This is a genomic window from Nostoc sp., assembly GCF_036917155.1.
Lineage (GTDB): Bacteria > Cyanobacteriota > Cyanobacteriia > Cyanobacteriales > Nostocaceae > Nostoc.
The window spans coordinates 1-47,347 of the sequence record NZ_JBALDZ010000206.1; the positions used below are offsets into that span (position 1 = coordinate 1).

40 protein-coding genes are annotated in these 47,347 nt (G+C 42.8%); 20 read left to right on the plus strand and 20 right to left on the minus strand.

The window, feature by feature from the left end:
- Positions 1 to 1,314 (plus strand): glycosyl hydrolase 108 family protein (locus V7K67_RS26360; RefSeq protein WP_335169044.1); only part of this gene is annotated, 1,314 nt, incomplete at its 5' end.
- On the opposite strand, the gene V7K67_RS26365 is transcribed toward V7K67_RS26360, so the two are convergent.
- Positions 1,291 to 1,536, minus strand: coding sequence for a hypothetical protein (locus tag V7K67_RS26365; protein WP_335169046.1), 246 nt, complete (start codon positions 1,534 to 1,536; stop codon positions 1,291 to 1,293). The genes V7K67_RS26360 and V7K67_RS26365 overlap by 24 nt on opposite strands.
- A gap of 61 nt (positions 1,537 to 1,597) precedes the next feature.
- On the opposite strand from V7K67_RS26365, the gene V7K67_RS26370 reads away from it, so the two are divergent.
- Together V7K67_RS26370 and V7K67_RS26375 are read left to right on the plus strand one after the other, a co-directional pair.
- Complete coding sequence (locus V7K67_RS26370) at positions 1,598 to 2,332, plus strand: 15,16-dihydrobiliverdin:ferredoxin oxidoreductase (RefSeq protein WP_335169048.1); 735 nt, start codon at positions 1,598 to 1,600, stop codon at positions 2,330 to 2,332.
- A gap of 135 nt (positions 2,333 to 2,467) precedes the next feature.
- The gene (locus V7K67_RS26375; protein ID WP_334731174.1) at positions 2,468 to 3,229 is read left to right on the plus strand and encodes a phycoerythrobilin:ferredoxin oxidoreductase; all 762 of its coding nucleotides are present in this window, start codon (positions 2,468 to 2,470) and stop codon (positions 3,227 to 3,229) included.
- A gap of 136 nt (positions 3,230 to 3,365) precedes the next feature.
- Here V7K67_RS26375 and V7K67_RS26380 read toward each other — a convergent pair whose 3' ends face one another.
- From V7K67_RS26380 to V7K67_RS26390, 3 genes are all read right to left on the minus strand, one after another.
- Positions 3,366 to 4,133 carry a ChaB family protein gene (locus V7K67_RS26380; RefSeq protein ID WP_334709936.1) on the minus strand — a complete coding sequence of 256 codons (768 nt, stop codon included), beginning with the start codon at positions 4,131 to 4,133 and terminating at the stop codon, positions 3,366 to 3,368.
- 347 nt (positions 4,134 to 4,480) lie between these two features.
- Positions 4,481 to 5,020 (minus strand): Dps family protein, encoded by a 540-nt coding sequence (locus V7K67_RS26385; RefSeq protein WP_334709935.1) that lies wholly within the window; start codon positions 5,018 to 5,020, stop codon positions 4,481 to 4,483.
- 187 nt (positions 5,021 to 5,207) lie between these two features.
- Positions 5,208 to 5,987 carry a photosystem II S4 domain protein gene (locus V7K67_RS26390; RefSeq protein WP_335169050.1) on the minus strand — a complete coding sequence of 260 codons (780 nt, stop codon included), beginning with the start codon at positions 5,985 to 5,987 and terminating at the stop codon, positions 5,208 to 5,210.
- A 292-nt stretch (positions 5,988 to 6,279) separates the two neighbouring features.
- On the opposite strand from V7K67_RS26390, the gene V7K67_RS26395 reads away from it, so the two are divergent.
- Positions 6,280 to 6,432, plus strand: coding sequence for a hypothetical protein (locus tag V7K67_RS26395; protein WP_334731167.1), 153 nt, complete (start codon positions 6,280 to 6,282; stop codon positions 6,430 to 6,432).
- Positions 6,433 to 6,539: 107 nt separating this feature from the next.
- Here the strand turns inward: V7K67_RS26395 and V7K67_RS26400 are convergent, their stop codons facing one another.
- The 7 genes from V7K67_RS26400 to V7K67_RS26430 form a co-directional block, all read right to left on the minus strand.
- On the minus strand, positions 6,540 to 7,052 hold the full coding sequence (locus V7K67_RS26400) for a hypothetical protein (RefSeq protein WP_334709931.1): 513 nt from the start codon (positions 7,050 to 7,052) through the stop codon (positions 6,540 to 6,542).
- 283 nt (positions 7,053 to 7,335) lie between these two features.
- Positions 7,336 to 7,713, minus strand: a complete 378-nt coding sequence (locus tag V7K67_RS26405) for a hypothetical protein (RefSeq protein WP_334731166.1) — start codon at positions 7,711 to 7,713, stop codon at positions 7,336 to 7,338.
- A 509-nt stretch (positions 7,714 to 8,222) separates the two neighbouring features.
- Entirely contained in the window at positions 8,223 to 9,284 is a 1,062-nt protein-coding gene (locus V7K67_RS26410; protein WP_335169053.1) for a C1 family peptidase, read from the minus strand.
- A 298-nt stretch (positions 9,285 to 9,582) separates the two neighbouring features.
- Positions 9,583 to 11,766, minus strand: a complete 2,184-nt coding sequence (locus V7K67_RS26415; protein WP_334731164.1) for a TolC family protein — start codon at positions 11,764 to 11,766, stop codon at positions 9,583 to 9,585.
- Between the two features lie 105 nt (positions 11,767 to 11,871).
- Positions 11,872 to 13,434 carry a circadian clock protein KaiC gene (kaiC, locus tag V7K67_RS26420; protein WP_334731163.1) on the minus strand — a complete coding sequence of 521 codons (1,563 nt, stop codon included), beginning with the start codon at positions 13,432 to 13,434 and terminating at the stop codon, positions 11,872 to 11,874.
- Between the two features lie 77 nt (positions 13,435 to 13,511).
- A complete protein-coding gene (kaiB, locus tag V7K67_RS26425) occupies positions 13,512 to 13,826 on the minus strand; it encodes a circadian clock protein KaiB (RefSeq protein ID WP_179066879.1) in 315 nt (104 codons plus the stop codon).
- Between the two features lie 79 nt (positions 13,827 to 13,905).
- A complete protein-coding gene (locus V7K67_RS26430; protein ID WP_334706734.1) occupies positions 13,906 to 14,487 on the minus strand; it encodes a KaiA family protein in 582 nt (193 codons plus the stop codon).
- 1,246 nt (positions 14,488 to 15,733) lie between these two features.
- On the opposite strand from V7K67_RS26430, the gene V7K67_RS26435 reads away from it, so the two are divergent.
- The gene (locus tag V7K67_RS26435; protein WP_335169063.1) at positions 15,734 to 19,000 is read left to right on the plus strand and encodes an ATP-binding protein; all 3,267 of its coding nucleotides are present in this window, start codon (positions 15,734 to 15,736) and stop codon (positions 18,998 to 19,000) included.
- A gap of 283 nt (positions 19,001 to 19,283) precedes the next feature.
- Here the strand turns inward: V7K67_RS26435 and V7K67_RS26440 are convergent, their stop codons facing one another.
- The 3 genes from V7K67_RS26440 to V7K67_RS26450 all read right to left on the minus strand — a co-directional run bounded on the left by V7K67_RS26440 (position 19,284) and on the right by V7K67_RS26450 (position 22,304).
- On the minus strand, positions 19,284 to 21,311 hold the full coding sequence (locus tag V7K67_RS26440; protein ID WP_334731162.1) for an ArnT family glycosyltransferase: 2,028 nt from the start codon (positions 21,309 to 21,311) through the stop codon (positions 19,284 to 19,286).
- A 104-nt stretch (positions 21,312 to 21,415) separates the two neighbouring features.
- Positions 21,416 to 21,586: a hypothetical protein gene (locus tag V7K67_RS26445; RefSeq protein WP_334731161.1), complete on the minus strand. Its 171-nt coding sequence runs from the start codon at positions 21,584 to 21,586 to the stop codon at positions 21,416 to 21,418.
- Positions 21,587 to 21,677: 91 nt separating this feature from the next.
- Positions 21,678 to 22,304 carry a hypothetical protein gene (locus V7K67_RS26450; protein ID WP_334731160.1) on the minus strand — a complete coding sequence of 209 codons (627 nt, stop codon included), beginning with the start codon at positions 22,302 to 22,304 and terminating at the stop codon, positions 21,678 to 21,680.
- Between the two features lie 1,051 nt (positions 22,305 to 23,355).
- Here V7K67_RS26450 and V7K67_RS26455 point away from each other — a divergent pair.
- The 7 genes from V7K67_RS26455 to V7K67_RS26485 all read left to right on the plus strand — a co-directional run bounded on the left by V7K67_RS26455 (position 23,356) and on the right by V7K67_RS26485 (position 29,767).
- Positions 23,356 to 23,688, plus strand: coding sequence for a DUF565 domain-containing protein (locus V7K67_RS26455; RefSeq protein ID WP_334706730.1), 333 nt, complete (start codon positions 23,356 to 23,358; stop codon positions 23,686 to 23,688).
- A gap of 22 nt (positions 23,689 to 23,710) precedes the next feature.
- Positions 23,711 to 24,751, plus strand: coding sequence for a glycerate kinase (locus V7K67_RS26460; RefSeq protein ID WP_334731159.1), 1,041 nt, complete (start codon positions 23,711 to 23,713; stop codon positions 24,749 to 24,751).
- 517 nt (positions 24,752 to 25,268) lie between these two features.
- Entirely contained in the window at positions 25,269 to 25,769 is a 501-nt protein-coding gene (locus V7K67_RS26465) for a DUF2231 domain-containing protein (RefSeq protein WP_334706728.1), read from the plus strand.
- Positions 25,766 to 26,383: a DUF2231 domain-containing protein gene (locus tag V7K67_RS26470; RefSeq protein WP_334731158.1), complete on the plus strand. Its 618-nt coding sequence runs from the start codon at positions 25,766 to 25,768 to the stop codon at positions 26,381 to 26,383. The genes V7K67_RS26465 and V7K67_RS26470 overlap by 4 nt, the downstream gene beginning before the upstream one ends.
- A gap of 94 nt (positions 26,384 to 26,477) precedes the next feature.
- Positions 26,478 to 27,392 (plus strand): cytochrome c oxidase subunit II, encoded by a 915-nt coding sequence (locus V7K67_RS26475; RefSeq protein WP_334731157.1) that lies wholly within the window; start codon positions 26,478 to 26,480, stop codon positions 27,390 to 27,392.
- A 13-nt stretch (positions 27,393 to 27,405) separates the two neighbouring features.
- Positions 27,406 to 29,067, plus strand: a complete 1,662-nt coding sequence (gene ctaD, locus V7K67_RS26480; protein WP_334706726.1) for a cytochrome c oxidase subunit I — start codon at positions 27,406 to 27,408, stop codon at positions 29,065 to 29,067.
- A 97-nt stretch (positions 29,068 to 29,164) separates the two neighbouring features.
- Positions 29,165 to 29,767 (plus strand): cytochrome c oxidase subunit 3, encoded by a 603-nt coding sequence (locus V7K67_RS26485; RefSeq protein ID WP_334731156.1) that lies wholly within the window; start codon positions 29,165 to 29,167, stop codon positions 29,765 to 29,767.
- 969 nt (positions 29,768 to 30,736) lie between these two features.
- On the opposite strand, the gene V7K67_RS26490 is transcribed toward V7K67_RS26485, so the two are convergent.
- The 3 genes from V7K67_RS26490 to V7K67_RS26500 all read right to left on the minus strand — a co-directional run bounded on the left by V7K67_RS26490 (position 30,737) and on the right by V7K67_RS26500 (position 33,303).
- A complete protein-coding gene (locus V7K67_RS26490; protein WP_334706736.1) occupies positions 30,737 to 31,333 on the minus strand; it encodes a hypothetical protein in 597 nt (198 codons plus the stop codon).
- 202 nt (positions 31,334 to 31,535) lie between these two features.
- Entirely contained in the window at positions 31,536 to 32,888 is a 1,353-nt protein-coding gene (locus tag V7K67_RS26495) for a helix-hairpin-helix domain-containing protein (RefSeq protein ID WP_334731155.1), read from the minus strand.
- A gap of 259 nt (positions 32,889 to 33,147) precedes the next feature.
- Entirely contained in the window at positions 33,148 to 33,303 is a 156-nt protein-coding gene (locus V7K67_RS26500) for a hypothetical protein (protein WP_335169058.1), read from the minus strand.
- On the opposite strand from V7K67_RS26500, the gene gatA reads away from it, so the two are divergent.
- Positions 33,302 to 34,771: an Asp-tRNA(Asn)/Glu-tRNA(Gln) amidotransferase subunit GatA gene (gene gatA, locus V7K67_RS26505; RefSeq protein WP_334731153.1), complete on the plus strand. Its 1,470-nt coding sequence runs from the start codon at positions 33,302 to 33,304 to the stop codon at positions 34,769 to 34,771. The two genes, V7K67_RS26500 and gatA, sit on opposite strands and share 2 nt — an antisense overlap.
- Positions 34,772 to 34,808: 37 nt before the next feature.
- On the opposite strand, the gene V7K67_RS26510 is transcribed toward gatA, so the two are convergent.
- Entirely contained in the window at positions 34,809 to 35,273 is a 465-nt protein-coding gene (locus tag V7K67_RS26510) for a helix-turn-helix domain-containing protein (RefSeq protein WP_334731152.1), read from the minus strand.
- A 194-nt stretch (positions 35,274 to 35,467) separates the two neighbouring features.
- On the opposite strand from V7K67_RS26510, the gene V7K67_RS26515 reads away from it, so the two are divergent.
- The gene (locus V7K67_RS26515; protein WP_334731151.1) at positions 35,468 to 36,061 is read left to right on the plus strand and encodes an alpha/beta hydrolase; all 594 of its coding nucleotides are present in this window, start codon (positions 35,468 to 35,470) and stop codon (positions 36,059 to 36,061) included.
- A 155-nt stretch (positions 36,062 to 36,216) separates the two neighbouring features.
- Here V7K67_RS26515 and V7K67_RS26520 read toward each other — a convergent pair whose 3' ends face one another.
- Positions 36,217 to 37,479 carry a molybdopterin molybdotransferase MoeA gene (locus V7K67_RS26520; RefSeq protein ID WP_334731150.1) on the minus strand — a complete coding sequence of 421 codons (1,263 nt, stop codon included), beginning with the start codon at positions 37,477 to 37,479 and terminating at the stop codon, positions 36,217 to 36,219.
- A 271-nt stretch (positions 37,480 to 37,750) separates the two neighbouring features.
- On the minus strand, positions 37,751 to 38,425 hold the full coding sequence (locus V7K67_RS26525) for a PEP-CTERM sorting domain-containing protein (RefSeq protein ID WP_334731149.1): 675 nt from the start codon (positions 38,423 to 38,425) through the stop codon (positions 37,751 to 37,753).
- Positions 38,426 to 38,729: 304 nt separating this feature from the next.
- On the opposite strand from V7K67_RS26525, the gene V7K67_RS26530 reads away from it, so the two are divergent.
- From V7K67_RS26530 to gatB, 6 genes are all read left to right on the plus strand, one after another.
- Positions 38,730 to 39,287, plus strand: coding sequence for an RDD family protein (locus V7K67_RS26530; RefSeq protein WP_334731148.1), 558 nt, complete (start codon positions 38,730 to 38,732; stop codon positions 39,285 to 39,287).
- Positions 39,288 to 39,330: 43 nt separating this feature from the next.
- Positions 39,331 to 39,525 carry a 50S ribosomal protein L33 gene (gene rpmG, locus V7K67_RS26535; RefSeq protein WP_094333178.1) on the plus strand — a complete coding sequence of 65 codons (195 nt, stop codon included), beginning with the start codon at positions 39,331 to 39,333 and terminating at the stop codon, positions 39,523 to 39,525.
- A 2-nt stretch (positions 39,526 to 39,527) separates the two neighbouring features.
- Complete coding sequence (gene rpsR, locus V7K67_RS26540) at positions 39,528 to 39,743, plus strand: 30S ribosomal protein S18 (RefSeq protein ID WP_012411240.1); 216 nt, start codon at positions 39,528 to 39,530, stop codon at positions 39,741 to 39,743.
- A gap of 105 nt (positions 39,744 to 39,848) precedes the next feature.
- On the plus strand, positions 39,849 to 41,909 hold the full coding sequence (locus V7K67_RS26545; RefSeq protein WP_334731147.1) for a ribonuclease catalytic domain-containing protein: 2,061 nt from the start codon (positions 39,849 to 39,851) through the stop codon (positions 41,907 to 41,909).
- A 788-nt stretch (positions 41,910 to 42,697) separates the two neighbouring features.
- Positions 42,698 to 44,218, plus strand: a complete 1,521-nt coding sequence (gene purH / locus V7K67_RS26550; protein WP_335169061.1) for a bifunctional phosphoribosylaminoimidazolecarboxamide formyltransferase/IMP cyclohydrolase — start codon at positions 42,698 to 42,700, stop codon at positions 44,216 to 44,218.
- A gap of 767 nt (positions 44,219 to 44,985) precedes the next feature.
- The gene (gene gatB / locus V7K67_RS26555; RefSeq protein WP_334731145.1) at positions 44,986 to 46,461 is read left to right on the plus strand and encodes an Asp-tRNA(Asn)/Glu-tRNA(Gln) amidotransferase subunit GatB; all 1,476 of its coding nucleotides are present in this window, start codon (positions 44,986 to 44,988) and stop codon (positions 46,459 to 46,461) included.
- The last annotated feature ends 886 nt before the right edge of the window (positions 46,462 to 47,347 follow it).

Here is a 47,347-nt window from a genome sequence, read left to right on the forward strand (position 1 = left end):
AATAACTACACTTGGTGGCACAACATGGGCTTTGGTGCTCAGAATGTCCAGGCGACTGTTGGTGGCGATGGCAAGCTTCACGTTTTAGGTGTAGGGAAAGATGCTTCTACCTGGATGTGGAATGAGTCAGATAATAACTACACTTGGTGGCACAACATGGGCTTTGGTGCTCAGAATGTTCAAGCAACTGTTGGTGGTGATGGCAAGCTTCACGTTTTAGGTGTAGGGAAAGATGCTTCTACCTGGATGTGGAATGAGTCAGATAATAACTACACTTGGTGGCATAACATGGGCTTTGGTGCTAGGCAAACGACAGTTACAAACGATAGCGGACAAACTACCAGCTCCAAATTAGATGATTTCATAGCTAGATTCAATGGAGTAAAGGAGATCCAACGACTGGACATGACCGGACAATATACAGGAGAATGTGTTTCTCTAGTTGCTCGTTACCTGGAAGAGGAGTATGGAAAGACGGGATATCTAGCTCTTGGGAATGGAGGAAATGTCGCGGAGAATGTAGCGAGATTATTTGGAGACTACTTCAAGCCTGCTAATGATACAGATGATCCTGTGCGTGGCTCAATTATCTCCTTCCCTGGAATAGGTATAGCAAATGGGCAAGTCGTCGGGCATGTTGCCATTGTTACAGCCGTGCAAAAAACTAATGGACAATTACAAGTCAAGATCCTTGACTCCAATGGCCCAGATGGGCACATTGTGAAAGAGGAAAGTTACTGGATAACCATTACAAATGGCAATGGGACTGCTTCACGCTACGGCACAGGAATCTACTGGACTAACCCGAAGGACAGCTTATCGACCGTGCAACAAACAGTGCAAGGTTCATCTGCTGATTTCAGTAAAGCTCTCAGCTTTACTCTTAAATGGGAAGGAGGATATGCAAATAATCCTAGCGATCATGGTGGCCCGACCAACAAAGGTATTACACAGAATACCTACACCTCTTATCGGTCTAGTCAAGGGCTAGGATTTAAAGATGTAGTTTCTATCTCTGATGGAGAAGTATCTGAGATTTACCGTCAAAATTATTGGCTTGCAACAGGCTGTGACAAATTATCGGGAAAACTTGCAATGTGTCATTTTGATGCATCTGTAAATCATGGTGGTGGGACATCCCAAAACTTTTTGTCCATTGCACAACAGGGAGGAGGTAGCGATATTGATCAGGCAAGGCGTTACTGTAACGAAAGAGAAAAATACTACTACAAAATAGCAATAGGTGATCAGACCCAATTTCTTAACGGTTGGCTCAATCGGTTAAATAGCTTACGAAGTGATCTTGGTCTGTAAGCTTTTTTGATGGTTGCGATCGCCCTTTTCCCCCGAAGGCGCGATCGCTTTTTCGTAGAGCGATCGCTCCACAGTAAGCGCATCTAAATTTTGTGCCTGAAAGTACAGAATATTGTTAAGTAGCATCTGTGACAGATTGAAGTAATTGCAGTCAGAGACTTTGCCCCATGCCCCATGCCCAATGCCCAATGCCCCATTAAGGAATGTTGCTTTGTTTCTCATAAATGAGACGTGCATGATTGCCATAACTTATTTTCATGCAAGGGTTAACAAATCATGCTCTATGTATAAGCCTTTCCTAGAATTTTTAGAAAAAGAGTTATTTGAACGGTTTGATTTACAAAGTAGGGCTATTCCCCCTGGTTTGGAATTCAAGGTTAGCGATCGCGGCAGAAACCCAGCAACTATCCGCAGTTGGTGTTACCAATGTCAAGAATTGCGGAAAATTCGCTATACCTACATTGATGCCGGGGAAAGTGCCCAAATTTTTAACAGCGTAGTTTATCCCAGTTCTAACTACGATTTACCTCTATTAGGGATTGATTTTTTATCCTTTGGTAAAGTCAAAAACCTGATTGTGCTTGATTTTCAGCCTTTATTTCAGGACGAAAATTATCAAAATAAATATATCGTTCCGCTAAAATCTCTCCATGATAAATACCCGGATTTGGCGCAAAACTTAGAAATGAAGTTTTACGATGCCAACCAGTATTTTTCTAAGTACCTATTGTTTGCCAAAACCGATCCTGAAACAGTAGCAACGCGAGTCTTTGAAGCTTTTCAAGACTATTTAAATTTGTATTGGCAAATGCTAGCAGATGCCCAACCGCTTGAAGATCCAGAAGATATCCAGCGGATTGTTAAAGCCCAAAAAGACTATGACCAATATAGTGCAGACCGCGATCCTGCATCTGGTTTGTTTAGCAGCTACTTTGGCCATGAATGGGCAGAGCGCTTTCTCCATGAATTCTTATTTGAAGATGCTGTTCCTTTAGCAGTTAGTGGCAGCAAAAGATGACCATCGTTGGGCATTGGGCATTGGTTATTAATTCTTCTCCCTCATCTTCCTCATCTTCCCCTACTCCCTCATCTCCCCCATTCCCCACTCCCCTTTTCTAGCTAGAGTTGAATTTTGAATTGGAGCGAAGCAACCTTGACACTGTATCAACCGTTTCTCGATTATGCGATCGCCTACATGCGATCGCGCTTGGATTTACAACCCTATCCTATCCCGGCTGGGTTTGAATCCAAGAGTGCTATTGTGGGCAAGGGAAAGAACCAGGAAGAGGTTGTCACCACTAGTTATGCTTTTCAAACTACAAAATTACGGCAGATTCGTGCAGCTCATGTACAAGGTGGCAATTCGCTGCAAGTACTGAATTTTGTGATTTTCCCCCACCTTAACTACGATTTACCCTTTTTTGGGGCGGATCTGGTGACATTACCAGGCGGACATCTCATTGCTTTGGATATGCAGCCCTTATTTCGTGATGATTCAGCATATCAGGCAAAGTATACTGAACCGATTCTACCTGTTTTCCACGCTCATCAACAGCATCTATCTTGGGGAGGAGATTTTCCAGAAGAAGCACAGCCCTTCTTCTCTCCTGCTTTTTTATGGACTCGTCCTCAAGAAACAGCTGTAGTAGAAACCCAGGTATTTGCCGCTTTCAAAGACTATTTGAAAGCTTATCTAGATTTTGTGGAGCAGGCAAAAGCTGTAACAGATTCTCAAAATTTAGTAGCCATTGAGCAAGCCCAACTGCGATACCTGCGGTATAGGGCTGAAAAAGACCCAGCACGAGGGATGTTTAAACGCTTCTATGGTGCCGAATGGACTGAAGAATATATCCACGGCTTTTTATTTGACCTAGAGAGGAAATTAACAGCCAACAATTATTTAAATCTCGCATGACTCAAAGTCATAGAAGGCTTTCGGAAACGCAGATATAGCTGGATAGCTCATTAAGCCGCAATGGATACCGTAGAAGCGATCAGATAACTAATTACACTGTACCCGCAGGTTACAGTGTAGTATTTCTGGGAAATTCTTAAGCTTTAACCTTAGCTTTTGACCAAACGCCGTTTTCATCTTCATCATATTGCTGATGAACAGTCTCCCAAGCAGCTTGTTCGGCCGTAAACTCGTCACTTTTCTCATTGAGTACAGCATTGTAGCGCTCAATGAATGTACTTTGAGCTTCATCAGAAAGATGAGCGCGAACCTCAGGAGACAAGTCTTGTGGGCTATTGCACTGTCCAGAACAAGAACGAGCCAGAGTTTTCTCAATTGTGTGAATTTCTTCACCACCAGCACTTTCGAGCAGCAATTGAAATTCGCCAGAGCGATCGCTCGGAACTTCTGCCATCACGAAAAATTCGCCAGCTTGTAAGCGGGTTTGGTAAATAGCCGCTTTATCTTCTGGCATCCCCAAAGTAGTTAGAACCGATACTAGACCGGCACCTGCACTACCTGCGATCGCACCACTAGCAGCCCCCAACAGCACTGCACCAATAGGCCCTGCTGCCACAATTGGGCCGACAAAGGGAATAAACAATACGCCTACACCCGTAAGCAAGCTGAGAAAGGAACCAAACAAGGAACCAAAAACGGCTCCTGTTCTCAAACCTCCCAGAATCACATCTTTTTTACTAATAAAGCCAGCAATTCTCGTTTCCGACTGGAAATTTCTGCCCATCACCGAAATATGATCTCTAGGCACACCTCTGTCTAGTAAACGTCGAATAACATCATCAATTTGCTTCTGATCTTTGAATACAGCAGAAATAGTACGTTCTGCTTTATATACTTCTGGCATATAAATACTCCTTGTATTATGTTGTTTTTGCAATGAATTATATTGAATGGGCAGATTAATTTTTTTATCGAACAGAATTCAGGAGTCAGAAGTCAGAATGGGCTAAACGCCCCGCTATCCATGTACAGAATGAATTTTGACCGAAAAGGCGGATAGCGCAGCTAAGCCTTTGTCTTCTCCCTTGGCGTTAGCCTCTCCCAATGTGATTCGGGGAGACGCTAAGAGCGAACGAGCGTCAAGATTGCTGACTCCTGAATTCTGACTTCTTCTTCAAACTAGTTAAGGGAAAAATAAATCCTCCCTCAACTAATTTCCAAGTCAGCCATCCTCAACTCAAACGTTAAGAGCTATACACCTACAGGAGTCTTAGCCTTTGCTCCTGGCTTTTTACCATCTGGATCTAATGCTTCCCCCTCGATAAATGAACGCAGCATCCAAGCGATCTCCTCATGCTGTTCCAGCAGTCCAGTTAAAAAATCAGCAGTTCCTTGATCGTGAAACTTTTCACCGGACTGATCCACATGATCTCTCAAGTTACGAATAACCTGCTCATGATCATCCACTAGATTAGCTACCATCCCCGTTGCTGTGGGAACATTGCCAGCATGTTCCTTGAGAGTCGCAAGCTTAAGAAATCCCTCTAATGTGCCAATTGGATAACCGCCCAAAGCACGAACCCGCTCTGCCAGGGCATCAATATTTAGAGTCAGTTTTTGGTAGTGTTCTTCCCAAAGCTGGTGCAAAGAGCGGAACTGAGGGCCAACGACATCCCAGTGGTACTTTTTGGTTTTCACCAACAATAAATAGGCATCTGCCAAATCTTGATTTAACAGATTAATTACACCTTGACGCTGTTCTTCGGTCAAACCAATGTTTATCGCACGCATTATTTTCCATCCCTAAGCAAACTTATTTATTAACTTCCCAAATTTTCTATATAATCCACATCAACCAAAGGAAACATTATGAGTTGAAATTAATTATCACATTTCATAGTTGTACTATGCCTTAATAGGTAGTACTATTTAAATGCGCTAGTGTAGTATAAAACTCATAAAAACAACATTTCTGGTATTAGATATATCTTGTTAATTGAACTCGGTAACGATCTTTTTTTGTAACAGCGATCTCCCCAACTTCTAAACGCCCTTTAGAGCGAATGGCGATTAAGTCGCCTGATTTAACTTGAGAACTAGCTTGAGTAACTTCCTTCCAATTGACGCGGACATCACCAGCATCAATGAAATCAACCATTTTGCTGCGGGACATACCAAAACCAGCAGATGCGATCGCATCTAATCGCAAAGAAGCCTCCACAGTAGTTAATTCTTTTTTCTTGGGTTCCCGAACCCTTAATTCAGTGATCTCAATCCGCTGAGTTTTCACAGGAACCGATCGCACCTGTTTCAGACTCATTTCCAAAAATTCCACCAACTCTGGTGCAACAATCGCCTGGGCCCCTCGTTCTCCTAAAACAATCACATCTCCCGTCTTTTCACGAACAATTCCTGTCCCCAACATTGCGCCTAAAAAGTCGCGGTGAGAGGCGGTATCAAACAGGAAATTACCAGCAATTTCCACAGCCACAAGGCTGACTTGAGATTGATCTAAGGGAAGTTCCGAACGAGCGATCGCTATTCTTTGGCGTTCAGCTTGCGGATATCCACCCCACGCCACCAATTGTACTTCTGTTAATCGGTTAAACACCCGTTGAATTTCCACCAATTCTGGAGGAGATAGAAAATCTGTCAAAACCACTTCCCAAGTTTTGATTGCAAGTTCAGCTTGGTCGATTACACGAGCTACACTATCTCGATTTTCAACACCTTTTAAAAGTTCTTCTCGTGGCAACATTCTTAAAAATTATGAGTTATGAATTGAGAATTAATCTGCTATAACTATCTTGATTCTAACTTTCTCAAGCAATTATTGACGCGGCATTTTATCTAGTCTAAAAATCTCTCATGCTTTTCTGGAGATAGTTCCAGTACCCAGAGTTTTAATTCCTATTGACCATTGATGAATAATACGTACAATTATACGTAGGGACTAATAATTGTGTTAAATCGGCGTTGACTAAAAACGCATAATCTATGTCTATCGCTACCTTCGGTAATATCTACTCAGATGAGCATGGGAATATGAGGTGACAAAAGGGGACAGAGTGTTTTACGTTCCTGATGAAGAACAGTTAAAGAAGTCGGAAGTCGGAAGTAAAGTTTTGGAAGGGGGATTTGACCCCGACCCAAAACTTACTGGTTATAGAACCGGGGGACTTAAACCCACAGTACTCGGTTAAAAATTGTTGTCTACTACGCAGGAAAACACCCAAATTCTTCACCCACCCCGTAATTCGTGCTAATAAGGAAGAGTGGGCTACAAATAAATGTGTAAATTATGATTTGTTCAATACACAGTAGTATTTGTGTCAGCATAACCTTGGATATTTTCTGGATCAAACTGACGTAATATTCGCGTTGCTTGTCGAGTCAGAATTTCAGAACCTTGAACGGCAACTAAATATTTACCTGCATCTAAGCGGTTGCGATAAGGTAAAGCATCACCACCACCTACTAGTAAACCAACTCCACCACCGACAAACACACCACCCATAGCACCACTAGCAGCACCCAGCAGTCCGCCAACGATGTGATTGCCAACTTCACCCGCCCAGGCAAAAGTATTTAAACCAGTGATGAGGCTGAAGGTAAAACCTGCAAAAAAGCCAAATGGGATCAGCCAGGTTGCCATCAGTTTTGCTTGCTTTTTAGCTTGGTCTTTGGGGTCAATTAAGCCGAACTCATCAGCCGTTTTATACCCCCTCCCCAAAATAGTACTGTTTATGCCTTCTTTTTCTAAGGCTAAGTAGGCAGCTTCGGCTTGAATCCGGTCAGGTAATACGGCAACAAGGTAATTCATTGATTTTACAATTTGTCTAATAGAAGTTTTGCCTTAATTACAGCGTATCAGTCCTGGTCGAATCAATCTTGCATTGGGTAGGAGTTTAGAGTTAGGAGTTAGGAGTTTAGAGTTAGGAGTTAGGAGTTTAGAGTTAGGAGAGGCTTTTATTCATTACTCCCCTTCCCTGCAAGGGAAGGGGCTGGGGGTTAGGTCTGTATTGAACTCAACTGCAAACCGCGACGCCGAATAGCCCGCCGCAGGCATCGCACAAGTTAGCACAAGTTAAATATACATGGCCTGATCACTTGAGCAAATCTAGTGGTTCACAAAAATTGTTCACGCCTTGCTTGAGGACATATATTAAAACTGGTGCTGCCAAAATCTTCGGAAACGTCGGCGTTGTTTTTAAATGTTCCATCATCTTTTGAAGAGAAGTATTAACCAAATCTTCTCGATATTCTTGTTCGCAAATGACGACACGCCATTTTCTAGCTAAAGCATCTAACCACTCGGAATTTGCTCTTTCTGGTTGTTGTCCTGCGCGGATAGCTAGCGTCATCGCTGCATCTTCTAAATCTCCATCACAGTCTTCAATCAAATCCAGCGCTTCCATATCGCTGGGATCATCTGCCAATTGAGAGCGAAACTGTGCAATCTCTTGAGATGTTACTTTAGTCATGAGTCTTTGACAAGACGAGCGAACACTCAGTTATGTTAGTCCAATTTTGACCCAAAAACTAGACGCAGAAGCAATGGCTTTAGCCACCTTCAGTATTCTTTTCCTTTTTCTTCCTTAGACATAGGAGTGGAAATTAATTATGCATTACCCAAAATCCTTGTAGAGAGGTAGCACTACTACCTCTCTATATCTTTTCCACTGCTATACAAAACTTGACTTAACATATTTAAACTCCCGGTTCGCCCATTTTAAATTGAGTTAGAAAAAAGCTGAACGATTTAGTAGGGGTTCTAATATACAATACAAATGTACTATAATCCCAACTTTGCGCGTAGTTTACCGCCGTAGGCATCGCATAAAAATAGAGTTTTTAGAACAGGGTGGTAGTTCAAGGTAAATTTAGGGAAATGGCTAAAACCATTACTACACCTAGATTTTCTGTTTTTCGGCAATTTCTCGAACTCCAAAAAAAATGAGCGAACCGGGAGTCATACATCTAGTATTGCCTTTTATTCATCTTCATCGTCATCGTCGGATTCATCTTCATCGTCGTCCTCGGATTCATCTTCATCGTCATCGTCGGATTCATCTTCATCGTCATCCTCAGACTCATCGTCATCGTCGGATTCATCTTCATCATCATCCTCAGACTCATCTTCATCGTCGTCCTCGTCCTGTGCAAACCCTAGTTCACTAACAGCCAAAGAGAGAGCCATATCAAAGAAGGAGCCTTCATCGCACCAGACATCCTGACTTAAGTCAAGGTCGGTTACACTTTTAATAGTCCAACAATCACCGTTTAACTCAGAATTAATAATGTAATCGTAGGGAATGTAACAGTAGCCTTTGTCTCCCCAGTTTGACCCCCAAGAGTTACGAACCAAAAACATGCGGTCTTGATCAGAATATCCTACGCACAGCATTGCGTGTCCGCCACAAAGTTTCTCGGTGTTTAAATTTGGTATTGGTACTCTTCCAGTATCTTTAGCTTGCTCAAAGGAACTGAACAGTTGCAAACCAAAAGCAAAGGGATAACCTTCCGCTAAACAGTGGCGCATTGCGTACAAATCCAAGTCAATTCGTTCAGCGTCATCGATCAAGAAGCTTTCTGCTTCCTCATAAGCTTGTTTGTGGGGTTTTTCAAACACCCTATTTTGACTATAAGGCCAAGTTTTCTCCATACAAGCACCGTATTTTCGCAGTACCTTAATACAGGTGCGTAAATAAGTTCCTTCGTCCTGCTCAACGGTTCCATCAGACAGTCTGGCATTGTAATAAATAAACAAACGACTTACATACTCTGCCGAGCCAAATTGACGTATCGCCAGATACTCGTAAGCTCCCGCCATCGCGTTCGCTGTACAACTGTTCAATTCTCCTTGCTGTTCCACTTTTGTCATGTGAGGACGTAAATCGACCATTGGCGGTAACTGTTGTGCTTGATAACGTCCAACACCATATTTTTTATCTCTTGGATCAATAGGATCTGGTCGATAACCGCCGACTTTTAACTGTTTGCCTCTAGAATCATGGAAGAACGAGACTGTACGAAGCACATCGGAAATTGACATATAATAATCTCCCTTAGAACCACACAAGGTAGAAGCGCTGTGTTGACTCAGACACTTTCCGGGGGCGACACTTTACCTGAAGATAAGCTGCTTTTATACAACTAGCGCTAAAACCTGTTCCAATATAGCTTTTATTACCAAAGAAGCCTGATTGTTCAGTATTAACACTGAATAATCAGGCTTCTTGGAGCTTTTTATAAGAAATACTACTGGACTGTGTGATGCCCTGATATAAGGTGCAAATTGTATTAAAAAATACAACAGCAGTCAAAAGTATTGACGGTTGAGTTTCGGTTAACTAACGTAACGCTCTGAGGGTAACAGACCGTTGTAACTGAGCTAGAGCCTTATTGTAATTCAAAATTGCCGAGACTCGATTACCTTCAGCTGTTGTGAGGTCGTTTTCAGAGTTAATGACATCAGTTTGAGTGCCTACACCAGCTTGGAATCGCAAACGCGCTAAACGTAGAGCTTCTCTAGCCTCTTCTAAACCAGTATTAGAGGTTTGAACGTTGGTCAAACTAGATTGCAGGGTAGAATAGGCTTGTTCTACCTGAAAGCGAATTTGGTTGCGCTGTTCAGCAAATTGAGTTTCGGCGATCGCAATATTAGACCTTGCCTGAGCTGCCTTTGCTTTTGCGGCTCCCCCATCATACAAACTTAGGCTTGCCCTTACTCCTAGTGAATAGCCATCAGTCACGTTGATATTATCATTGAACTGATCTAGTAGGCTGTAGCTGGCTACCAAACTAATTTGAGGGCCTAGTGCTGAAAGTGCTTGCCGTCGCTGTTGTTCGCTAATGTTACGTTGCGCCAATTGCTGTTGCAGCTCCGAACGGTTTTGAAAAGCCAGCACAATAGTTTGCTCTAGCGACTGGTTCCAAAGACCAGCTAATTGTACAGGGTCAGCTGCGCTGATATTCACTGACTGCGACAAACTTATGCGAGTAGCTAGCTGACGACGGGCAATTTGCTGCTGGGAGATAGCATTAATCAGGTTTTGTTGGGAATTTGCTAAGTTTACCTGCGATCGCAACACATCAAAACGCGTACCAACCCCAGCCCGCTCTAAAGCTTGTGCATCACGCAAACTAGCTTCGGAGTTTAGCACAGCTGACTGGGAAATACGTACTTGTTCATCTGCTTGTTGCAGATTGTAGTAGTCAGTGGCGACATTTAAACGGATTGTCTCAAACTGAGTTTCTACAGCCAATTGATCGGAGCGCTCCTGTTCTTCAGCCTGTCTGATGGTAGCTTGCCGACTCCCAGAAGTATAAAGGTTATATGTCAGTTGTGCAGATCCGTTGAAAGCTGTCGCAGGTATGCCTGCGTTAGGAGAGAGTAAACCTTCTTGTTGGTATAATTCGTCCTCAAGCTGACCAGAAGCAGACTGACTGCGAGTGATATCACCACTAATACCTAGAGTGGGAAGCAAAGCAGCTTGTGCCTCCCGTACAGCAGCGCGACTGCGCTCTAGCTGTAATATCGATACCTGTAGATCGTGATTGTTACGCCGTGCTAGCTCTAGAGCCTGTGCCAAAGTAATTGCCTGATTTCCCTCAAGTTTCACTTCCTCTGACTTGGTGGGAAATTGCAGGGGATTGGCATTGGGACTGAGGTTCTCTGGAACTTGCACAGAACCTACCGGCGCAGGAGTTACATTTCCTGGGACAGTCTGAGGTTGCACTGAACCTGCCGACGCAGGAGTTACGTTTCCTGGTAAAATCTGAGGTTGAACCGAACCTGCTGGAGTCTGAGTATTACTCTGAGCTAAAAGTTCCCTAGCCGGATTTTGTTGTAAGCAAGTGCTTGAGACTAGTAGCAAAGAAGCCGAAGAATCACTTTTGTTTTTCCCCAACTCCTGTGGACACTTCTGCGCTGACAACAGTTTTGCTGTTCCTGCACCCGTAGCTGAAGCTTGTAAAAATGTTTGTAACTGAGTAACAGTACTTATCTTTTGAACCACTGACTGCTGTGCAGAAGACAGGGACAAAATTTCTTTTTGGACAGAAGGGGATTTTGAAGTGTAGTTAGGAACTACTATCTTCTTTAATTTCTGCCCATTCGGGTCTAAATTACTCTGCTTTTGGTCGCTTTGAGCAAACTGGCTGACATCTGGCTGTTGAGAAGGATTAGAGGTAGGTATCAAACTTAAAAACCTAGCTTCATCTTTCTTCATTGGCAAAACAGTATTGTCAGCCGTAAATACTGGAATACTGTTATTACTTAAAGGCTTCACACTAAGTTTTGTAAAACCAAAAGCAGGTACTAGGGTTGGATCACTAACATTTGCACTGTTAGGTAGTTGCGTATTCATGGTGTCTGCTATCAAGTCTTGACCATAAATAGAAGTCAAAACACTAGGAGAAGACGCTCTCTGTATCCCTGTTACTTTCACAGTACCAGCCCAAGCAGCCTGAGTTGTTAAGACTGCTGCTGTCACACCAGGTAAGAAGCTATAAAATAATTGCTGTCCTTTCACCGCATCCCCTCACACAAAAATCAATACTAGCGGCAGAAAACCTTTCTTCACCAGAGAATATAGCACGATACTAAACTTCAGAAAGAACATACTACGATACTAAATTTAGGGTTCGGAACTCTGTTTGTCTTCAAAACGTCTAACAATGCGAGAAAGTTCCGCCTTTTCATCGATACTAACGCGAGTAGGAGCACCGCTGATAATCCGTTCGTAGTTTCGGAAAGAATCTTTGATATCGGGCCCGTCAGCAGTAATATTATACTCACGAATTCCCTTATCGTGCCAAGAACCTCTCATTTTAAATACGTTAATTGCCCGCGACATTTCGCCGCGAATTTCTACGTACTGTAACATTATAATTGTATCGGTAATCGTGGAAATATGAGAGTCGGTAATGGAATGCGCTCCCAGAAATTGGTCGGTTGTGTTAGTAAAGAAACCAGTAATTTCTTCTTGTTTAGCATAACCCGTCACCCCAATTACAAACTGCCTAAATGCATTATTGCTCACTCCTCTAGCTAGTGCTGAAAGGGAATCGATAGCGATGCGAGCAGGTTTGAAGATCGCAATTTCTGATTTAATAATTTGTAAATGGTCTTCTAAACCAGTTGATTCGGGATAGGTACAGATGATTTTGAGTAAACCTTGATCTTCTAATTCTTCAAAATCAATTCCCCAAGAGGAAGCGTTACGAGATAGTTGGGCCCGTGATTCTTCATAAGCAAATAATATCGCCTGTTCTCCATTGAGGCAGCCATCTTGAATAAACTTACTGACTAACAAGGTTTTGCCCGTACCTGTGGCCCCTGTTGCCAAAATGATGGAATCTTTAAAGAAACCACCACCACACATTTCATCTAAGGTTTTGACACCAGAAGATACTCTGACATTAGAAGATCGTTGAGTTAAGCGCATTGCTCCCAGTGGGAAGATGTTAACTCCTTCATTAGTAATTGTGAAGGGATATTCGCCTTTCATGTGAGTTGTGCCGCGCAACTTGAGAATTTCAATTGTGCGACGGCGGCGTTCTCCTTCTAAAACGTTGCGAACAATTACTACATTATCAGAAACAAATTCTTCTACTCCGAAAGAGGCAACGGGGCCATATTCTTCACCACGTTCAGTAGTAATTACAGTGGTAACACTCAATAGCTTGAGACGGGCTACGAGGCGAAAAATCTCGCGTCGCACTACTCCCATTGCTTCATACTGCTGAAATACTGCTGTTATTGAGTCGATGGAAACTCGTTTAGCTTTGTATTTACGAATCGCATATTGCAAGCGCTCAATGAGTGCAGAAAGGTCAAAATTTCCCACTATATCTTGACCTTCTGGATCGGGAGAAGCATCAAGAATAAATAACTTGCCTTCTTCAATTAGGCGCGGCAAGTTCCAGCCAAAAATATTGGCATTTTTAATAATATCACTAGGCGATTCCTCAAAGGTAACAAATACTCCGGCTTCATCAAAGTAGGTGATACCGTTATAGAGAAACTGAAGAGAGAATAAAGTTTTGCCTGTGCCGGAAGTGCCGCTGATCAAGGTAGTTCTACCAGTTGGTAAACCACCATGACTAATATCGTCAAATCCTTCGATCATCGTCCGAATTTTTTCTAAACCCCCAATTTTCGGTGGTTGCTTTGGTTCTAATTGCTCGTTTTCACTCATTGCTTGATAATAAATTTGTATGAAAACCTGTTTTTTTTATGACTAAAGTTTGTACTAATTTTTTTATGATTAAAATTTTACTCTTCAATATCTTCTTCACTCAGTTCTTCATAGAGCAAATCTAATCCAATCAATACTCTTTCTCTATCTGAAAGATCCCCGATAATTTTGCGAACGGGTGGAGGTAAAATTTTAGATAATGTTGGCGTTGCTAATATCTTGTCTTCTTCCGCCAGTTGCGGGCTTTTTAGTACATCGATCACTTTCAAGGCATAAACACCTTCAAATTCCTGTTCTAAAATATCTTTGAGTGTTTTTAAAGCTCTGACTGAATTAGGAGTGTTCCCTGCTACGTAAAGCTTAAGAACGTAGGTTTTTCTGAGTTTCTTCATATACTTAATGGCTAGTCATGAGCATAAAAATACAAGACCTTTCGCACATCGAGACAAGTTTAACATTGATGAATTTAATTTATTTAGAAATCGAACTGCGATAGACTTCGCACAGGTGAGCAAGAATATCGATTAAGGTTAGACGGTAATCCAGTAACGTTTCATTGCTCCTGCCTTCTAATTTTAGCTGGTTAGAAAAGTCTTCAATTACCTCCATGTGAATTTCAATTATTTGCGGCACAGGAATATTAGCATAAAATATAGTATTGATAAATTTATCAATTTTATCTTTGAGTGTTTTATCTGTGCTAAAATAGTCGATAAGAATCAGGCTATAATCTAATTTAAGCTGTCTTAATAATCCTTGCCTTTCTGCTAGAGTCATCTCCTGGAAATGCTGTTGGCTTTTTTGCATCTGACTGGCAAACACATAGACGTACTTGCCAGTGTATGCCTTACTTGGATCTTGTTGCAGCCAATTTGGGAAATAGTTGATGTTTCCAGTGGCAGTTGCACCAACGGGTAGGTAGGAAAACTGGGCAATAATCGCGTCGAGCAAGTTCCACACCCTCGCGAGCAAATTTTTTTGGTTGGCTAAGTCAGCTAAATTAGCTAAACATTTGTTAACATCAGGTTGCAGAATCAATATCGGTAATAACATCTATTCTTAAATATATTTCTTTGATCGCCCTGACCAAGAAACGTGGGCTGATAAGCTTGGCTAACGCTTCTAGGGTAATACTGGCTGTACAGTAAACTGGTGATTCCACCCCAAAATAACGCTCTGTGTTAGCAGATAGTGCTAGCCAATCAACAACCTAGTAGTCCACCAGACCAACTTTGATGGATGAATAAGTTCGCAGTCAGGACTTTAGTCCTTGATTTGAGCGCTAAAGCACTCACTACAAACCAAGCATTGTTACCTTGGCAGACTACTAGTGTGGCAACTGAGTAGTAAGACTTAGTAGGTCTTTGAGATGAGCTATCTGTCGGTATAGCAAAACACAGTGGCTAATTTATGATTCGCATATCTATGTACTTGACACTCTTAGGTCTGTTCGCCCTTGGCGTCTCCCCTTGGGAGAAGACACTGAGATTCTTGGCTCAACGACGGACTTTAAAACCCAATATCCTTGCGGCAGTACTTAAACTTTTTGACCGTACCACAGCACCAATCAACAAGCCTAATTTATTGAATCCCAGAGAGTCTATCTCCTCAAGCGTACTAGGATATTTAAACCTAGAGTTCGAGCGTGCCCTGCCCTACTTTTTGATCAAAAATATTTGCTTTCTCTGTATTTGGGTACTTTGTTATTACCCTAACTGTTTTAAGAGTTTTTGTTGGCTCTTTGTCCCGAAATTCTTAGCTGAAAGTGTGTCTTAATTGTTTCACAATGCTAAAGGAGTTACACCTTGACAAGATGATTATATCACGAGTGAGTTTTCCTAAAGTCCCACGATTCGCTTAGATATCAGCCTTAAAGGGACTGAGTTTTAGGCTTACTGAGTGTTTCCATAAGATAGATTTTTTGATTTTGCTCCTTGATTAAGATACTTAAACGAACCTAAAGGATTGTCCCATTCTAAATCATTATAATTCCTCAAGGTTCTAAAGCGAATCTTTGGGGCCATAATTGTTTTAGCTGTCGCTATCGATGAGGAGTTTAAATACCAGTAAGACACTGGGGAGGCTAGTTGCTAGAAGTGAGAAACATGGCCTTTTGAAAAAATGCACTCGTCCGCAAGCAAGTGTCCGTGAAGGGAAATCCCATTGTTTTAATGGCGTTGAAATAACCAGAGTTGCTTATATGAGTCTTCTTAGAGGATATGACTTCAGGCGAAAAGACCATCAACTGGCAGATGGAAATGCCGGAGGGTTCCACAGGAAGAATGACCCCCAAAGCCCTATGTTAATGCTAGATTACCCGCTTTATGACTTTCAGGCAACCGTACCTAGCTGCCCTCAAACAAGTTCTCTGGCAGTGGTGTTAGAGATTTTTGAGCAAGAGCAGTGCGATCGCTTGGTAGTAGTGAATCAACAGCAATGCCCCATCGGATTGCTGTATTCTGCCCGTTTAATCCCAAAATTATTAACACATAGTGACGATAAAAATCTAAATTTACACCAATCGCTCTCTACCTGGGGTCAAGGTCTAATTGAGCCAATACAGACAATATTAGCTTCTGAGCGTGTAGAGCAATTGAGCTTGCACTTGGGCGATGCCGCCGAAAAACAGCAGAACTTAGATTGGGCGCTGATTGACTCTGATGGGCGATATTTGGGGCTGCTGGATAGTTCGCGCCTAGTGCGATCGCTAGCTAAGGAACGCATGGCTGGCTTACAAAGCTCAGGTGAACACCACCATGAGCATGATGCTAGGACAAATGAATCCAAGTCCTTAGGACACCAACCACTGGTTCACTTGCTAGAAAGACTGCCTTGGCCTTTGATGTTGCAAACGGGTACTGGCGAGGTGGTAGCGCGAAATCCCGCCTGGTGGCAGCAATTAGGAACCTTAAAAGACCCAGAAGGAGTTAGGCAACAGGTGGAGGCAATACTTGTGCCTAATCTCTTGGAAACACCAGAATATGTTACTCAACAAGCAATCAAGGTTCATCCCCATGGCAGGGAGAATGAGCATGGTGAAGAGGAACTGATTCAGCCAGAAGCATCAGGTGATGCTGGATATAGTCGGTGCTATTTAGATAGTCAAGTGGGTACTTGTACCTGCGTTGTCGAAGTGCAAAATGGTCAAGAGCGAATCTGGCAATTTGCCAAAATTCCCTTAGATAGTCCTGAGTTTTCAGCACTGGCTCAACGCCCCGCTACCGCTAACAGCACTCAGCACTGGCTCAACGCCCCGCTACCGCTAACAGCACTCAGCACTGACTTGTGGTTAGTTTTAGCTACTGATGTCACTGAACAGCAGCAGCTTTGCAAAGAATTGGCAGCGAAGAATGCCGATTTAATTCAACTAAATCGGTTGAAAGACGAGTTTTTAGCTTGTATTAGTCATGAACTCAAAACTCCCCTAACTGCTGTTTTAGGATTATCGCGCTTGCTAGTGGATCAGCAGTTGGGAGAACTTAACGAACGTCAAGCCCGTTATGCAGGACTGATTCATCAAAGTGGACGCCACCTGATGAGTGTGGTTAATGACATTTTGGATTTGACCCGAATGGAGACGGGGCAAATGGATTTGACGCTGACTCCGGTAAAAATTCGGGCTGTGTGCGATCGCGCCCTATCGGAAGCTAAAGCTATCCACACTCAAACCACCAAAGCGACATCCGCCTCACCACCTCCAAATGCCCGTTCATCCGCTCCCCAATTCTGCCTTTCCATTGAACTAGGCTTAGATCAGATGGTGGCAGATGAATTGCGCTTACGTCAGATGCTAGTACACCTACTTTCTAACGCCTTTAAATTCACCGAAATATCTGGCGAAATCGGGTTGCGGGTAAGTCGTTGGGAAGGATGGATTGCCTTTACAATTTGGGATACAGGCATTGGCATTCCTGAACACCAGCAACACTTAATCTTTCAAAAATTCCAACAATTAGAAAATCCCCTCACCCGCCAATTTGAAGGCACTGGTTTAGGGCTGGTATTAACTCGCGCCTTAGCTCGTCTCCACGGAGGAGATGTCAGCTTCTTATCGCGTGAAGGAAAAGGTAGCCAGTTCACACTACTACTGCCGCCTAGTCCCCCAAATACAGGCTTTTCTGAACCAGATATGGGAATCAGAGAAGATGAGGAAACACGACACCAACAGACACGGCAAAACCCCGCAGCCGCTCGTCAGTATGTTAGTACGCCCACACAGCATCATCACGCTAGTTCGCAACGCTTGGTTTTGGTAGTCGAGGCAGTAGCCAGATATATTGAAGACTTGACCGAACAACTCAAAGGTTTAGGGTATCGGGTAGTGATTGCGCGATCAGGGACAGAAGCAGTGGAAAAAGCTCGGCGCCTGCAACCAATAGCGATATTTTTGAATCCATTGCTACCCCTACTATCAGGTTGGGATGTGCTGACTTTACTCAAATCTGACACCGCAACCCGTCATATATCTGTCATTGTGACAGCGACGGGAGCCGAAAAGGAGCAAGCATTTGCTAATCGAGCCGATGGTTTCTTAAGTTTGCCAGTTGAGCATCAGGTATTAGCACCAGTTCTCGAAAAATTATGTACTGTACAAGCAGTTGGGCAGCTAGGGTTAAACAACGATGCAATTACCCCAACTAAAACCCCACTGCGAATTCTCAGGCTGGTGAATCCCCAGTTGGAATCAGTCAATCCCCACCCTTCACTTCGAGAACATCGGGTAATTGAAGTAGATGACCTAGATCAGGCTGAACTTTTGGCGCGGGTATGGCAGTTTGATGTCATTTTGCTTGATGTCGAAAGTACCACCGCCCAAATTTATCTGCAACAACTAATTGGGCATCCACGTTTAGCGGCTATACCACTGGTTACTTGCGATGTCGCAACCACCTTAATAGCTTCTAAAATACCAGGGCTATCTGTATTTCCCTACTTAACACCATTTGCCAAAGACAACAGCAGTCGCCCCGAGAAAACAGATGCCTTACTATCGGTACTGCAAATTGCTTCTGGGATTTGCTGCCCTCCTAACATCTTGGTAGTGGATTTGACAATGCTGCGTGATTTTCCCCAGGTAAGACGCAAGCCAGCTAAGGGTTATCGGACTGAAAAAAATTGCTCAATTAGTAGTGAAACTGCGGAACGAGGTTCTGAGTGGTTCCAAGCTTTAATTCAGTATTTACAAACAGCAGGCTTGAAAGCGGCGATGAGTCCTTGTTGGGCAGAAGTGTTACAACAAATTCGCCACCAAAGCGTTGACTTACTGCTAATTTGCTTAGGAGAATCTGCTATCCACAAAGATGTACTCAAAGCACTGAAAACATTAGGAGATTCGCCTGACAAGTTACCACCAATTTTGGTACTAAATCAGCGATTAAATCTCCCAGAAACCAGTTTCCAGCCTGGGGTAGCTTATCAGGAGCAGAAGAAGAATGGTTTGGAATCGATAGAAACTGTTGTTGGTGTGATCGCTACTCAAATATTACCGCGATCAATATCAATGGAAGACCTCTTAAATCAGATCAATCAAGCTTTAGCTGTCAACGGTTACAATGGCAAATGTTAATGGGTATTGGGCATTGGGCATTGGGCATTGGGCATTGGGCATCTCCGAAAATGAATGTAGAGACGTAGCAGTGCTACGTCTCTACAAGGATTCTGGATAACGCATATTTAATTTCTGGAGCTGTCTATTGGGCATTGGGCAAAACAGTTCTGAGTTCCGTTAGCGGGGCGTTTAGACCGTTCCCAGTCCTGAGTAAAGAAATGAGATTCCCCACTCAGCACTCAGCACTCCTGAAGGGCATTGGTCATTAGTTATTTCCCAAGGACTAATGACTAATGACAATTTACGATATATCTATTTTTTCATTTTTCTTTTTCTTAAAAGGAACTCGAACCAAGTTATAAGCACCCTTGGTTGATAAACTCTTGTAATCATCTGGCTGTAAGTCCATTTGTAAAAACTTTTTCTGTTCGGCCAACAGTAGCACTGAGGCAGGTTTTAATCCTTTGGCAGCCTGGTTTTTAATATGCTGTAAAGCCTCTTGGGGAAATCCTAAATAATTTACATGAATGTGGCTGTAAAATACCACACTAGGCTTTTTGAAGCCAAGCATGATCAATTCTTCATTTGGTTGTTTTGCTTCTAGTATTACCGCAGACAATTCCCTTAAGGGTAATTGACGTTCTCGATCGATAAAGAACAAAGCAGGCGTTAAGACAAAAATTAAAAACGCCACAAACCCGATTAAATTAATACTGATAACGTAGTTCCAGCGGCGACTCAATAATAAACCAGCAACCAAAACAGCACATACCAGCCAAATTACACCCGCGATTACTGGTATACCGGATTGTTGAATTAGTTCGTGGAAGTTGCTGATAGCTGGATCAGTACCTAATATATGGGTTAGGTTAAACAGTGCTGTTGACAAAAATGATAAAAACACTACATTCACCCAACCACTCCAAATGAGTGATGCGGGGATGGGGACACGTGGGGATGAAGAGGAATTATCAAATACTTTTTCCGTTTCCCCATGTATTTGTGTCTCCTCGTCATGTTCAGTGTTGGGGAAAAGGTCACTCCACAACAAGGCTACCAGAATTGCTGCTGCCGGCATTAAAGGCAATACGTAGCTAGGGAGTTTGGTGACAGCAATGCAGAAAAAGACAAAGATGCTAGCAAACCAGAACCAGGCAAATAAACCAAATTGCTGAAAACGTTCAAGAGATCGCCAATGCGATCGCTGCCAAAACTTTAGTCTGATTATAGAGGCTGGTAAATACACTGAGTATGGTGCAAAACCCAGCAACACTATTACGAAGTAAAAATACCAAGGTGCTGAGTGACCATTAACTACTTCTGTAAAGCGTTCCAGGTTGTGATAACCAAAAAAGGAGTTAATATAATTCCAGCCATTGCGCCAAATTACTAAAGCATACCAGGGCACTGACAAACCGAGAATTATCAGTATACCTACAAAGAGGCGCATTTCCCGCATCACCTCTCGGACTTTACCCACGTAAAGCAAAAAAGCACCAACAATTAGCCCTGGCAAGACAATTCCCACTGGCCCTTTAGTCAAAATTGCGCCAGCAATCAGCACATAAAAAGCTAAGTACCACTTATTGGGGAATAGGGCATGGGGCATTGGGGATTGGGCATTGAAAAGAGGCAGAGGGGCGGGGTGCGGGGGACGGAGGGGAAAACTCTTCTCCCTTGCTCCCTGCTCCCTGCTCCCTTGCTTCTCCACTGCTCCCTCATCTCCCCCTACTCCCTGCCCCCTGCTCCCTTCCTCCCCTGCGTACCCTAGAAAGAAACATAACAAAGCTGATGCCATGCAACCAGTGAGCAGCATATCAGAGACACCTGTTCTCGCCCAAATAATAGTTTCGGGATTGAGTGCCATCAGCGCTGCTGTGATAAAAGATATTAAGTAGCGGCGAGTCGGACGTGAAACTTGCTCTAATTCGTCTTGTTTAGTTAAATACCACTGTATGGTGTAAAAAGCTAAACAAACTAAGCCTAATGCCGCGATCGCAGAAGGAAGACGTACTGCCCACTCATTCACCCCAATTATGTGAAATGCGATCGCTTGACACCAGTAAATTAAAGCAGGTTTATCGAAACGAGTGTCACCATTGAAAAATGGGGTAATCCAATCACCTGTAACGAACATCTGGCGGGAAGCTTCGGCAAAGAGCGGCTCTGTCTCATCAATCAAGCCAATATTGCCCAAATTCCAGCCAAAAGCCACCCAGCCAATCAGCATCAAACACAAAATCGACACAGTTACACTAAGGGCTGGATTTTTTGCTATTTTGTTGAACCACCGATCAACAGTGCGCTTAACACTCAATTTCATTCTCATTTAGTCAATAGTCAACAATCACTAATCAATAGTCGTTGGTTATCTATCTTTTGTTCTTCGGAGTTTTTAATTCAACAATTTTCCTCTACTCATTACTCAACACTTTACCAACTATAGGGTAGTGGCGTGGCAAGGCTAAAATGTTGCAAAAAAATTGTCGGTTGGGGAGCCACTGCGTTGCGCGGGTTAAGAGCGTTGTAGCAAGTGGCGTTGGAGGCTTTGCCAAAGCCAACATATATCAGAATGAGTGCTGAGTGCTGAGTCTGGAATCTCATTTCTTTTATCAGGACTGGGAACGGGTTAAACGCCGCGCTATCGCTAACGGAAAAGAGGAACTATTATTTTGCCTCCTGCCCCCTTCCCTCTTCAAGGACTCAGCACTAGTTGCCATTCTTTGTTTTGCGAATTCCACTTAGGTAATTGAGTTTCACCGACAACATAAGGGCCCCAGTAACGACGGGAACCATCTTGTGCAAAAGCAACTAAAATATCTCCTTTCTCCAGCTTTAAATTATTCTGAGGTAGGGATAAAATCAGTCCCTTCTCACTACCTTCCTGGGGAGCAAAATCCCAATGTGCTGGTACATCGTAGTTAGTCTGTTTAGTACCAGAGCCTTTTGCTACCGACTGTCGCGCCAGTAGAGCCAGCCGCACAGGCTGATTTGTTTGATTGCTCACTCGCAAAGTCCCTTGATTGTTGACTTTGCTAGCTGATTTATCACGATCTGCCAAGACAGGATAAGTATTCTCTTTGCTGCTATGTTCTATTTGATTAGTTGAGTTAGTTACTGGAGTAGATACACTAGCAGAAGTATCTTTTTTAGGTAAGACAGAAGTTGTCTGCTTCTGAAAAGTTTCTGTTGGCAGTTGTGAAGATGTATCTGGGTTTGTGGACTCAAAGGATACGCTAATTCCAAAGCATCCTACCAGAGCAACAAGCAGTCCCAAGCAAGATGCTGTAACACCGACGTTACGATACACTGAAGATTTCATATTGATAGTTATTAGAAATAAATATTTTGTCTAGGCTTGACCAAATAGTAGCCTATTATCCCAAAAGATAATCACACAAATTAGCCTAATATAGACTTTGTTAAAATTAGGGACACGGATGTATTATAAATATCATTTTGATGAGAAAACATTTGCAGTAAATAATTTCTTTGATGTTTGAAAAACAAGGGTTACAGACACCCGTTCCTTGGGATTTTGCCCGTAGTTTTAAATAAAAAAATAACATTTGATACAGAGCTAGCTAATTCATTTGTATAAAAAATAAAAGTTTCCTGAAACCGCTAGCGGCTCTAACAAGGCGTGCTTTGCCAAACCTCAGATAAATCTAAGGAATAAGAATTAAATAACATACAATTTATGTCTCTGGTTTACCTCACCCTCAATCCCTCTCCGATATATTGGAGAAGGAAGCTAGAGACAGGATGAGGTTTTGCATCTTAATTTAATCCACGTTCCTAAGTGGTATATTTTATCTTCTGCTATGAAAAGCCACCTTATTGAGAGGATGTTTGGAAAGTGCCTATTGATATAGCAAGCGATCGCAGATCCCCCTAAATCTACGCTAGTCCTTTCTCCTATTGGGAGACGCTTGCTTACCTGTATGGATACAAGTCAGTAAACCTGTGTTATGGACTAGCTTCCTTAAAAAAGGGGGAAATTGAGTCATTTTCCCCTTGATTTCAAGCTTATTTGTGGGGATCAAACTAAATATTTATACTTCCCAAACATCCTCGAAGAAAATGTACTTCTCTAAAGATGATAGAATGAGCAAATTTGAAGGAACACTCGAATTTTAGTAGATATCTACAATATTAACAAACAAGCTGATACTAAAACCAATATCCTGCTCAATTTAATATAGATACAGCGAATTTCAAGTTAGTGAGGTATACAAGCTAAGTCTTAAAGCCAGATATAAAGCCTGTTTTACTTCTGAATTCTGTGAGCGCAGCGGGGTGTAGCCCATTCTGACTCCTGAATTCTGCTGTATATTTCAAGATATCTTGACTTTTCCCCAGAAGTCCCCCCAATGCAAAACACTCGTCTCAATAACTTGTTCGATGCCATTGCTACACGCTTGGGGCAATGGTTTTTAAATCCTTGGCGGCGGCTATCGTTGCTGATAATTAGTTTTTTGTTCGGTTTTTTTCTGGGAAACGCAGTTTCCACGACAGCTGGACAACGGGCTGAATTGGATATTGTGGCAGCTGGTTTTTTAGTACTGTTGACGGAAATTACCAGTAGGATATTTTATAGTCGCAGCTTTTTGTCAAGGCGATCGCTCTTGATAGACTCATTGAATCTCCTCAAAGTTGGTTTCACCTATAGCCTGTTTCTCGAAGCCTTCAAGCTGGGATCGTAGTGAGATGTGAGATGGGGGATTTATGAATTTGTGGCTGGGTGAAATTTTGACAACCGATGCAGTGGCGGAAACTTGGCAGCAGCAAGTAAGAGAAGCAGCGCTGGCAGATCGGTTAAGGGCTAAAGCTTTTGGGATCGCGCCGGAAAATGTCGATGAAGCGATCAAAAAGCGATCGCATTTACTAAAATCGGTCTTGCCAGCTTTTAACCAATTCTGCCAAACTACCCTCCAAATCGAACCCCAGGAAATGTTACCAGTCTTGTGGGACTTGTGGCTTCCTTTGGGAATCAAACTAGCATTGCACCGCCAACAATTGGGACGCCCCCTGATTCAGGGAATCTTGGGAGGACAAGGCACGGGTAAAACCACAACCTGCAAAATTCTCAGTTTGATTCTCGATCGGTTGGGATACCGGACTGTGAGTTTATCTTTGGATGACTTATATAAAACTTACAGTGATCGCTTGGTTTTAACACAGCAAGATCCCCGCTTAATTTGGCGCGGGCCGCCAGGAACCCACGATGTAGACTTAGGCTTAAATGTACTAGATCAAATCCGCCAGTCGCAAAGTTCAGTGATGGTTCCCCGCTTTGATAAATCTGCTTATGGAGGCGCTGGCGATCGTACTACTCCAGAAATCGTTACAGGTGTAGATATTGTACTATTTGAAGGTTGGTTTGTGGGTGTACGACCAATCGATCCAAATGTATTTAATACAGCACCGCCGCCAATTATTACTGAGAATGATAGAGCATTCGCCCGTGATATTAATCATCGCCTCCACAATTATTTACCACTGTGGGAGCGATTAGACAGCTTAATTTTGCTCTATCCCACCGATTACCGCTGTTCTTTGGAGTGGCGCAAACAGGCTGAACAGCAGATGATTGCTAGGGGTAAGTCAGGGATGAGCGATGCCGAGATAAAAGAATTTGTCAATTATTTTTGGCGATCGCTTCACCCGGAATTATTCATTAAGCCATTGCTAAAAGATGCCGCAGCAGTTGAACTAGCGATCGAGATTCATGCCGATCATAGTTTTGGTGAAGTGTATGGCAATTAGTATTTAAATTAATGCAAAGATAAATACATTATGAAAATACTTTTTTGTTCAATAACTAACTTTTAAAAGTTTAAGATTTATTGTTTTGACAATTCATAAAAATTTACTTAAGCTAAAAGATAGGTTAAGCAAATCAACAAACAACAGCGATTTGATTTAGCTCCATCAAGAATTGCTGTTGCAGGCTATTGGCATAAGGAAATGAATCAAAACCAAAATTATTCTATGTAGGCAATTCAACCAGATTTGGCTACAAAAAGCTAAGACATGATTAAGCATATTGCACCGCGCAGATATTGAACAGAATCAGATCAATTATGGATGGATACTTGTGGTGATGTTAGTGAGTGTCCACCAATCATTGAAGTTTGACTAGCGATTTTAGATTTGGGATTTTGGATTGGGGTGTTCGGGTTTATCTCTCGTCAGGGACGGAATAAATCTAAAATCCAAAATTGGCAATCCAAAATCCAAAATTAATTGACCAAAGTGCGGGAGATATGTCCAGGAGAAGGCTATGTTTGAGTATTTTACATCTTTGAACGACCACAATTTACCTTATCCAGATACGGTTCACCCCATCGTTGTCCACTTCGTAATTGCGATGGTGTTGTTTTCCTTTGTCTGTGATGTAATTGGCTATTTTACTGGTAAATCCAGTCTTTTTGAGGTGAGTTGGTGGAATATGTTAGTTGCCACGATCGCTATCTTCGTCGCGATTATTTTTGGTCAGTTTGAAGCGGGGTTGGCACAGCCTTATAGCCTAGCGAAATCGGTGCTGAATTTGCATACGCTAATTGGTTGGTCGCTTTCAGGAATTATCACAGCGCTGACAGCTTGGCGCTATGTAATTCGTGCCCGCAATCCGCAAAAAGTACCGATTTATTATTTGGGCGCCGGACTAGTTTTAGCCTTGATAGTTGGCTTACAAGTATATCTTGGCGATGAACTTGTTTGGGTATATGGATTGCATACCGTGCCAGTTGTGGAAGCAGTAAAGGATGGTGTGTTGCGATGAACTCAGAATTAATTAACCAATTAACCGACTCTCTAGGCGCAAACGGATTACCTTACACAATTCCCATTCATCCCAACTTAGTCCATCTGACAATAGGTTTGTTCATCATTGGGATGACCTTTGATATCGTTGGTGTTCTGTTCCCCTTTGAAAAATGGGTCTTCAAATTTTTGGCAATTACTGTGGAACGTGACAACTTATTTGCTGTTGGCTGGTACAACATGTTAGCTGCCAGCATCATCACATTTTTCACAGTGGCAGCAGGGTTTTATGAAATGCTGTTAGCAACACCACCAGCTGATATGAAGAGTGCCTGGGGATTGCAGGCAATGGAAAGTATGCTTTGGCATGGTGTAGGTGGTGTGTTCTTATTAGCGCTGATTGTTGGCATGACCATCTGGAGAGCTTGGCAGCGCTTCATTTGGGGCAAACAAGAATATAAACAGACAGATAGAGAAGTGCAATGGATCTATCTGTTCGCAGGCATCGCAATCATGTTCATTATGTACATTCACGGCACACTAGGAGCGCAACTAGCCGCTGAATTTGGCGTACACAATACCGCAGATAATCTGCTGCGATTAGGTCAAGACCTCAATACAACACTCAAATGAGTCATTAGTCAATTGTCCTTTGTCATTTATTTAAAGTTACTAACCAATGACCAATGACCAATGACCAATGCCCCATGCCCAATAACCAAAGACCATGAAAATCCAGAAGATTTTAAATATTTTGACGCTGCTTACAGGCGCGATCGCAGTGACTTCCACCAGTCTCTGGATCGGCAAGCAGGCTTACTCCTGGCTTCCTCCTCAAGCAGCGGCCGAATCCGTACTAATTGATGATTTGATTAGCTTCTTAGTAACCCTCGGTGCCTTCATCTTCTTGGGAGTAACAAGTACTCTGATGTATTCTGTGATCTTCCATCGGGCAGTCAAAGATGACTTCACTGACGGCCCTCCGATTGAAGGTAATGTCACCTTAGAAGTTGTCTGGACAGCAATCCCAATTCTGTTAGTGTTTTGGATTGCAGGCTACAGCTACCAAGTCTACGAACAAATGGGAATTCAAGGCCCATCGGAAATAGTTCACCTGCATAATCCGCTGGTAATGGAATCAGCTTATGCAGCACCAGCTAACCCCTTAGCAGAACCCGTTGAGAAAATTGACGTACTAGCTAAACAGTGGGCATGGGTTTTTCATTACCCAGAAAGAGATATTACCAGTACCGAATTGCATTTACCAAGCGATCGCCGGATACGTTTAGCGCTGAAATCACAGGATGTTTTGCACGGCTTCTATATTCCTGCGTTCCGCCTCAAGCAGGATATTATTCCTAACCATGCGATCGACTTTGAATTTACTCCCATCCGCCCCGGCAAATACCGATTGACCGATTCTCAATACAGCGGCACATACTTTGCGACGATGCAAGCGAATGTCATCGTCGAATCTCCTGAAGATTATCAGCAGTGGCTAGCCCAAGCTGCAACTCAAAAGCCCTCCCCAGCAAAGAATCAAGCGGCTTCTGAGTATGCTCAAACATCCCATCAATCAGTCCAAACAGGTTGGGTTACAGTTCCACCTGCTGCACCTCCTCTAGTCAATTCACCTGGTTGAAAGGAAAGTAACCATGACTAATGTTCCTATTGAAGGCATTCTTCTCCCGAATGAGAAGCCCAAACACGAATCTCCGAGTAACTGGAAAGAATACTTCAGCTTTAGTACCGACCACAAGGTAATTGGTATCCAGTATCTCGTTACCTCATTTTTCTTCTTTCTCGTCGGCGGTATCTTTGCGATGGTGATGCGGGGAGAACTGATGACACCCGAATCAGATTTAGTTGATCGCACCGTCTATAACGGGATGTTCACCATGCACGGCACCGTGATGCTGTTTTTGTGGACATTTCCCTCACTCGTTGGTTTTGCCAACTATCTAGTACCCCTGATGATTGGGGCGCGAGATATGGCATTTCCCCGCCTGAATGCCGTCGCCTTTTGGATGGTACCAGTAGTTGGGATTTTGATGATGGGTAGTTTCTTCGTCCCTGGAGGCCCTGCCCAAGCCGGTTGGTGGTCTTACCCACCAGTTAGTCTCCAGAATCCCACAGGTAACTTAATTAATGGTCAAGTTATCTGGCTACTAGCGGTAGCAATATCTGGCGTATCCTCAATTATGGGGGCAGTCAACTTTGTCACCACCATCGTCAAAATGCGGGCCCCAGGCATGGGCTTCTTTAAAATGCCGTTGTTTGTCTGGGCAGTATTTAGCGCCCAAATCATCCAACTATTTGGACTTCCAGCACTGACAGCAGGTGCAGTGATGCTGCTACTTGACCTCACAGCTGGCACCGCCTTTTTCGACCCCGCCAAGGGTGGAAATCCAGTAATGTTCCAACATTACTTCTGGTTCTACTCCCACCCCGCCGTTTACGTGATCATTTTGCCTGTCTTCGGCATTTTCTCAGAAATCTTCCCAGTTTATTCACGTAAACCCCTATTTGGTTACAAAGTAGTTGCCATTTCATCCATCTTGATTGCTGTAGTTAGCGGCATTGTTTGGGTACACCACATGTACGTCAGTGGTACTCCTGGCTGGATGCGGTTGATTTTCATGCTGACGACAATGTGCGTGTCTGTGCCCACAGGAATTAAAGTGTTTGCTTGGGTGGCAACGATTTGGGGCGGTAAACTGCGGCTAAATACCGCCATGCTTTTCGCCTTGGGCGGATTAATCATGTTTGTCTTCGCTGGCATCACAGGCATCATGCTTTCCTCCGTGCCCGTTGATGTCCACGTCAACAATACCTACTTTGTGGTGGGACACTTCCACTACGTCCTCTACGGCACAGTGACGATGGGCTTATTTGCAGCCATCTACCACTGGTTCCCCAAAATGACTGGGCGGATGTACTCCGAAAGCTGGGGTAAAATCCACTTCTGGTTAGCATTCATCGGCACAAACCTTAACTTTTTGCCCATGCACCCCTTAGGATTGCAAGGGATGTTACGCCGAGTTGCTTCCTACGCCCCAGAGTACCAATTCTGGAATATTATCGCTAGCCTCGGCGGATTCCTCTTAGGAATGTCCACCTTGCCCTTCATCTTCAACATGGTGATTTCTTGGATGCAAGGCGAGAAAGCACCCGCTAACCCTTGGCGAGCAATCGGACTAGAGTGGTTAGTTTCTTCACCCCCCCCAGTAGAAAACTTTGAAGAAACTCCCATCATCATCTCCGAACCCTATGGCTACGGCAAATCAGAACCCTTAACAGCCAACCTCCCAGAATAAACGCAAAAACCCTCCGCGACGGCAGTCGCTCATGGGGGAGACCCCCAAGACCGCGCTGCCTCTCCTTTGCGTTTCAAACTCCCCCTCAAAAACCAACATGGACAGCTATATCAATTCCCACGAATTGCCCCACACAGCCGCAGAACATACCCACGACGAAGAAGGCAACAAAATGTTTGGCTTCATCGTCTTCCTCCTCTCAGAAAGCGTCATTTTCTTAAGTTTTTTCGCCGGATATGCCATCTACAAGACAACAACACCTAACTGGCTACCAGCAGGTATTTCTGGACTAGAAGTAAAAGAACCAGCAATCAATACAGTAATTCTTGTTGCGAGTAGCTTTGTAATTTACTTAGCAGAACGTGCCCTTCAACGCCACGACTTAGTAAAATTTCGCCTGTTTCTATTGGCAACAATGGCGATGGGAACTTACTTTTTAGTTGGCCAAGCGATTGAATGGAACGGCCTCGCCTTTGGTTTCACCTCCGGGGTATTTGGTGGAACGTTCTATCTGCTTACAGGCTTTCACGGTTTGCACGTGTTCACTGGCATCCTATTGCAGTTAATAATTTTGGTACGTTCTTTCCTACCTGGCAACTACGATACAGGTCACTTTGGTGTCAATGCAACTTCATTGTTCTGGCACTTCGTCGATGTTATCTGGATTATTTTGTTTATCCTGATCTATGTTTGGCAGTAAGGATTGATGGAAGAAAAACCCAGATAAATTATCTGGGTTGGTGTATGGGGCATTGTTAATTACTTTTATGCCCCATACACCTTTCGTAGTGGAAACTTGGTTAGCGTTGATGCACCAACTATTGACTTGAATTTAGATAAGTTTAAATTTGAATAAACTAGAGCATATCTAAATGTAATCAGAATCTCATTTATTCTCTCTGTTACCTCTGTGCCTCTGCGGTTTAAAAGTAATTTATCTAACCACAGAGACGCAGAGAACACAGAGGTTAGAAGTTAAAAAGGGGTTTTTGGATACAAGGGGCAAATCACTGTAAGAAGTATACTTATAGTTGTAAAAAATCTAGACAAATATCTTTTACTTTGAAAGTTTTACCTTTACCAAGCCCCTTCGGGGCGAGAACAGGGAACTCTTAACAGGGAACAGAAAAAAAAATTAGCCCCGAATACAAGGTTTAAAGTCCCTAAATTTATTTATGAAAAGAGATAAAAATATTTGAAACGAGATGGCGTAAGCCACGATGTTTCAATGTGTCCTTTTACAAATCCCCTGATTTTAATTATGGGGATTTCCCTGTTGCCTGTTGCCCGTTCCCTGTTCCCTTTACAATGCACTCAGTTTTCCGAGTCCGTCTTCTAATTGAGTAAAGTCTTGCACAAAAAGAAGTAATAATAGAAACAAAATCGTGAATTAAATCATCTGTTCTTTCTGCTGCTAAATTAACAACTTCAATATCTCTACCAAGTTGATTAAGTAAAACTTTCAGGTAATTAAATCCTACTCTTGATACCAATTCTGTGTGAAGATGCGCTTATGCTGCAAGAAATCAAGAACGTAGACGCGGAGCGGCTTGCCGCAGGCTACCGCCATCGCGTAGCGTCTCGTTAGAGAAGAGCGCCAAGTACGCCAAAAAATAAGAAATTAAGAGATTTAGCGCAGCTTCACAAAGAGACAGTATTAGCTCTCATCTCAACCTTTTGAATTAACCTTTTCCTCAAACTTTGACCCATCTTGATGGGATAAAAATTTATCACTATTGTGATAATTTCTTCGCCATTGTTCTAGCTTGTCTATAGATATTGATTTAGATATGACATTCACACCATTTCCTCGCCAAGCAACTTCTGCATCTGTTGTAAAAACCCCACACTCTAATTGATCTAGCCTCATATTCCAATATTCGCTAAATCGACCTTTTAAAGTAATAACTTGCTCAAATACCTTATTTCTATGTTTATTTCTTCTTTTTCTTTCTGTTGCTCCAGTTGCTTCTGTATCAATAAACTTAGTTTCTATTAAAAATAGACTACCTTTAAAAGTCAGGAAGACAAAATCACACTTCCCTAAATCTGTATAATCTGAAATTGGAGACTTTTCAAACAACAGCAATTCAGCGCACGAGGGAAACAATTCTTGAATATTCAGAAATAAATAAGCTTGCAATAAAAGTTCCTTATCGTAAGGAAATAATATCACTCCTTCAAAAAATTTTTGAATGTCCTCGTGAGTTTGGGGTTGAATTCTTTTACAGTATGAAACAAATTTATGTAGCTCATTTACGGTCATCAAGTTCTAACTCCTTCCCCCGGTCGCAGCCTTAAGGGTATTAGCATAAAAAGATACCACTCCCTTAAGGAATTTATCATCCGCATAAGTAACTAAAAAAACGATTCAAATCCTAGCTACTTAAGGCAATTTACTGTTGACAGTTCAATAAAACTAATTCTTAAGCTACTTTTCAGTATTGGTTGATTTTTCACTGCTAGTGTTAGCTACCAGTCAGGGATTTTATATGAGCAGGAAAACTGGCATTTTGTAAAGCTTGAACGGTAATTCTAGAATCTTGTACACAAAATTGCCAACCCAAGCGAACAAGTTTACGAGAAGTTTCAGTTTGGATAATTCCAATTACTGGCATTTTTGCCTTTTCTTTGTCTACGGAATGCTCTTGCAAAATTGTTTTCAAGCGATGTAAATCTTCCATGTTACCTGCTTGTTGGGGATTTAATTCCACCATCACCATTTGTACTGTTTCCACTGGTTCTGCATCTTCAAGAATAAATTGAGTTTGCTCATCACGCCGATCTACTTTTCCCCAAATAATCAATCTAGTATCGACTTGGAGTAGAGAACTAATGCGTTCATAAGTTTTCGGAAAAACTACGGCTTCTGATTGTGTAGTTAGGTCTTCTATTTGCAATATTGCCATCTGATCGCCTTTTTTCGTCACCACTTTTTTGACGTTATTCAACATCACAACTGCACAAAGCCTTGTATCTTCTCTTTGTTCCCCCAGTTGTGAAAGATTAATTGGAGTCAAAAGTGGTGCTATTTGCCGTAAGGATTTCAGTGGATGATCTGATACATAAAAGCCTAGTAATTCTTTCTCCATCTGCAACTTTTTTTGTGGGGGCAAATCTGTCACAGGTTTAGATTTAGGAGCAGTTTCAAAGGCATTATTCGTTCTCTTGTTCTGAGCCGAAGAAAATCCATCACCTAATAAATCAAACAGATTCCCTTGACCACTAGCTCTATCTTTGGCGCGAGATTGTGCCCAATCATACACTAATTCTGAGTCGTTAATTAACTGTTGGCGGTTAGATTCGATTTTGTCAAAGGCTCCACAGTAAATTAGCGACTCCAGGGTGCGGCGGTTAACAGCGCGCAAATCCACGCGATCGCAAAAATCAGCGAGGGATTTAAACTCTCCTGTCTCATTTCTCGCTTCCAAAATACAAGCGATCGCATTTTGTCCTACGTTACGCACTGCCGAAAATCCAAACAAAATCTTGCCTGCCGTTGGTGTAAAATCAACACCAGAACGATTAATATCTGGCGGATCTATGGAAATCCCCATATTTGCACAGTTCGTAATATATCGCTGCACCTTATCGGTATCACCACTGTTAGCCGTTAACAGTGCCGCCATATATTCCAATGGGTAATTAGCTTTTAAATATGCTGTTTGATAAGTTACATAACCATAGGCAGTCGAATGAGATTTATTGAAACAATTAGAAGCTATTAAGCCATTTTTGATCGCAAAATTATGGTCACGTTCAACCCCAATGTCATAGACATTTTGTTTACCTAAATATTTGCGTGTGGCTATTTTTATCATCCTACCCTACCCTGAAAAAATTTTGCGAAATTAATTAATTGATAAAATTATTGACTTTGTAGTATCTATAGCAGTCATAATACAAAATTATATCACTAGAAAACACTGCTATACTCTTACACGAAAGTAGTTAGCATATATTAAAATATATCAAAATATATCAAAACTTTGATTGGCTCTTCATAGATGGTTAATAGCCATATATTTGCTGTTTTTCAAAACCTATTAAACACATTTCAATACATATTAATCCGCTGATTTAAGATGTGTGGGAACTGGGGACTGGGGACTGGGGACTGGGGACTGGCTCACGCGCCGCTACCGGAACTGTTTTGCCCAATGCCCAATGCCCCATACCCAATTTCGACCGATATATACTAGAATCAATGACTTGAGTCATAAAGAGAGCAATCATGGCATCCATCCGCGAGTTGCACCAACAACTGATTGAAAAAGAACGTTCTGCCGTCGAAATTACCCAAGAAGCTTTAGATCGCATTCAAGCGTTAGAGCCAAAATTACACAGCTTTTTATGTGTTACCGCAGAACGGGCATTAGAGCAGGCAAGTGCTGTGGATGCCAAAATTGCTGCGGGAGAGGAAATTGGCCTGCTAGCAGGGATTCCTATAGGTATCAAAGACAATATGTGTACCAAGGGAGTTCCCACTACCTGCGCCTCCCGGATTTTGGAAAATTTCGTGCCGCCTTATGAATCAACCGCGACGCAAAAACTGGCAGATATCGGGGCGGTAATGGTTGGCAAAACCAACTTAGACGAGTTTGCAATGGGTAGTTCCACAGAAAACTCTGCCTACCAAGTCACGGCTAATCCTTGGGATTTGTCACGAATTCCAGGCGGTTCTTCGGGAGGTTCTGCGGCGGCGGTGTCATCCCAAGAATGTGTCGTTGCTCTCGGTTCTGATACTGGCGGTTCGATTCGCCAACCTGCATCTTTCTGCGGTGTTGTGGGGATGAAACCAACTTATGGTTTGGTTTCTCGTTATGGCTTGGTGGCTTACGCTTCGTCTTTAGATCAAATTGGGCCATTTGCCAACACAGTAGAAGATGCGGCAATATTATTGAGTGCGATCGCAGGTTACGACCCCAAAGACTCTACCAGCTTGAAAGTTGCTATTCCCAACTACGCTGCTAACTTAAAACCAGACTTCAAACCCAGAGGTCAGCTAAGAATTGGTATTATTAAAGAAACTTTTGGTGAAGGTTTAGACTCTGTAGTGGAACAAGCTGTTACCAAAGCAGTAGATCAACTACAAAGTTTGGGAGCGGAGATTCATATCATTTCCTGTCCCCGCTTTCGCTATGGTTTACCCACTTACTACATCATCGCCCCATCAGAAGCATCAGCAAACCTGGCTCGTTACGATGGCGTTAAATATGGGTATCGCGCTCCTGATGCAGATAATCTACTATCGATGTATACTCGTACTCGTGCTGCTGGTTTTGGCACAGAAGTCAAACGCCGGATTATGATTGGCACTTACGCCCTCTCCGCTGGCTATTATGACGCTTACTACCTCAAAGCGCAAAAAGTCCGCACCTTGATTAAGCAAGACTTTGAAAAGGCTTTTCAAACGGTTGATGTGTTAGTTTGCCCGACATCTCCCACTACAGCATTCAAAGCAGGGGAAAAAACTACTGACCCCTTGAGTATGTACTTAACTGACTTGATGACTATTCCTGTAAATCTTGCTGGTTTACCTAGTTTAAGTTTGCCATGTGGTTTTGACGATCAAGGGCTACCGATAGGATTACAGCTAATTGGCAATGTGCTGCGAGAAGACCAGCTTTTTCAGGTAGCTTATGCTTATGAGCAATCCACTAGTTGGCATCTGCGTAAACCACAAATAGTCATTGGTCATTAGTCCCCAGTCCCCAGTCCCCAGTCCCTCTATTTTTTGTTCATTTGTTAGTCTGATTACTGACTATTGACTGTTGATCGTTGTTTGCTAGAGTCGGGGATTCAGCTGTAAGCTGTGGATTAAGTATATGAAGAAGACCAGCCGATGCACCGACTAATAGTAAAATATAGGTCAGAAAAAGAGGTATGTATGTATTTCGTGTGTTGTCTGAATTCTTATGAACATTTTTGGAATCTTCACGGACAACATTGGTTATCAGGCTGTATGATAAAGCATTTCCATCCAGCCCTAAAGCATCTCCATAACGACGGATGAATCCTTGAAGAAAAATCGGCTCAGGTAATTCTTCAAATCTTTCTTCTTCTAAAGCTTGCAAAATACCTGCTCGAATCATTGTTTGAGAGGCTATTTCTTCTATGCGGATGGATTTTTCTTGTCTTGCTTGTCGTAGATGTGTGGTTATTTCCTTTAGTTGCTCTAATTGAGCTTCGTTTAAGAGCGTCACAATCTTTTCCTCTATGTCCTAATTCTACTATTCATTGAGAACACTCCAATTTGCATACGTAAATTTACTGGATATTTGATTTTAGGATAAATTTTTTTGAGAATGGCTTAATCCCGCATTTTAAAATGCTAGCGCGCCTTATACTAAGTATTTTTCTTGTTATAATACATACCTGAAAAGTTAAAAGGTCGGGGATGAAAATTAATAAGCTGCAATTTATAATACAAGTATTTTTCCAGAGGCTACTCTGGGCTGGGATAATTGTAGCGTTCGCCTACTGTGCTATCTGTCTAGTTCTTTTTATTGGGCAACCTCGGTTTATTTTCTTTCCCTCTGCTGTTATTGAAAAAACACCAGAGTTTTTTAATCTTCCTTACAAAGAGGTTTGGTTGGCTGTACCTGGTAAAACAGGCAAAGTAGAACGCATCCATGGTTGGTGGATAGAAGCCAAGCAACCCAATGCCAAGGTGTTGTTATACTTACACGGGAATGGTATCAATATTGGCGCAAATATAGCTCATGCCAACAGGTTTCATCAGCTAGGGTTTTCGGTATTACTGATTGATTATCGGGGTTATGGTCGCAGTGAAGGCAGCTTTCCTAATGAAAAGCGGGTTTATGAAGATGCAGCTACAGCTTGGAATTACTTGGTACAGCAACAAGAGATTCCACCCAGCCAAATTTTTATTTATGGACATTCTCTAGGGGGTGCAATAGCCCTCGATTTGGCAGTGAAACACCCACAAGCCGCTGGTTTAACGCGGACAAAACCTCTACTTTGGAGGTAGCCATTATCCCAATCGCCAGCGTTAGGATAACCAGAAATACCGAAACGACTTGCTACATAGTCAGTACACTGGCACGCCCTTTGAGCATTAGCTGGAGCCACAAAAAAACTTGTAGTAAGAGTTGCCGCAATCAATGTCATACCTGGGATACTACTTCAGCTATCGATTTTCAAAACTTGCACCTCTTCTTGTGGAGAAATTAATATTTTACCCACATGTAGAATAGCTAAGGCATTGGTTTGAGCTAAATTAATTAAATTGCCGGAACTGTGACTACCACCAGCTTTGTGAAATTCGTAAACTCCATTAATTAAATGCAATTTACCCCAAAGGTAAGTTTCACGCTTGCCGTCCGATCGCAATTCATCATGTGATCGCACTTTCAAAAATGCTGGTTCCCAACCTTCAGTAATTCCCGAAAGTTTCTTGATTGCTGGTAGCACAAACCGCCAAAATGTCACTAATACAGCCGCAGGATTCCCTGGTAAACCAAAATAAAGTGGGGAATGGGGAGAGACGCGATTAATCACGTCTGTAGGGGGGAAAGTGGCGACGGTGAGGGGTTTTCCTGGCCTTATTTCTACAGCCCGAATGTGAATTTTTGCTCCTAGCGATTCGAGAATTTTGTCCACATAGTCATAATCTCCCACTGAGACACCACCAGAAGAGATGACTATATCAGCGATCGCAACGGCGTGGCTAATAACTTTCTCCAGAGCAATTGGATCATCTTTCACAATGCCTAAAATTAAGGGTTCTGCACCACTTTCTCTTACCAAAGCGGCGATCGCATACTGATTAGAATCCACAATTTGCCCTGGTTGTAACGGTTGATCAATTGTTGCCAACTCATCACCAGTGGATAAAATTGCCACCCGTGGACGGCGGTAAACACTTAATTTCGGACACTGTGCTGCTGCCAATACGGCAATTTCTGAGGCATTTAGCTTAATTCCTGCTGGTAGTAGTTGTGTTCCAGCTTGATAAAAAGATGCTTTGTGTCTGACAAATTCTTGTGGTTTTGGTGCAGCCAGGATAAATACGCGGTTTTCTTCCCGGCGTGTCTTTTCTTGCATGACTACAGTATCCGCACCTGCTGGAATCACCGCACCTGTGAAAATCCGCGCAGCTTGCTTTGGTTGAATCGTAAACTCAGGCTGATACCCAGCCTGAATATTCTCAACAATTTCCAAAATGGCTGGTTGTTCAGTGCTAGAGTGCTGTACATCTTCATAGCGAACTGCGTAGCCATCCATTGCCGAATTATCCCAATGGGGAAAATCTAGCGGACTGGTGACAGGCTTTGCCAAAATCCGACTATCGGCTGTGAATAAATCGACAACTTCTGTATCCCGTTGACGATCCAACGGTTGTACTAAATTTAAAATAATTGCTTCTGCATCGCTGACTGATAACATAGCGATCGCCTCCGACTTTTTCTTTTATCCCTGTAAAGTAACACTGAGGACTCAATCAAGAGAGCATTTTGTTCTCATGATTCTGATTTTTTGAAAGCTGCTTAATTTTATAAGAAGAATTCAGAACTCAGGAGTCAGAATGAGCGTATGAATTCTGTACGAGTGGGTGATAGCGCCGGCGGCAAGCGAGTCCGCGATAGCGAAGCGGTAGTGAGTATTTTCGAGTCGCGTCTGAATATTGGTTAAAACCGTACAACTTTTCAAACAGCCTCTAAGAGTTAAACTTTTCTTTTATCCCTGTAAAGTAATACTGACCAATTTTAGATTTTGGATTTTGGATTGATTTCTGCTTGAGGCTAAATCCCAAACTACACACTGCTAGTAAACCGATAATTATGCTTCCTTCAGGGACTTTGGATACCTGAACCGAATTGTTGCTGAAATCTAGTACTTGGCTTACGCCTGCTGCATCTCTATTGTTAAAACCAAATTCTTTAGCTAGAACCTCATCACTAAAACCTTCGTCTATGAGTGCGACATTATTATTAAGCCATGTGTCACCAGGAAGGTTATCATCCTTGCCAACATCAAAGGGGCCAAAGATTTGCTCTTTAGCGCTATCAAAGTTGAATCTTAAGAAGCTGTAGTTAGATACACCATTCAGCACTGGAGTAAAACTGTTGATGAGATTATTCAATGGATCAAAAAAGGAAATTGAGAGAGACTGCAAATTCTTCGTAGCTCCCAAACCTGCTTCAGAAATGACATTGGGAGCAGTGGTTGTATCGTAGTTAAATGAACCTTGAGCCAAATAACCAGTGTCACCCTTCCAGTCAAATTTGAACTCAGCAGCATGAACTAGGTCATTAGTAGTTATAGCGACCGCTAACCCTAAAGCAGTAGTCGTCACCAGACTAATAGCTGTTTTTGTAAACAGATGCATCATGATACAACTTCCAAATTAGTTAAAATTAAGTTTCTACAAAAATACAAGATTTCCTCAAAACAGACTCTTGTGGGGTGGATAGCATTCGACTGACTTGTACTGAGCCTTGTTGTAAAGCCTGCGGCATAGCTGCGCTTAGGGCGCAGCCTCTCGTAGAGAAGTAGCGCTCACGCCAAAGTCTTAACCACCCGAATTATGGAAATTTTATGGATAACATTAAACGCCAAACCCAAGTCATCATCTTAATATAAAAAACAGGAGTAATTATTATTCTCCAACCCCTAAATAAAAATACCTATTTTGTATGACTATCGAACGACTTCCCCAAAAACACTATCCCAAGGCTGAGATTGGGCGGCGAGGTATGGCATTAGGACTAGATTTCCTTGGTGTCTGGTTAGTCAGTTCCCTGCTGGGAGGCGGCGATATCGGGATTCAATTTGTGGAAATCTTAGTTTTTGTCATACTTTGGCTAGTTTCGCGGGTGCTGGTGCCATATAACAATCAAGGGCAAAGTTTAGGGCGTTGGGCCTTCGATTTAAAGCTGTTAGAAGTCGAAGATGGGCAAGTAATGGGCAGAATTCCAGATTTGCTTTCACTAGTGAAGCGAGAGGCGATTATCGGCTTGGGTGCCCTATTAGTGTCAATTGCCCTGAGCAATATTAGAGCCAATCCCACTGCTATACTGCTAGTATTTCCTCTAGCGATCGATTGTGGCACTGCCTTCTCTGATACCCAGATGCGGCAGGCTTTACACGATCGCTATTGCGGAACTTTCATCGTTTCGTCGCGTCGTGGCTACTCGCTCGATATAAAAATTAAAAGATTAGTTGATAATATGCGGCGGAATGTGAGAAGATAGTAATTTGTGTTTATTCTCTTCAGGCTTCACTGTTTGTAAGATTATGGCTAAGAGTAAAGGCGCCCGTATAATTGTCACACTAGAGTGTACAGAGTGTCGGACAAATTCAGATAAGCGTTCTGCTGGTGTTTCACGTTATACCAGTACAAAGAATCGCCGCAACACCACCAACAGGCTAGAACTGAAAAAGTTCTGCACCCACTGCAACAAACATACCGTTCATAAGGAAATTAAGTAAAGATGAGTTATTTCCGTCGTCGTCTTTCTCCGATCAAGCCAGGAGAACCAATCGATTATAAAGATGTTGATTTATTGCGTAAGTTTGTCACCGAGCGGGGTAAGATACTGCCACGTCGGATTACAGGGCTGACATCTCAGCAACAGCGAGAGTTGACATTAGCAATTAAGCGATCGCGGATTGTGGCTTTGTTGCCATTTATCAATGCGGAAGGCTAAAAAGATTGATGAGTTAGAAGTTATGAGTTATGAGTTATCAATTAACTTTTCACTCCTCACTCCTAACTAATTTAAACTGTTCACCAAATTTAGAGTGCGAGAGTTGTGGAGAAGGGGACGCTAGTTGAATTTAGGGTTCAAGGCGATCGCCGTCTGGGCATCGTAGAACGTCCAGACGGTAAAACCCGCTGGTTTGTGGTAGACGAACGTGGTCAATCCCACAGCCTCGCGCCTAGACAAATAACCTATACAGTTACTGGACAGACTTACAAGACCTCTGAGATTGCCAGCTTTTTGGAGCAGGTCAAGCCTTATTTAGACCCGTCTAGCTTAGAAGTAGCCTGGGAATTACTGGTTGAAGATGGGGAAACAATTACCCCCGACCAAATGGCGAATCTGCTATTTTCGGAATCAGCCGCGCCTCTTTGTTATGCCGCCTATTGCTTATTATCAGACGATAAACTCTATTTCAAGCAAAAAGGAGACGCTTACGAAGCCCGAACTGCTGCTCAAGTGGCAGAACGCCAGCACCAAGTAGAAGTAGAGGCACTAAAAGCTAAGGGACAGCAGGAATTTTTAGTTCATGTAGAGCAGGCGCTTAAAGGTGAAGCCGTAGAGTGGGGGCGCCACGATCGCCAGCGTTTAGAAGGACTAGAGAAATACGCAGCGCTAATCGCTGATACCGTGCGGACGGGGGTTAATTATGACTCCTTGGCTCGCGCTTATCCGCCCAGCGCTCCCGTATTAGAAACAATGACCATGCTGGGACGACCCACAACGCCCCAAGGGGCCTTTCAATTATTGGTAGATTTGGGTTACTGGAGTCCTTATGAAAACTTGTTCCTGCGTCGTTCTTCAATTCCGATTCAATTTCCTCATAAGGTATTAGAAGTGGCGCAACAGCGTTTGGATTTCCCACCGATTGACTCAGATACAAACCGCCTTGATCTGACTCACCTGAAGGTGTACACCATTGATGATGAAACTACCACAGAGATTGACGATGGTCTGAGTTGGGAAGTACTACCCGATGGACGGGAACGCCTCTGGGTGCATATCGCCGATCCCACTAGATGGTTAGTGCCAGAAGATGAATTAGATTTGGAAGCCAGAAAGCGCGGTACTACAGTCTATTTACCGACGGGGATGATTCCCATGTTTCCCGAAGTATTGGCCACTGGGCCAATGAGTCTGATTCAGGGAAGGGTTTGTTGCGCCCTCAGTTTCGGGATTATTTTAGGTACAACTGGGGGAGTAGAAGATTACAGCATTCATACCAGCTTGATTAAACCGACTTATCGCCTCACCTACGAAGATGTCGATGAAATGCTGCAATTACGGGTACAAGCAGAACCGGAAATTGCGGCGATCGCTATTTGGGCACAGCGGCGGAGAGCTTGGCGTTACGCCCAAGGGGCAATTAGCATCACTATGCCCGAAGCGACGATCAAAGTTAAAGGTGAGGAGATCCACATTGATATTTTGGACGATTCACCATCGCGGCAACTGGTAGCAGAAATGATGATTGTTGCCGGTGAAGTTGCGGCTCGTTATGGTAAAACTCATAACATACCTTTGCCCTTTCGCGGTCAACCACAACCAGAATTACCTCCAGATGAGGAATTGCTGCTACTTCCAGCCGGATTCGTTCGCGCTTGTGCCATGCGTCGTTGTATGCCCAAGAGTGAAATGAGCATTACGCCTTTGCGTCATGCTGGTTTGGGTTTGGATACTTACACCCAAGCCACCTCTCCCATCCGCCGCTACAGTGACTTACTCACCCACTTTCAAATTAAAGCCCATTTGCGGGGTGAAGTTCTGCCATTTTCCGCAGATCAACTTAAAGAAGTGATGATGACTGTCACCAGTATCACCCAAGAAGTGACAATGGTGGAACGACAAACTAATAGATATTACGCACTAGAGTATTTACGCCGTCATCCAGAAGAAACTTGGGATGTGACAGTGTTGATGTGGCTGCGAGAAGACAGCAACTTAGCCCTAATTTTGTTAGAAGATTTGGGCTTGCAGTTACCAATGGTTTTCAAACGTTCTGTGAACTTGGGCGAACAGATAGTGGTGAAAGTTAGCCACGCCGATCCACAAAAAGATATGATCCAATTTCAAGAAATAATTTATCAAGAAGCTCAAACAGCAGCGAATTAACTAATTTGTTATTAGTCATTTGTCATTCGTAATACTCGCTACAGGCTAGTATTATCAATTACGAATTATTTTAGCCTTGCTCCAACTCCTTTTGGTTAGGATATAGAGTAAATGGAATGAGGTAATAGTCAATTAGCGCTCTTTTATTACTCTCGTCAGATTAAATTTGAAACCCTATTTTGGCGTTAGTCCGCGCAGGCGGACGAGAGTTTGTGTAGCCGCGATTTCTAATCGCTTGGATTATTCTCTCTCCAGAGTCATAGAAGAGCGTTAGATATTATGCAAGAGCAAGAAGAAGATGAAGAATAGATGTTGACCAAGCCCCTTCGGGGCGGGAACAGGGAAGAGGGAACAGGGAACAGTGCAAGAATTAGCCCCGAAGATTTAGGGTACAAGCCCCTAAATTTATTTATGAAAGAAATAAAAACATTTTTTAAGGGGACGCGTAGCGCAAGAAAAAATACGTCCTTGTACAAATCCCCTAATTTTAATTATGGGGATTTCCCTGTTCCCTGTTGCCCGTTCCCTGTTCCCTTTTAACTGCGACAATGCCTGCCATCTGTAGCAATCTTAATAGATAAAAGTGATAATCAGATGGTTATTAACGTTATTATCCCTAATAGACATCTCCGAAAAAGAATGTAGAGACGTAGCACTGCTACGTCTCTACAAGGGTTATGGGTAACGCATATTTAATTTCTGGAGATGTCTAATGATCTTGAACTAAAGCAAGGCTTATGCAAAACTTGAGATCCTTCGCTTCTAGCCTACTTTTAAGGAATTGATCAATGGCGCGTCTAGCCCTGCTGAGTGTATCTAACAAAACTGGTATAATTAACCTAGCCCGTAGATTGGTTGAAGAATTTGACTTTGATTTAATCAGCAGTGGGGGAACAGCCCAAGCCCTCAAAGATGCGGGACTCCCTGTCACTAAGGTTGCAGATTATACAGGTTCACCAGAAATTTTAGGTGGTCGAGTCAAAACGCTACATCCTCGGATTCACGGCGGGATTTTGGCGCGGCGAGATGTTCCCGAAGATATTACAGATTTAGAAAATAACCAAATTCGCCCGATTGATTTAGTGGTGGTGAATCTATATCCTTTCGAGGAAACGATCGCTAAACCAGGGGTAACATTAGCTGAAGCTGTTGAACAAATTGATATCGGTGGCCCAGCAATGCTACGGGCATCATCGAAAAACTTCGCTCATCTCGCTGTATTATGCGATCCAGCACAGTATGACGAGTATTTGGAGGAATTGCGCCAAAATAACGGCGAAGCATCCCTAGAGTTTCGCCAAAGGGCGGCATTAAAAGGATTTTCGCACACTGCTAGTTACGATCAAGCGATCGCATCTTACCTCGCAGAAGCACAGCAATATACCCTTAGCGGTACACAATTGCAATCTCTGCGTTACGGCGAGAATCCCCATCAACCCGCCACCTGGTATCAAACTGGTGCTACCCCAACGGGATGGACAGCCGCTACGAAACTCCAAGGCAAAGAACTTAGTTACAATAACTTAGTTGATTTAGAAGCCGCACGCCGAATTATTGCAGAATTCACTGATACCCCAGCCGCAACGATTATCAAACATACAAATCCCTGTGGTACGGCATTGGGAAGTACAATTTCCGAAGCGTATCAAAAAGCTTTTGATGCTGATTCTACTTCTGCCTTTGGTGGTATTGTCGCACTCAACCGCCCGATTGATGCGGCGACAGCTAGCGAGTTAACTAAAACATTTTTAGAATGTGTGGTTGCACCCAGTTGTGATGCGGAAGCCCAAGAAATCTTGGCTAAGAAATCTAACGTGCGGGTTTTGACTCTAGCTGATTTGAGCAGTGGCCCTCAGGATACCGTGAAAGCGATCGCAGGTGGTTTTCTTGTCCAAACTAGCGATGACATCATTGCTGATACCAGTCAATGGCAAGTTGTCACTGAACGTCAACCCACACCCGACGAATTAGCCGAATTGCTGTTTGCGTGGAAAGTTTGCAAACACGTTAAATCTAATGCCATTGTTGTTACCAGCGATCGCACTACAGTAGGAGTAGGTGCTGGTCAAATGAACCGCGTTGGCTCAGTTAAAATAGCTCTAGAACAAGCTCAAGAAAAAGCCAAAGGTGCAACTCTCGCCAGCGATGGATTCTTCCCCTTTGATGATTCAGTCAAAACAGCCGCAGCCGCAGGAATTACAGCCATTGTCCAACCAGGGGGAAGCTTGCGCGATCAAGATTCAATCAAAGCTGCTAACGAACTGGGTTTGTTGATGGTCTTAACTGGTGTACGTCACTTTTTACACTAAATTATTGATGGTAAGGTGTACACTTTTAAAAGTGTCACATGATTTACTTGCCCTTTGATAGAAGCAGTGATATCTTAGAGTCGTGTGTGAGGAGCAAGTTAAAAATAAAAAGCGTTTGGGGTGGAAACACGGCAACACTCCCAAGCGCTTTTTAATTTGTCAGAAGTTGGATTGCTTATGCAGTTTTGAAAATGTCACTCAATATACTTGCCATTTGATAGAGGTAGTGATAATATCTATTTGTGTGTGAGGAGCAAGTTAAGAATAAAAAATGTCTGGGGTGGAAACACGGCAACACTCCCAGGCATTTTTTAATTTGCATATAGAAATTAACGCTTCCAAAATAATTTCATATTTTTACTTCCAGTTAAAGACACGAATATTGTTAAAGTTAATCACGTCAACTTCTACACTCTGAAGATAACTTGCTAGCTTGAATCATCAGTTAGTACAAGATACTTCCCTTTAGATAAAGTCAAGATTCCACTATCAGTAAGTCCGAATTTGACAAATTTTTCAGTATTAACAGCATCTAAACTCTTTATGTAGTATTCATCCAAAAGAGCAGCATTTTTAACAAATTGAGCAAATATTGCAAAGCACTGAGAACTTCAGGTTCACCAAGTTGATTCTTCACTTTAGGTTCGCACCTTCTTTTTCAAGCTCAACACGGTAAGCATTGCTCACCCAAATAACCGTCTTCAGGGCAACTCAATACGCCGCTACAATAGTACCACTACAAGGATTATGCCCAAATTATTGATATTATGACCACTGCTACGACTGTAAAAACTGAGTATGAAGCGATTATTGGTTTAGAAACCCATTGTCAGCTTAGTACCAACACCAAGATTTTCTCTAATAGCTCTACGGCATTTGGTGCTGACCCTAATACTAACATTGACCCGGTTTGTATGGGTTTACCTGGGGTTTTACCTGTACTCAATGAAAAAGTATTAGAATACGCTGTCAAGGCTGGTTTGGCACTGAATTGTCAAATCGCTAAATATAGTAAATTTGACCGCAAACAGTATTTTTATCCAGATTTACCCAAAAACTACCAAATTTCTCAATACGATCTACCGATCGCAGAACATGGTTGGTTAGAAATTGAGTTAGTAGATGCTGAGGGTAATCCGATTCGCAAACGCATTGGCATTACGCGTCTGCACATGGAAGAAGACGCTGGAAAATTGGTACACGCAGGTAGCGATCGCCTTTCTGGTTCTTCCTATTCTTTGGTAGACTACAATCGCGCAGGTATCCCCTTAGTAGAAATTGTCTCGGAACCCGATCTGCGTTCTGGGCTAGAAGCTGCTGAATATGCCGAAGAATTACGCCGGATTGTGCGGTATCTTGGCGTGAGTGATGGGAATATGCAAGAAGGATCTCTGCGCTGCGATGTCAACATTTCCGTGCGTCCGGTGGGAAGAAAGGAGTTTGGCACCAAGGTAGAAATTAAAAACATGAACTCCTTCAGCGCCATCCAACGGGCGATTGACTACGAAATTGAGCGCCAAATCGCCGCCATTGAAGCAGGCGCGAGGATTATCCAAGAAACTCGTCTCTGGGAAGAAGGCGCTCAACGCACAAGTAGTATGCGGGTGAAAGAAGGTTCTAGCGATTATCGCTACTTCCCCGAACCAGATTTAGCACCAATTGAGGTGTCAAATGCACAATTAGAGCAATGGCAAAGCGAACTACCAGAATTACCAGCCCAAAAACGCCATCATTATGAAAGTGAGTTGGGGCTTTCCCCTTACGATGCGCGAGTGTTGACAGAAGATCGTTCAATAGCCGAATATTTTGAAACTGCGATCGCATCTGGAGCAAACCCCAAAGCTGCTGCCAACTGGATTACTCAAGATATCGCAGCCCACCTCAATAAGCAAAAACTCAGTATTAGTGAAATTGCTCTGACTCCCACCAATTTAGCAGATATCATCACTCGCATTGAAACAGGCAAAATTAGCAATGCTCAAGCTAAAGAAAAGCTCCCAGATTTGCTGAGTGGTATTTCTCCTGAGAAAGCCTTTGCAGGTCTTGAGTTAATCACCGATCCTAGTGTACTAGAACCCATTGTTGATGAAGTCATAGCCGCCAATCCCAAAGAACTAGAAAAGTATCGCAACGGTAACACCAACCTCAAAGGCTTCTTTGTTGGACAAGTTCTGAAAAAGACAGGTAAACGTGCCGATCCTAAACTGACTAACGAATTGGTCGAGAAAAAACTGAACGCCTAAGTAGTGGCATGGCAAGCAAAAAAATTGTGCATTAGACGTAGGTTGGGTGGAGCGGAGCGTAACCCAACATATATAAGGATGTTGGCTTTGGCAAAGCCTCCACCCAACCGACAATTTGTTTTGCAACATTTTAGCCTTGCCACGCCAGTAGGTCGGCGTAAATCATTATTGTTGGCATCAAGCAGGGGCAGGGAGTAGGGGGAGATGAGGGAGATGAGGGAGAAGTTGCAGTCAGTTTTTTCCCTCTACCCCTCCGCACCTCTGCCTTTTGTACCCCAATGCCCCATGCCCAATTTCCAAGTTAAGTATTTTCCCGGTCTTCCTTCACAAAGTCTTCATATAAAAGCTGGTGACAACCCTCATACCTAAAATGATATGCTGTGGTAAGTAGATGCACCCTGATGATCTGGAGAGCTGCTTAAGTAGCTCTCTTTTTTATTTTGTTTTTGTGGTATTTACGGATAAAATTCAGAAAATTTTTAGAAATAATCTCAATCAATAAGTATTAACCCTTAAAGAATAAAAGAGAGAGAGTAGTAAATAGATGTACACTGATGATCTGGAGAGCGACCTAAGTAGCTCTCCTTTTTTGCTTTTGTCATAAGAAAGGTAAAAACAATTATGCCAATGGCTATAACTAGTGCATTATTATTGCCATCAGCAAATAAACTCATAATACAAAGGGACTGGGAACCGAGGATTGGGGAGTAGGGGGAAACTAATAACTCCTAACTTTCAACTCAGCACTTTTCCAAAGCACAAATTGACCGATCAAATCTGATAGTTTAGAGTGAATCCCCAGAGAGTTAGACTAGGCAATTAGAAATCGCGGGTATAAAATTGATTGGTCTTCTTTGGTACAGCCAGGATGTCTTCTTTTACCCTT

Bases quoted from the DNA above. Each gene is read 5' to 3' on its own strand.
- V7K67_RS26435 (WP_335169063.1), top strand. From the start codon at position 15,734: ATGTTAATGCTAGATTACCCGCTTTATGACTTTCAGGCAACCGTACCT.
- V7K67_RS26465 (WP_334706728.1), top strand. From the start codon at position 25,269: ATGTTTGAGTATTTTACATCTTTGAACGACCACAATTTACCTTATCCA.
- V7K67_RS26380 (WP_334709936.1), bottom strand. From the start codon at position 4,133: ATGCCAGAAGTATATAAAGCAGAACGTACTATTTCTGCTGTATTCAAA.
- gatB (WP_334731145.1), top strand. From the start codon at position 44,986: ATGACCACTGCTACGACTGTAAAAACTGAGTATGAAGCGATTATTGGT.
- V7K67_RS26440 (WP_334731162.1), bottom strand. From the start codon at position 21,311: ATGAGAATGAAATTGAGTGTTAAGCGCACTGTTGATCGGTGGTTCAAC.
- V7K67_RS26500 (WP_335169058.1), bottom strand. From the start codon at position 33,303: ATGATTGCTCTCTTTATGACTCAAGTCATTGATTCTAGTATATATCGG.
- purH (WP_335169061.1), top strand. From the start codon at position 42,698: ATGGCGCGTCTAGCCCTGCTGAGTGTATCTAACAAAACTGGTATAATT.
- kaiC (WP_334731163.1), bottom strand. From the start codon at position 13,434: ATGAGTGAAAACGAGCAATTAGAACCAAAGCAACCACCGAAAATTGGG.
- V7K67_RS26430 (WP_334706734.1), bottom strand. From the start codon at position 14,487: ATGTTATTACCGATATTGATTCTGCAACCTGATGTTAACAAATGTTTA.
- kaiB (WP_179066879.1), bottom strand. From the start codon at position 13,826: ATGAAGAAACTCAGAAAAACCTACGTTCTTAAGCTTTACGTAGCAGGG.
- V7K67_RS26400 (WP_334709931.1), bottom strand. From the start codon at position 7,052: ATGAATTACCTTGTTGCCGTATTACCTGACCGGATTCAAGCCGAAGCT.
- V7K67_RS26515 (WP_334731151.1), top strand. From the start codon at position 35,468: ATGAAAATTAATAAGCTGCAATTTATAATACAAGTATTTTTCCAGAGG.
- V7K67_RS26525 (WP_334731149.1), bottom strand. From the start codon at position 38,425: ATGATGCATCTGTTTACAAAAACAGCTATTAGTCTGGTGACGACTACT.
- V7K67_RS26495 (WP_334731155.1), bottom strand. From the start codon at position 32,888: ATGATAAAAATAGCCACACGCAAATATTTAGGTAAACAAAATGTCTAT.
- V7K67_RS26370 (WP_335169048.1), top strand. From the start codon at position 1,598: ATGTATAAGCCTTTCCTAGAATTTTTAGAAAAAGAGTTATTTGAACGG.
- rpmG (WP_094333178.1), top strand. From the start codon at position 39,331: ATGGCTAAGAGTAAAGGCGCCCGTATAATTGTCACACTAGAGTGTACA.
- V7K67_RS26490 (WP_334706736.1), bottom strand. From the start codon at position 31,333: ATGACCGTAAATGAGCTACATAAATTTGTTTCATACTGTAAAAGAATT.
- V7K67_RS26410 (WP_335169053.1), bottom strand. From the start codon at position 9,284: ATGTCAATTTCCGATGTGCTTCGTACAGTCTCGTTCTTCCATGATTCT.
- V7K67_RS26390 (WP_335169050.1), bottom strand. From the start codon at position 5,987: ATGTTGCCACGAGAAGAACTTTTAAAAGGTGTTGAAAATCGAGATAGT.
- rpsR (WP_012411240.1), top strand. From the start codon at position 39,528: ATGAGTTATTTCCGTCGTCGTCTTTCTCCGATCAAGCCAGGAGAACCA.
- V7K67_RS26470 (WP_334731158.1), top strand. From the start codon at position 25,766: ATGAACTCAGAATTAATTAACCAATTAACCGACTCTCTAGGCGCAAAC.
- ctaD (WP_334706726.1), top strand. From the start codon at position 27,406: ATGACTAATGTTCCTATTGAAGGCATTCTTCTCCCGAATGAGAAGCCC.
- V7K67_RS26485 (WP_334731156.1), top strand. From the start codon at position 29,165: ATGGACAGCTATATCAATTCCCACGAATTGCCCCACACAGCCGCAGAA.
- gatA (WP_334731153.1), top strand. From the start codon at position 33,302: ATGGCATCCATCCGCGAGTTGCACCAACAACTGATTGAAAAAGAACGT.
- V7K67_RS26455 (WP_334706730.1), top strand. From the start codon at position 23,356: ATGCAAAACACTCGTCTCAATAACTTGTTCGATGCCATTGCTACACGC.
- V7K67_RS26460 (WP_334731159.1), top strand. From the start codon at position 23,711: ATGAATTTGTGGCTGGGTGAAATTTTGACAACCGATGCAGTGGCGGAA.
- V7K67_RS26520 (WP_334731150.1), bottom strand. From the start codon at position 37,479: ATGTTATCAGTCAGCGATGCAGAAGCAATTATTTTAAATTTAGTACAA.
- V7K67_RS26445 (WP_334731161.1), bottom strand. From the start codon at position 21,586: ATGAGATTCCAGACTCAGCACTCAGCACTCATTCTGATATATGTTGGC.
- V7K67_RS26385 (WP_334709935.1), bottom strand. From the start codon at position 5,020: ATGCGTGCGATAAACATTGGTTTGACCGAAGAACAGCGTCAAGGTGTA.
- V7K67_RS26405 (WP_334731166.1), bottom strand. From the start codon at position 7,713: ATGACTAAAGTAACATCTCAAGAGATTGCACAGTTTCGCTCTCAATTG.
- V7K67_RS26365 (WP_335169046.1), bottom strand. From the start codon at position 1,536: ATGAGAAACAAAGCAACATTCCTTAATGGGGCATTGGGCATTGGGCAT.
- V7K67_RS26475 (WP_334731157.1), top strand. From the start codon at position 26,478: ATGAAAATCCAGAAGATTTTAAATATTTTGACGCTGCTTACAGGCGCG.
- V7K67_RS26450 (WP_334731160.1), bottom strand. From the start codon at position 22,304: ATGAAATCTTCAGTGTATCGTAACGTCGGTGTTACAGCATCTTGCTTG.
- V7K67_RS26530 (WP_334731148.1), top strand. From the start codon at position 38,730: ATGACTATCGAACGACTTCCCCAAAAACACTATCCCAAGGCTGAGATT.